This is a genomic window from Frigoribacterium endophyticum (assembly GCF_011759585.1).
Classification (GTDB): domain Bacteria; phylum Actinomycetota; class Actinomycetes; order Actinomycetales; family Microbacteriaceae; genus Frigoribacterium; species Frigoribacterium endophyticum.
On the sequence record NZ_JAAOYV010000002.1, the window covers coordinates 581039 to 638389 of the forward strand.

The following is a 57351-nucleotide window of genomic DNA, read 5'->3' on the forward strand; positions in this document are numbered from 1 at the left end:
GGAACCACCACATGACCGAGCACGTCGTCCTCGCCGGGGCCTCCGGCTTCATCGGCCAGCACCTCGCCGCCGCGTACCGCGCGCGCGGCGCCCGCGTCAGCACGGTCGGACGCTCCGGCTCCGACGCGAGCTGGGGCGACACCGCGGGCATCACGGCCCTGCTCGAGGGCGCCGACGCGCTCGTGAACCTGGCCGGCAAGAGCGTCGACTGCCGCTACGGGCCCGAGAACCGCGCCGAGATCCTCCGGTCGCGGGTCGAGACCACGCGGGAGCTGGCGGAGGCGGTGCTCGCGTGCACCGCGCCTCCTGCGGTCTGGTTCAACTCGTCGACCGCGACGATCTACCGCCACGCCGAGGACCGCCCGATGACCGAGTCGACCGGGCAGGTCGGCACCGGCTTCTCGGTCGACGTGGCGACGGCCTGGGAGCGCGAGTTCTTCGCACCCGACCTGCCCGCGACCCGTCGGGTCGCGCTGCGGATGGCGATCGTGCTCGGCGACGGCAGCGCGCTGGTGCCGCTGATGGGGCTGGCCCGCGCCGGCCTCGGCGGGCCGCAGCTCGACGGCCCGTGGCCCGCGACGCGGGCGCGGCTCGCGGCCGGGACGCACCACCGCGAGGGGGCCGGCGGCGGGCGCCAGAAGTTCAGCTGGATCCACGTCGACGACGTGCTCGGCAGCATCGAGTGGCTGCGCGAGCACGAGGAGCTCGACGGGGTCGTGAACCTCTCGTCGCCGAACCCGACCGACAACCGGACGATGATGGGCATCGTCCGCCGCGCGGTGGGGATGCCCGTCGGCCTGCCGGCGACGCGGTGGATGCTCGAGCTCGGCACGGCCGTGCTGCGCACGGAGACGGAGCTCGTGCTGAAGAGCCGGTGGGTGCTGCCGGAGCGCCTGGTCGAGGGCGGCTACGAGTTCGTGCACCCGTACCTCGACGAGGCGGTCAAGGGCGTCGTCGCCGAGCGGCGGCAGCGGATCGGCGGCCGCGGGTAGGCGGCCGCGGGTAGCGCCGCCCGCGACGCGGGGGCCGGGGGCGGTCGCCTCCTGCCTGCGCCTGCGCCTGCGCCTGCGCCTAGAGCTTCGCGGCGAGCTCGGGGTCGGTGGGCTCGACGAGGTGGCTGCCGTCGGGGAAGACCACGACGGGGATCTGCGTGCGACCGCTGATCGCGTACGCCCGGTCGGCGCCGTCCTCCACCGCCTCCACGTCGACGTAGTCGTACGCGACGCCCTCGCGGTCGAGCAGCGCCTTGGAGCGGCGGCAGTCGCGGCACCAGTCGGCGCCGAACATGAGGATGCGGTCGGGGTTCTGGTCGCTCATGCGGGCGAGCCTATCTGCGGGGGCGGGAGGCGACTCCCCCTGTTCGCACGGGGCGGAAACGCGCCCGACACACGGCGCTGCTAGGAATCTCGCATGGCCACGACTCCCCTGCCGACCTCCCTGCCGCCGGGCCGCCTGCTCGAGGTCCGCGGCGCCGTGCGCGTCGTCGTCGACGAGGCGACCGAGACCACCGACAGCCTCTGGGTGCGGGACGGCGTCGTGGTGGCGCCCCCGGGCGAGGACGCGCTGCGCGGCGGGCACGACGTGCTCGACGCCGGCGGGTGCGTCGTCACGCCGGGGCTCGTCAACGCGCACCACCACCTGCTGCAGAGCGGGTTCCGCACGCTGCCCGGCACCCGCCACGTGCCGATGGCCGAGTGGCTGCCCGCGATGGCGGCGGCGTACGGCTCGGCCGTGATCGACCCGTCGCTCGTCGCGGCGACCACGGCCGTCGGGGTCGCCGAGGGGCTGCTCGCGGGCGTGACGACGGTCGCGGACCACCAGCTGAACTGGCCCGCCGCGCCCGCGCTCGGCGGGGCCGCCCTCGGCGGGGCCGCGGCGGACGCCGCCGTGGCCGACACCGTCGCGATCGCCCGGAGCATCGCGGCGACGGCCCGGGGGCTCGGCGGGCGGCTGGTCTTCGTGCGGGGCTCGGCCCGCGACGACCCCCAGCGCGCCGCGGCGTCGGCCGAGGCGATCGTGCAGGGGCTGCTCGGGGCGGAGGGCCCGGTGCCGCCGGGCGGGGTGAGCGCCGACGGGATGCTCCAGCTCGCCGTCGGGCCGGCGGGCGTGCACAGCGACGGACGCGAGACCTTCGAGCTGCTGGCCGAGGTCGCGGCCCGCCACGGGCTGAGGAGGCGCACCCAGGCGAACGAGCAGGTCGACGTCGCGATCGCCCTCGAGCGCTGGGGGCGTCGCCCCCTCGACCTGCTCGACGAGTGGGGCTGGCTCGCCGACGACGTCACGATCGCCCACCTCTGCGCGGTCGACGCGTCGGAGGTGGCGCGGCTCGCGGCGGCCGGGGTCACGGCGACGCACGCCCCGGGGTGCGACCTGCCGATGGGCTGGGGCGTGGCGCCGGTCGCGGCCCTGCGCGCGGCGGGGGTCGTCGTCGGGCTCGGCACGAGCGGCGGCGGGAGCAACGACGCGGGGCACCTGCTGGCGGACGCGCGGCTGGCGATGCAGGTCGCGCCGCTGGCGCCGCGGCCGGCGAGCGCCGCGGGCGCTGCGGGCGCCGGGGGTGCCGAGGACGGGGAGGGCGCCGGGGGTGCTGCCTCGTCGCCGACGCTGACGCTGACCGCCCGGGACGCGCTCGGGCTCGCCACCTCCGGCTCGGCCGCCGGGCTGGGCCGCCCCGAGCTCGGCCACCTCCGGCCCGGTGCCGCCGCCGACCTCTGCCTCTGGGACGTCTCGGGCGTCGCGGACGCCGGGGTCGCCGACCCGGTCGCGGGGCTGCTCTGGGCGAGCCCGGGGCGGCGTCCGCGCCACGTGCTCGTGGCGGGCCGCCCTGTGGTGCGTGACGGGCGCCTCCTCGGGGCCGACGAGCACGAGCTGGTCGCGGCCCTCCGCGAGCGCGTCGGCCGCTAGCCGGCCACCGGCCGCCCTGACCGCTGGCTGCTGGCTGCTGCCCACCGGCCGCCCTGCCTGCAGAACCCGACCGGTACCCCTCCGGCCCGCCTCCCCCGCCCGCAATTGCCGACCGAGGCGTCTCTGGGACGTGGAAAGACCTCTACCAGACCGCCTCTGACGGCGGATCTGTCGGCATTTGCAGGAGTTGACACACACCGGCCGCGTGCATGGTCGGCATCAGCAGGAGGCGCGGGACGAGCTACGGCGGGAGGCGCGGGGCGGGAGGCGCGGGGCGAGCCGGGGCGGGAGGCGCGGGGCGCGCGGGCGCTACAGGTCGAGCACCAGCCGGGGGCACGCGGCCCGCGAGACGCAGGGGAACATGCGGTCGCCGGCGGCCTGCTCGTCGGGCGTGAGGATCGAGTCGCGGTGGTCCACCTCGCCCTCGACGACGGGCGTCTCGCAGGTGCCGCAGGTGCCCTCGCGGCAGCTCGACAGCACCAGCACGCCGGCCTCCTCGACGACGTCGAGCACCGAGCGGTCGGGCGGCACCGTGACCGTCAGGCCCGAGGCGGCGAGCTCGACCTCGAACGACTCGTGCCGCACCGGCTCGCCGACCTCCTTCGGCTCGAAGCGCTCGACGACGACCTGCCGCCCGGCACCGGCCGCCTCGACGGCCGAGACCAGCCGCTCGGGCCCGCAGCAGTAGGTCGTCGTGAACGCGGCCATCCCGGCGAAGAGGGCGTCGACGTCGAGCCGGTCGCCCTCGTCGGCGGCGTGCACGTGCAGCCGGTCGCCGTGCAGCTCGACCAGCTCGTCGAGCAGGGCGAGGGAGGCGCGGCTGCGGCCGGCGTAGTGGATCACGTACCCGACGCCCGCGCGCGCCGCCGCCCGCGCCATCGCCGAGATCGGCGTGACGCCGATGCCGCCCGCGACGAACACGTACGAGGTGCCGCGACGCGGCTCGAACTCGAAGTGGTTGCGGGGCCCGGCCAGCCGCACCGCGTCGCCGACGGCCAGGGAGTCGTGCAGCCAGGCCGAGCCTCCACGTCCGCCCGTCTCGCGCAGCACGCCGATCCGCCAGGTGGGCCCGTCGGGGTCGCCGCAGAGCGAGTACTGCCGCACCTCTCCCCCGGGCAGGGCGACGTCGACGTGGGCGCCGGGCTGCCAGCGCGGCAGGGGGAGGCCGTCGGGCGCCGCGAACTCGAAGAGCTCGACCCGGTCGGCGGAGCGGGTGCGCGCCGTCACGAGGACGTCGAGGGCGGTGTCGGGCAGTCGGGTGGGGGCGGTCACAGGGTCTCCGGTCTCTGCTTGACGACGAACAGGCGGTAGCCGTCGTCGTCGACGGCGGCCCAGCGGTGGGCGGTGCCCCCGACGTAGTAGAGGGAGTCGCCGGGGCCGAGCACGTGCACGCCCTCGTCGCCGAGCTCCACGCGCAGGCGACCGGCGAGCACGTGGACGAACTCGTCCTCCGCGTGCTCGAAGAAGTCGCCGGGGTCGCGGTTGTAGCCGGTCATCTCCATCGGGTGGAAGGCGCGGTCGCCGTGCGTGAGCAGCCGCGCCGAGGCCTGCCCGTAGCGCCCCGTCGAGCCCTCGGCCGCGGCGACGTGCACGACGCCGGGCTGGTCACCGGGCCGGTCGTCGTCGACCGCGGCGAGGATCTCGACCTGGCTCGTGCCGAGCGCCCGCGCGATGCGCTCGAGCGAGACCAGGCTCGGCCGGGCGAGCCCGCGCTCGAGCTGGCTGAGGAAGGGGTGCGACAGCTCGGCCTCGCCGGCGAGCTGCACGAGGGTCAGGCCCCGGGCCCGGCGCAGCCGCCGGATGCGCGAGCCCACGGCGAGCGCCTGCGGGTCGACGGGCGCGGCGGCGGGCGCGGCGGTCACGGCGGCGGGCCCCGGGGCCGATGCCGGCGCCGGGGTCGCTGCCGACCCGGCGGCGCGAGCCACGGTGTCGAGGTCGTCGAGGGACGTGACGGGAGCCTCCTGGATCGGGTGGACAGACGAGGTCTACCACGGCGGTCGGACGGCCCGGCCCGCAATTAACACGGCGAAACGACCGCGTCACGTGCCCGAAACGAGCCGTCCTTAGATTGAACCATGTTGATGCGATCAACATTCTGCACCCTGCACCGACCGGCCCTCCCCCCGAGGGGCCACCGGCCGACAGACCGAGGACGACCCGTGAGCCGACTCCCCCGCCCGATCTCGCTGCTGACCGCGGCCACCCTGCCCGACGGCTCGGTGGTCGACGTCGTCCTGGCCGGCGACACGGTGGAGGCGGTGGTCCCGGCGGGCACGGCGGCGCGGGCCCCCGAGGCCGAGACCCTCGACCTCGCCGGCCACCTGCTGCTCACCGCCCCCGCCGAGCCGCACGCCCACCTCGACAAGGCCCTCTCCTGGGACGCCATCCGGCCCCCGATGGGCGACCTCGAGCTCGCCATCGCCTCCTGGCGCGTGCACGCCGCGACGATGACCGTCGACGACGTGGCCGACCGCGCCCGCCGCCAGCTGCTCGCGATGCTGGCCCAGGGCACCACCGCGGTCCGCACCCACGTCGACGTGCTGCTCGGCGCCGAGGCGACGCGCGGGGCGGAGGCGCTGGTGCGGGTGCGCGACGAGCTGCGCGACCTCGTCGACGTCGAGATCGTCGCCCTCGCCTCGCAGGACAGCCCCGACCGCGACGTCGAGGCCGTCCTCGACCTCGGCGTCGACCTCGTCGGCGGCGCCCCGCACCTCTCCCGCGAGCCCGAGCGCGACCTGCACCGCCTGCTCGACATCGCGGAGCGCCGCGGCGTCGGCGTCGACCTGCACACCGACGAGAGCCTGCACGGGCCCGACACCCTGCTCGCCCTCGCGCGCCGCGTGGAGGACTGGACGACGCCGGTCTCGGCCGGCCACTGCGTGCGCCTCGGCAGCATGCCCGCCGCCCAGCGCGACGAGGTGGTCGAGGCGGTCCGCCGTGCCGACGTCGGCGTGATCGCGAACCCGATCACGAACCTCTACCTGCAGGGGTGGGAGTCGCCGGTCGCCACGCCCCGCGGCCTCACCGCCGTGCGCGAGCTGCTCGACGCCGGGGTGCGGCTGGCGGCCGGCGCCGACAACGTGCGCGACCCCTTCAACCCCCTCGGCCGGAGCGACGCCCTCGAGACGGCGATGCTGCTCGTCGTCGCCGGCCACCTGACGATCGACGAGGCCTGGCACGCGGTGAGCGACGGGGCGCGGTCGGTCATGGGCCTGCCCGTGGCCGGAGCCGTGGCGGGGGCGCGGGCGGACCTGCTGGCGATCCGCGCCTCCTCGCTGGCGGAGGCCGTGGCCTCGGCGCCCGCCGACCGCACCGTGCTGCACGCCGGCCGCGTCGTCGCCGAGAGCGTCGTCACGCGGCACGTCGCCGCCCCCGCCGCCGAGCGCGCCCGGATCGCCGCCCCCACCGACCGCACCCTCACGGAGACCAGGTGACCCGCATGACCACCACCGCCACCCCCCGCCCGAGCGCCCCGGCGCCGACGACCGTCGGCACGCTGCTCGACTTCCGCGACGTCGCCATGCGGTTCCCGAACGGCACGGTCGCGCTCGAGGGCGTCGACCTCACCGTCGACCGCGGCGAGTTCGTCACGGTCGTCGGCCCCTCGGGCTGCGGCAAGTCGACCCTGCTGCGGATCGCCTCCGGCCTGGAGAGCGCCTCGGCGGGGCGGGCCGAGGTCGACACCGACCGCATCGGCTACGTCTTCCAAGACGCGACCCTGCTGCCGTGGCGGAACGTCCGCGACAACGTCGAGCTGCTCGCCGAGCTGAACGGGGCCTCGAAGGCCGACCGGCGCCGCGCCGCCGCCGAGGCCATCGACCTCGTCGGCCTGTCGGGCTTCGAGACGTCGCTGCCGAAGGAGCTCTCGGGCGGCATGAAGATGCGCGCCTCGCTCGCCCGGTCGCTGACCCTCGACCCCGAGCTGTTCCTCTTCGACGAGCCGTTCGGCGCCCTCGACGAGATCACCCGCGAGCGCCTCAACGACGAGCTGCTGCGGCTCTTCGTCGAGAAGTCGTTCGCCGGCCTCTTCATCACGCACTCGGTCTCCGAGGCCGTCTACCTCTCCACGCGCGTCATCGTCATGTCGGGCCGGCCCGGCGGCATCGTCGGCGAGTTCGACGTGCCGTTCCCGATGCCCCGCGACCCCGACCTGCGCTTCACCCCCGAGTTCGCCGAGCTGGTCGGCGAGGTCTCGCACGCACTCCGAGAAGGGCACCGCTGATGGCCATCGACACCCGGGTCTCCCCCGCCGAGCCGAGCACGGCGCCCGCCGCGCAGCCCCGGCTGACCGGCCCCCGCGCCCCGCGCCGGGCGCTCACGCCCCGCGCGGCGCGGACGCGCGACGTCGTGCTGCCGATCGTCGTCTTCGTGGCGCTGATCGGGGTCGGCTACCTGATCGCGCTGTACTACGACCAGGTGCGCGGACTGCCCTTCCTGGTGCCGTACCCGCACCTCGTGCTCAACGCCGTCCTGCTCGACGCCGACTTCCGCCCCGACCTGCTCGAGGCGCTCGGCAACACGACGCTGATCGCGGTGATCGGCCTGGCGATCGCCATCGTGATCGGGGTCGCCTGGGCGGTGCTCATGGTGCAGGCGCGCTGGATCGAGAGCGCGCTCTTCCCGTACGCGGTCGTGCTGCAGTGCATCCCGATCCTGGCGCTCGTGCCGCTGATCGGGTCGCTCTTCGGCTACGAGATGCCGTCGCGCATCATCGTCACGGTCATGTTCGCCCTCTTCCCGATGGTGTCGAACACCCTGTTCGGCCTGCAGTCGGTCGACAAGGGCCAGCGCGAGCTCTTCCAGCTGCAGGGCGCCTCGCGACTCACCCTGCTGACCAAGCTGCGGTTCCCCGCCGCGCTGCCGTCGATCTTCATCGGCCTCCGCAACTCGGCCGGGCTCTCGGTGATCGGCGCGATCGTCGCCGACCAGTTCTTCCAGCGCGGCGACGGCGGCCTCGGCGTCCTGATCTCGGTGATGAACCAGCGGCTCAACGGCGCCGAGATGTTCGCCGCGATCGTCGTCGCGAGCGTCCTCGGCGTCGTGGTCTTCGTGGCGTTCGGCTGGCTCGGCCGGGTCGCGACGGGCAAGTGGTTCACGGCGAACTAGCCGGCCACCGACACGGCCGCGGCGGACCGCCCGGTCGACCCGCGCCTCCGGCGCTCCCCCCCTCTCTTCCCCTTCCGCACCTCCCCTCACCGTTCCGCCCCCAGCACAGCACCGCTCTGCCCGCTCCCCTGCTCCACCCCCTGACAGGAGAACCCCATGCCCCGCACCTCCCGCACCCTCACGGCCCTCGGACTCGTCGTCGTGACGGCCGCCGCCCTCTCGGCCTGCTCCGCCGGGCCCTCCGACGACGCCGCGCCCCAGGCCGCCGCGAGCGGCTCGGGCGTCGACCTCTCGGGCGTCTGCCCCGCGACCGTCGTGATCCAGACCGACTGGAACCCGGAGGCCGAGCACGGCCACGCGTACCAGCTGCTCAGCGACGACTACACCGTCGACGCCGACCAGAAGACGGTGACGAGCGACCTCATGGCCGGCGGCCAGCCGACCGGCGTGAAGGTGGAGATCCGGGCCGGCGGCCCGGCGATCGGCTTCAACACCGTCACCTCGCAGATGTACCAGGACGACGACATCACCATGGGCTACGTCACCACCGACGTCGCCGTGCAGAACTCGGCCGACCTGCCCACCACGGCGGTCTTCGCCGAGAACGACATCTCACCGCAGATGATCATGTGGGACCCGGAGACCTACCCCGACGTGACGACGATCGAGGAGCTCGGGGAGGAGCTGGCGAAGGACGACGGCGTCGTGCGGTACTTCTCCGGCGCCGCCTACATGGACTACCTGATCGGCAACGACATCCTGCCCGAGGGCGTCACGGACGGCAGCTACGACGGCACCCCGTCCAAGTTCGTCGTGTCGCAGGGGAAGGACGCCCAGCAGGGCTTCGCCACGGCCGAGCCGTTCGTCTACGAGAACCAGGTCTCGGCCTGGGGCAAGCCGCTCGAGTACCAGCTGATCAACGACACCGGCTACCCGATCTACCCCGAGGCCATGGCCGTCAAGACGGGCGACCTCGAGGAGCTCAGCCCCTGCCTCGAGAAGCTCGTGCCGGTGCTGCAGCAGGCCGACGTCGACTACTTCGCCTCGCCCGAGGCCACGAACGAGAAGATCGTCGACCTGGTCGAGCAGTACGACACCGGCTGGGTCTACGACGCCGACGTCGCGGCGTACGCGGTCAAGCAGATGAAGGCGCTCGGCATCGCGACCGACGGCGACAACGGCTACGTCGGCGACATGGACGAGGAGCGCATGCAGAAGGTCATCGACCTCGACACCGAGATCTTCGAGGCGCAGGGCTCGACGCTGAAGGAGGGCCTCGCCCCGAGCGACCTCTACACGAACGAGTTCCTCGACGACTCGATCAGCCTGGGGTTCTGAGCCGTGCCCGACACGCTGACCGCCACCGGTGCCGGCGGCACCACCGCCTCCGCCACCGCCGCCCTCGAGGCCGAGCTGCGCGAGCTGCTCGGCGACCGCGGGGTCTCGGTCGAGCTCGCCGCCCGTGAGAGGGCGAGCCTCGACGGCTCGCGCCTCTCGCCGGTGATCAGCGAGCAGCTGCCGCTCGGCCTCGCCGACCTCGTCGCCTACCCGGCCGACGCCGAGCAGGTCGCGGCGGTCGTCGCGGCCGCCGTGCGGCACGGCGTGCCCGTCACGCCCCGCGGCAAGGGCACCGGCAACTACGGCCAGGCGATCCCGATGGCCGGCGGCCTCGTGCTCGACCTGACCCGGGCCCGCGCCGTCGTCGAGGTGGGGGTCGGCTGGATCACCGCCGAGGCCGGCGCGACGATGGTCGCCCTCGAGCAGGCCGCCGCGAAGACCGGGCAGCAGATCCTGATGTACCCGTCGACCGCGCAGTCGACCATCGGCGGGTTCCTCGCCGGGGGCTCCGGCGGCACCGGGTCGATCAAGCACGGCTCGAACAGCTCCGGCTTCGTCACGGCGCTCGACGTCGTGCACGCGGTGCCCGACGCCCGGCTCGTGCACGTGGAGGGCGACGACGCGCAGCCGTACGTCCACAACTACGGCACGGCCGGCGTCATCGCCCGGGCGACCGTCGCGCTCGAGCCGCTGCAGGACTGGCGCGGGTTCTTCGCGAGCTTCGACCGCTTCGAGCAGGCCCTGTCGCTGATCCGGCCGTTCGCGGCCCTCGAGCCGACGCCCCGCCTCGTCAGCGCCGACCTGCCGACCCTGGCCGACGCCCTGCCCGACGACCCGGGCATCCCCGCCGGGCGCGTCAGCCTGCGGGCCATCCTCGACGTCGCCACCGTCGAGGAGGCCACCCGGATGGTCGAGGAGGCGGGGGGCCGCGTCGAGGACGTGCGGGAGGGCCCCCAGACCGCCATGAAGATCAGCATGATGTCGTACAACCACCCGATCGAGTGGCTGCAGAAGGCGTACCCCGACACGTACTTCCACGTCGAGGTCTCGGGCGACGCGCTCGTCGACCGCATCGACGAGGTGCACGGGGTCTACGAGGGCGGCATGCTGCACATCGAGTCGCAGCACGGGCGGCCGATCGGCATGCTCGCCGGCGTCTACCGCTCCGCCGCCGAGGTGTACGCGGGCTTCGCGAAGCTCCGTGCGCTCGGCGTCGGCTACCACAACCCGCACCAGTGGTACGTGGACTTCGAGCCCGAGCGCACCCGCGCCCTGGCCGCGACGACCGACCCCGAGGGGCTGCTCAACCCCGGCAAGCTCGTCGACCCGGCGACGGTCGGCGGGCCCGACCCGGGCGTCAAGGGCGGCCACGGGGCGCCGGCCGCGGTCGGCGTCGACACCGGGGCGAAGGTCTCGTGAGCGACCTGCGACCCCGGCCTCGCGTCCGCTCGCGCTCGCGCGACCTCGTCGAGCTGAGCGGGCCGGCCCTGTCGGCCGCGCTCGGCGAGGACAGCATCGTGGTGCTGCCCACCGGCGCGATCGAGCACCACGGCCCGCACCTGCCGCTCGCCACCGACTGGCTGATGGCCGACCTGATCAGCCGGGCGGTCGTCGAGGAGGCGGCGGCCGGCGGGCAGGACGTCTGGCTGCTGCCCCCGCTCGCCTACACGAAGTCGGACGAGCACCACTGGGCCCCGGGCACGGTCTGGCTCACGGCCGAGACCCTGCTGCAGACCGTCGTCGACATCGGCCGCTCGGTCGCGGCCACGCCCGCCCGGACCCTCGTCTTCTACAACGGCCACGGCGGCAACATCGCGCTGCTGCAGGTGGCCCTCCGTGAGCTGCGGCGGCGCTTCGGGCTCCGCACCTTCCTGATGGGCACCGGCATGGTCGCGGGCGACGGCGTGAACGGGCCCGACGAGCACGGCTTCGGCGTGCACGGCGGGCACAGCGAGACGTCGATGATCCTGCACCTCCGGCCCGACCTCGTCGACATGGGCCAGGCCCGGCGGTGGATCCCCGACCACCTGCTCGACACCGAGTACGTGCGCTTCAACGGCGGCCCGGTGCACTTCGGCTGGACGAGCGACGACTTCGGGCCGGACGGCGTGGTCGGCGACGCCAGCGGGGCGAACGCCGCCTGGGGAGCCGAGCTGCACGCCACGGCGGTGCGGAACGGGGTGGCCCAGCTCGCCGAGATCGCGCGCTTCCGGCACCGGCCGCCGGGCGGGCCCGCCGCGTGAGGCTGCCCGACGAGGCCTGGGCCGTGCTCGAGGCGTGGCTGCCGCCGGACGACGACCCCGACCGCCCGCAGGTGACCCTGTCGACGGTCGACGCCGACGGGGGCCCCGACGCCCGCACCGTGCTGCTCTCGTCGGTGGCCCGGGACGGGCTGTCGTTCCACACCGACGCGACCAGTCGCAAGGTCGCCCAGATCCGGGCGAACCCGCTCGTCGCCGTCACGGTGCTCTGGCCCGGCTTCACGCACCAGCTCGTGGTGCGGGGCCGGGCCGAGCCCGCCGACCCCCTGGCCGTGGCCGCGGCGTACGCCGCCCGCTCGCCGTACCTGCAGCAGCTCGCCTGGCTCAACACCCACGACTTCGCCGCGCTGCCGCTCGACGAGCGACGCGCCCGCTGGGCCGCGGCCGAGGCGGAGAGGGAGGCGCGGGTCGCCACCGCGGGAGGCACGGGTCTCGAGCCGCCCCCGACCTGGGCCGGCTTCGTCGTGCGCCCCACCCGCGTGACCGCCTGGTCGAGCGCGCCCGACACCGCGAGCCGTCGCGAGGAGTGGGTGCTCGGCGACGGGGGCTGGGCCCACTCCCACCGCGCCGGGTGAGCCGGCCCGCCCCGCGGTGCTGAGCCGGGCTCGCCCGGGCCCCGCCGCGGGGCTGCCAGACTCGTACCGCCCCACGAAAGGACCGCCGTGACCGACACCGCCGCACCCTCCGCCCCCGAGCGCGCCAGCCGGAACCCGGTCACGCGCCTCCGCCGTGACCAGGCCCGCATGCACCTCGTGATGATGCTCGCGCTGACCTTCACCACCGGCATCATCGACGCCGTCGGCTACCTCGGCCTCGACCGCGTCTTCACGGCGAACATGACCGGCAACGTGGTCATCCTCGGCATGGCGATCGCCCAGGCCGACGGGCTGCCGATCGTCGGCCCGGTGGTCGCCCTCGTGGCGTTCCTCGTCGGCGCCGCGGGCGGCGGGCGGCTGCTGCGCGGCGGCCGGAAGGGCTGGTCGGGCCGCAGCACGATCGCCTTCTCGGTCACCGGCGGCGTGCTCTTCGTGCTCGGCCTCTCGTGCTTCTGGGTGCTGCCCGAGGAGGGGTCGCCCTGGGCCTACACGATCACCGGCCTGCTCGGCGCGGCCATGGGGCTGCAGGCCGCGGCGGCCCGCAGGATCGCGGTGGCCGACGTGACCACCGTCGTCGTCACCTCGACCATCGTCGGGCTCGCGTCGGAGTCGAAGCTCGCCGGCGGCGACGGCAAGAACTTCCCGCGGCGCGTGCTCGCGGTGCTGATGATCCTCGTCGGCGCGGGCGTCGGGGCGCTGCTGCTGCAGGTGCACATCGGCGTCGGCATGGGCGCGGCCGGGGGCCTGACGCTGCTCGTCGCGCTGACCGGTCACCTGATGCGCGAGCGGGTGAAGGCGGCCGAGGCGGTCGCCGCCGAGGCCGAGGGGGCGCCCCGTGGCTGACGCGGTCGCCGACGACCTCGCCGGGGACCTCGTCGGGGACCTCGTCGTGCGGGCCGAGCGCGTGCTCGTCGACGGCGCCTGGCGGGCCGCGTCGGTGCACGTCCGCGACGGAGTGGTGGTCGCGATCGGGTCGCTCGACGCCGTCGCCGCGCGCCCGGGCGGCCCCGACGTCACGCTGCCCGCCGACCAGGTGCTGATGCCCGGGGTGGTCGACAGCCACGTGCACGTCAACGAGCCGGGCCGCACCGAGTGGGAGGGCTTCGCCTCCGCCACCCGGGCCGCGGCCGCCGGCGGCGTCACGACGATCGTCGACATGCCGCTGAACAGCGTCCCGCCGACCACGACCGTCGCCGCCCTCCAGCTCAAGCGCGCGGCCGCGGCGCCGCAGTCCGTCGTCGACGTCGGCTTCTGGGGCGGCGCCGTGCCGGGCAACCTGGGCACGGGCGACCTCCGGGCCCTGCACGACGCCGGCGTCTTCGGCTTCAAGGCCTTCCTGTCGCCGTCGGGGGTCGACGAGTTCCCGCACCTCACGACCGAGCAGCTGCACGCGGCGGCCCGCGAGCTCGCGGCGTTCGACGGCCTGCTGATCGTCCACGCGGAGGACACGGGCGAGCTCGACGCCGCCGCGGCCGGTCTGCCCGAGGGGCCCGCCGGAGGCGCGGTCTACGACGACTTCGTGCGCTCCCGCCCCGAGGTGGTCGAGACGACCGCGATCGAGCACGTCGTCGAGGCCCTGCGCGAGACCGGCGGCCGCGCGCACGTGCTGCACCTCTCGTCGGCGCGCGCGCTCGACACCATCCGCGCGGCCAAGGCCGAGGGCCTGAGGCTCACGGTCGAGACCTGCCCGCACTACCTCACGTTCGACGCCGGCTCGATCGCCGACGGCGCCACGCAGTTCAAGTGCTGCCCGCCCATCCGTGACGAGGCGAACCGCGAGCTGCTCTGGGCCGCCCTCGTCGACGGCACGATCGACGTGGTCGCGTCCGACCACTCGCCGTCGACGCCCGAGCTGAAGTTCGCGGGCGACGGCGACTTCGGCCTCGCCTGGGGCGGCATCGCCGGGCTCGAGCTGAGCTTCCGGGCCGTCTGGTCGGGGGCGCGGGCACGCGGCGTGCCGCTCGAGCGCGTTCTCGGCTGGATGAGCAGCGGCACGGCCGACCTCGTCGGGCTCGGTGGCGGCTCCGCGGCCTCCCCGGCCAAGGGCCGCATCGCGGTGGGGGCCGCGGCCGACCTGGTCGCCTTCGCGCCGGAGGAGCCCTTCACCGTCGACGTGACGGCGCTCGCGCACCGCAACCCGGTCTCGGCCTTCGACGGCGCGGAGCTGGTCGGGCTCGTCGCCGCGACCTGGGTGGGGGGTGTGCTCGTGACCGACGCCGCGCCTCCGGCCCGGTTGCTGACCCGCCCCTGAGGCGGGGCGCACCAGCGGGAACGCTGGGGTGCTGTCAGCGCGCCAGTGGCGACGCGGGTGCCCGCACGGGTGCTGACTCGAGCGCGCGACGGGCGACCTGTTCGGGCAGGTCGGGGTGCGCCGCGCCGCGCGCTCGCGTCGCTCTCTGGTGCTCCGGGTGCACCAGGCCTGGCGTCTCGGGTGCGTCAGGTACCTCGATGGTAGCGCCCCCGATACTCTCCGGTATGCACCCCGGTGACCCCCCTTCCGGGGGTCAGCCCGGCGCGTGCCCGACGGGGTGCCGGAGCCCGCTAGGGTGGCGGTCATGGCGACCACGGAACGAGAGCGGACCTCACGGCCGCCCCGCGCCGAGGTGCGCGAACGGCTGCTCCAGGCGGCCTCGACGCTCTTCTCGCAGCGCGGCGTCCACGCCACGACCCTCGACGACGTCGCGAAGGCCGCGGGCTTCAGCAAGGGCGCGGTCTACTCCAACTTCGAGTCGAAGTCGGACCTCGTGATCACCCTCCTGACGCAGGAGACCGAGGGGGCCCTCGGAGCCCTCGAGCACATGATGCTGCCGGGCACGCCGCTCTCCGACCTCCCCGCCGCCGTGCGCGACGCCTTCGCGCCCTACGCGCAGGTCACGGCCGACGACTTCACCCTGATGAGCGAGTTCCGCGCTCAGGCCCTCGCCGACGAGGCCGTGATGGCGGCCTTCGTCGACCGGCGCCGGGCGGTGCTCGACACGCTGCGCGGTCTCGTCGACGTCGTGCTGCAGGGCCAGGCGCGACAGGTGACCGGGCTGTCGTCCGACACGCTCGCCCGGCTGCTCATCGACGTCGCGCTCGGCTCGGCGTTCGACGCCCCCGCCACCGGCGAGGTCGGCCCGGGCGAGGTCATGGCCGAGGTGCTCACGGCGCTGACCCGCACCGCCTGAGGCGCCCCGCCCGAACCGCCTCGACCGAGCCGCCTCGCCTCAGCGTCGAGTCGGCGGGTCCGTGTCCTCGTGGGCGCGCTCGTTCGTCGAGTCGGCGGGTCGGTGCCCTCGTGGGCGGGTCGGCGGCGACCCGCCCACGAGGACGGCGACCCGCCGCACCGGCGAGGACGCCCCGGCGGGGACGCCCGGCGGGGCTCAGGCGCCCGCGCCCTCCGTGCCGGGCCGCTGCTCCAGCTCGGCCAGGTCGGCGTAGAGCCCGGTGACGTCGCCGACGCGGGTGCGCCCCGTGCGCGGGTGCTCGGCCAGCACGGCCGCCGCGAAGAGCGCCACGAGGCTCATCGCCGCGGCGTAGCTGTCGAACGGCGAGGGGCTGTCGACCGGGCACTCGAGGCGCACGGCGACCTCCGCCGCGCGGGCCGACGCGTCGCCGACGAGCACGACGGGCACCCCGCGCTCGGCCAGCGAACGGACGACGCCCGAGAACCCGGCCGGCCGTCGCCGGAACCCGACGAGCACGACGACGTCGCGCGGGCTCAGGCCCACGAGCTCCTCCCCGACCGACTGGCCCGGCTGCGGGGCGAGGCGCACGTCGTCGCGCACCTGCACGAGCTGCTGTCGCAGGTGCATCGCGACGGGGTAGCTGTTGCGGAACCCGACGACGACGACGCGCTGGGCGTCGGCCACCAGGCGGGCGGCATCGGCGAGGCGGCCGTCGGCGAGGCCGTCGAGCATCCGCTGCAGGTTGCGCTGCTCGGAGGCCGCGTGGGGGGCGAGGTCGCCGGAGGCGGTGGTCGGCCCGACGGGGACGCCCCGGCCGCGCGCGGCGCGGGCCTGCTCGCGCACCTCCTGGGCGTCGGTGAACCCGAGACGGCGGAACAGCCGCGACACCGTCGCCTTCGACACCCCGCTCTGCTCGGCGATCTCGGTCGCCGTGACGACCGCCAGGTCGTCGAGGTGGTCGAGGATGAAGTCGGCGGCGCGCTGCTCCTGCGGGCTGAGGGCGCCGTAGCCGGAGTCGATCCGGTCGCGGATGCCGCCCTCGGCCGGGGCGGCCGCAGCGTAGGTCGGCACCTGCCCCGGCTCCGCGACCGCGTCCGCGTCCGCGCTTGTGCTCGCGCTCACGCCGCCTCCGCCGTCCGGGCCGCCAGGGCGCGCACCGCGGCCTCGAACGCGTCGAGCGCGACCGCCACGTCGGCGAGGCCGACGATCTCGTCGGGGTGGTGGCTGATGCCGCCGGCCCCGCAGCGGACGAAGAGCATCGCCCAGTCGGTGAGCTCCGCGACGGCCATCGCGTCGTGGCCGGCCTTCGAGAACAGGGTCATCGGGTCAGCGTCGCCCGTCGCCGCGATGCCCTCGCGCACGACGTCGCGGAGGGCGGGCGAGGCGACCACGGCGGGCGCGCTGTGCGTCTCGCGCGCCTCGACGGTGAGGCCGCGGCGCTCGGCGACCTCCGCGGCCTCGGCGAGCACCGCCTCCCACACGGCGTCCCGCTCGGCGTCGTGCTCGCCCCGCAGGTCGACGCTGGCCTCGACCAGTCCGGGGATGACGTTGACCCCGCCCGGGAACGCCTGCAGCCGGCCCACCGTCGCCACGCAGCCCGCGTCGCGGGCGAGGCGCTCGACCGCGAGCACGATCTCGCTGGCCCCGGCGAGCGCGTCGTGCCGACGGTGGAAGGGGACTCCCCCGGCGTGCCCGGCGACGCCCGTGACGGTGAGCTCGAAGCGCCGCGCCCCGGCGATCGACGAGACGACGGCGAGGGCCCGGTCGGCCTCCTCGAGGTAGGGGCCCTGCTCGATGTGCGCCTCGAGGTAGCCGACGAGCGACCCCCGGGGAGGCGCGGCGTCGGCCACGGCCGCGGGGTCGAGCCCGAAGGCGGTGAACGCGTCGCGCAGCGTGGTGCCCTGGTCGTCGACGAGCTGCCACCACGCGTCGTCCCAGGTGCCGGCGAGCGCCCGGGAGCCGAGCAGGGCCGTGCCGAAGCGCGTGCCCTCCTCGTCGCCGAACGCCGCGACCTCGACCGCGACCGGCAGGCGGGTGCCCGCGCGGTGCAGGCGATCGACGACGGCGATCGCGAGCAGCACGCCGAGGACGCCGTCGTAGCGGCCGGCGTCGGGCACCGTGTCGAGGTGCGAGCCGAGCAGCACGGCGGGCGCGCCCGGCGTCTCGGCCTCGTACCGGCCGCGCTGGTTGCCCGCGGCGTCCTGCCAGGTCGTCATGCCCGCGGCCTCCATCCAGCCGGCGGCGATCGCGTTGACCCGGGCGTGCTCCGGGCTGAGGTAGACGCGCGTGATGCCGTGGGCCGCGCTGCTCTCCCGGGCGAGCTCGTCGCACCGGTCGAGGATCGTCTGCGCGTCGGAGCCGGGCGTGCCTGCGGGGCTCACGCCGCGCCTCCCGCCTGCTCCGCGCCTCCGGCCGTCGCCGCGGCCAGGGCCGCGACCCGGTCGGCGTCGGCGTACACGTCGTAGGCGGCGTCGACCCCGCCGCCCGTCGCGACCCGGGCGCCCGCACGGCGCAGCACCGACTCGAGGGCCGAGAGCGTCGTCAGCACGGTGTCGCGGCGGGCGTTGTAGCCCATCGTGCCGATGCGCCAGACCTTGCCGTGCAGCGGCCCGAAGCTCGTGCCGATCTCGAGGCCGAAGTCGGCGAGCAGCTGCCCGCGCACCGCGTCGCCGTCGACCCCGTCGGGGATCTCGACGGCGACGACGTTGTTCATCTTGTGCTCGACGTCGCCGAAGACGCCGAGGCCGAGGCCGCGCACCCCGGCGAGCATCGCCGCGCCGTGCAGGCGGTGACGCTCGACGGCGGCGTCGAGGCCCTCCTCGACGACGAGCCGGGCGCACTCGCGGGCGCCGTAGAGCATCGTCGTGGCCTCGGTGTGGTGGTTGAGCCGCTGCGGGCCCCAGTAGTCGAAGATCATCGCGAGGTCGAAGTAGTTCGAGGCGATGCGCCGCTCGCTGGTCGGGTCGCCCGCGCTGCGGATGCCGGCCTCGACGGAGGCGCGGGCCCGGATGCGCTCGACCGCCCGGTCGGAGAAGGTGGCCGGCGCCGAGCCGGAGGGGCCGCCGAGGCACTTCTGCAGCCCGGCGGTGACGGCGTCGAGCCCGAGCGCGTCGGCGTCGAAGGCGTTGCCCGCGATCGAGGCCGTGACGTCGGTGTAGAAGAGGACGCCGTGGCGGGCGCAGACCTCGCCGAGCCCCTCGAGCGGCTGGGCGACGGTCGTCGAGGTGTCGCCGTGCACGACCGCGAGCAGCGCGGGGCGCGTCTCGACGATCGCGCGCTCGATCGCCTCGGCGGTGAAGACCTGGCCCCAGGGCACCTCGATCGTGTGCACCTCGGCGCCGCACCGCCCGGCGATCTCGACGAGCAGGTGGCCGAAGCGACCGAACACGGGCACGAGCACCCGGTCGCCCGGCTCGATCAGCGAGACGAGGGCCGCCTCGATGCCGGCCCGGGAGGTGCCGTCGACGAGCACGGTCTGCTCGTTGCCGGTCTGGAAGACCTGGCGGTAGAGGGCCTGGGTCTCGTCCATGGTCGCGGTCATCCACGGGTCGTACTGGCCGACCAGCTGCGCCGACATCGCCCGCAGCACGCGCGGGTCGGCGGTGATCGGGCCGGGGCCCATCAGCAGGCGAGCGGGCGGGTCGATCGGCTGGAAGGCTCGTTTCATGCCGTCATCGTACGCAACCCGTGTTTCAGGGGTGTTGCCGTGCGGGCGAGGGCGGCGGCGAGGCTGCGAGGATCGGGGCGTGACCGAGCCGACCCGCGCCCCCTCGTCGCCCTCCGACGCGGCTGCTGACGGCCGGGTCGTCGGCGTGCTCCTGGCCGCCGGGGCCGGGACGCGCGCGGGGCGGCCGAAGGCCCTCGTCCGCGACCCCGACGGCACGCCCTGGCTCGAGCGGGGGTGCGCGGCGCTGCTCGACGGGGGCTGCGACGTGGTGGTCGTGGTGCTCGGCGCGCGGGCTGGCGAGGCGCGCGGTCTCGTGCCGGCCGACCCGCGCCTCCTCGTGGTCGTCGCCGGCGACTGGGCCGAGGGGCTCGCCGCGTCGCTCCGCGCGGGGCTGGTGGCCGCGGCGGGGCCGGAGGTCGCCCGGGCGCTGGCCGACGCGGCGGGCGGTGCGGGAGGAGGAGCCGAGGAGGCGCGGTGCGCGCTGGTCTCGCTGGTCGACCTCCCGGGGCTGCCGCCGGCCGCGGTCGCGCGGCTGCTCGACGGCGACGGAGCGCGCTCGGCGGGCGCCCTGCGGCAGGCGGTGTTCGACGGCCGCCCGGGCCACCCCGTGGTGATCGGGCGCGACCACTGGGCTCCGCTGGCGGCCACGCTGCACGGCGACTCCGGCGCGCGGAGCTGGCTGCACGCGCACGGCGCCGAGCGCGTCGACGCCTCCGACCTCTGGGACGGCGCCGACGTCGACCGCCCCGCCTGACGGCGAGCGCGACGCCGTCGCGCCCCCGAGGTGACTCGAACTGGGCCTCTCGCGGCGCTGAGGGCCCAGGACGAGTCACCTCGATCGCCCCGACGGCGCCGCCGCCGCGCCTCAGCCGACGAGCGACGCCGCCAGGTCGACGAGCGCGAGGTCCGAGCCGCGCGGCCCCACCAGGCAGAGCCCCACGGGCCCGCCCGCGACGCGCAGCAGCGGGGCCGAGACGGCGGGGCGCCCGGTGACGCCCGCGAGGCAGGTGAGGCGGAGCGTCGCCCCGCGCACGCGGTCGACCTCCTCCGCCGAGGCGTCGAGCCGGGGCGCCGCCGACGAGGCCGACGGCAGCACGAGCACGGCGTCGCCGAGCACCGCGTCGAGGGCGCGACGGGCCTCCGCCAGGCCGACCCGCGCCTCCTGCTCCTGCTCGGCGTCGACGCTCGCCCCGACGGCGAACCGCGCCGCGACGTCCGCGGAGAGGACACCGGGGCGCGCCTCGATCCAGCGGCCGTGGCTGCGCCAGGCCTCGGCGGCCTGCACGACCCGGAACAGCCCGAAGAGCACGCCGAGGTCGCCGACCTCCACGGCCGCGGGCCCGGGCAGCCGCCCGTCGCCGACGAGCGCGTCGACGACCTCGGTGAAGGCCGCGGCGACGTCGGGCTCGACCGCCGCGAGCACCCGGGGATCGACGACGACCGATGGCCCCGACGACCCCGACGGCCCGCGCCCCGTCGGCACGGAGGGAGCCGCCCCGAGCGACGCCTCCGCCGCCGCCCGCAGCGTCGCCGCGTCGCGCGTCAGCCAGCCCACCGTGTCGAAGCTCGGCGCCAGCGGCAGCAGACCCTCCCGCGGCACGGCGCCGTGCGACGTCCGCAGCCCCCAGAGCCCCTGGTACGAGGCGGGGACCCGCACCGAGCCTCCCGTGTCCGTGCCGAGCCCGACGTCGGCCTGCCCCAGCGCGACCGCCGAGGCGGGGCCGCTCGACGAGCCGCCCGGCAGCGCACCCGGCACGGCCCCGTTGGGCGGGGTGCCCCACGACCCGTTGCGGCCGGCGACGCTGTAGGCGAACTCGTCGGTCTGCGCCAGGCCGGCGACGCTCGCCCCGGCGGCGAGCAGCAGCTCGACGGCCGGGGCCGACGCCGTCTCGACCGGCTGCTCGGCGAGCCAGGCGGGCACGCCCGCGCCGACCGCGTGCCCCGCCACGGCGAAGAGGTCCTTGACGGCGACGGTCCGCCCCGCCAGCGGCCCCGAGGAGGCGCGGGCCGGCACCAGGGGCCCGCCCACCACCCGCCACACCCGCGTGTCGACCGCGGGGCGCGGGGCCTGCACGTGCGCGGTCGCGATCCGCCACGGCTGCCCGGCCCCGCGCCTCCACAGCTGGGTGACGACGCCGCGGCCGCCGCCGGCCGGCGCGTTGACGGTGACCACGACGGCCGAGCCGGGGTCGAGCACGCGCACGTGGCACTCCTCGACGCGGCGGGCCGGGGCACCGCCCCGCCGGGCCCGGAACGCCGTGATCGCGTCGTGCCCGACGAGCACGCCCTGCGCGTCGACGCGCACGCTGCCCGGGCCGGGCTCGAACGCGTCGGCCAGGGCCGCGGCGTCGTCGCGGCGCAGGGCGTCCTCGTAGGCGACGACGGCGTCGAGCAGGCCCTCGGGCAGCTCGCCGCCCTCGAGCGTGGTGACCGGCAGCGGGGCGACCGGCAGCGGGGCGACCGGCCCCGGGGCGACCGGCCCTGGGCCGGGAGCGGTCTCGTCAGGCACGGGCCGCCTCCTCGCGGTCGAGGCGGGTCACGGCGCGGTCGCCGCCCACCAGCGGCACCCCGGCGAAGTCCGCCTTGCGCACCCGGGCGTGCACGCCCTTCACGAGGTCGACCACCTGTGAGATGTCGAAGTCGGTGGCGGCCGAGAGGTAGGCGTAGGCCAGTGACTCGTCCATGCCCCAGCGGGCCCGCAGCAGGGCGATCGCCGCGCGGACGCAGGCGCGCACCGCCTCGTCGAGGTCGGCGTCGAGCCCCGTCGGCACGAGGTCGTCGACGGTCTCGCCGAGCGGCCCGGCGAGCTCGCCGAACATCGCGAGCGCGTCGTCGCGCCGCACGAGGTCGAGCTGCACGGTCACGCGCAGCGACGCCTCCATCGCGGTCAGCGCGACCTCGCCGTCGCCCTGGGCGAAGTGGGGGTCGCCGACGTAGACGAGCGCGTCGGGCACCTGCACGGGCAGGTGCAGCGTCGTGCCGGCCGTGAGGAGCGCGATGTCGACGTTGCCGCCGAAGGCCCCGGGCGGCACCGAGTGGGGGCGCTCGGCGCCCGCGGCGGCGACGCCCATGATGCCGAGGAAGGGCCGCAGCGGGAAGCGCACGACGTGCTCGCCCCCGGGCACCACCGGCAGCGTGCCGACGAGCGAGCCGTCGGGCTCGACGTCCACCGCCGCGAAGACGCTGACCGGGCCCTCCTGCAGCGGGTACTCGCCGGCGAGGGCCCCGCGCCCGTGCCGGTTCGAGACGACGCCGTACGGCACGCGGGGCAGGGCCTCGACGAGCGTCACGCTGAGCACGTCGCCCGGCTGCGCCCCGCGCACCGCGACCGGGCCGGTGACGAGGTGCGGCCCGTCGACGAGCGGGTCGCGGCCGTGGGCGTCGGAGGCGGCGATCGCCACCGCGTCGCTCAGCACGTCGTCGGCGGCGACGCCGTGGGCGGCGAAGAAGCGCACCGGGTCGCGGCCCTGGTCGTCGAGCACGCCCTCGTGGCTGACCGTGTCGATCGTGACGCGTGTGCCCGGCTCGACCGTCAGCACCGCCGTGTCGGCGGCGCAGGGCAGGCGGCCCCAGAGCGTCGTCTCGGGCGTCGCGGGGAGGTAGTGGCCGGCGGCGACGGGGCCCTCCCCCGGCTGCAGGGGCCAGGCCGGGCGGGGCGGGGCGGCGGGCGCGGCCGGTGAGTCGGGCCCGGCGGCGGGCGGGGCGGCGGGAGGAGGAGCGGGGGCGGGGTGCACGGCGACGGCCTCTCTGGTCGCGCGGGGCCCGTGGCGGCCCCGGGTGACTCCCGACCCTAGGCGACGGGCCGTCCCTCCCGAGGGCCGTCCTGAAACAAGCCGTTCACAAACGGCCGATCGTGAAACACGGCGTTCACACGAGCGTGTGAGGATCACGGCCATGGCGATCATCCTCGGCGACAACCAGTACGGCAAGGCGGAGTCCCGCCTGGTCCGCATCGTGCGCGACTCCCCCCGGCACGAGATCCGCGACCTCAACGTGACGACCGCGCTCCGCGGCCCGTTCGAGGCCGCCCACCTCGCCGGCGACCAGTCGGCGGTGCTGCCGACCGACACGCAGAAGAACACCGCCTTCGCGTTCGCCAAGTCGCACGGCGTGCAGTCGGTCGAGGGCTTCGGCCTCGACCTGGCGCGCCACTTCGTCGCCGACGTGGGCCCCGTCGTGGGCGCGCGGGTCGAGATCGAGGAGTTCGCGTGGGCCCGGGCCGTCGTCGACGGCGCCGAGCACGACCACACCTGGCTGCGCACGGGGCAGGAGGTCCGCACGGCCGCCGTCACGGTCGACGCCGACGACGAGCACGTCGTGGCCGGCCTCAAGGAGCTCGTGCTGCTCAAGTCGACCGGGTCGGAGTTCGCCGGGTTCCTCACCGACGAGTTCACGACCCTGCCCGAGACCCACGACCGCGTGATGGCGACGGCGCTCGACGCGAAGTGGCGGCTCTCCGGCGCGGCGGCGGCCGACCCCGACCGCGACTGGGACGCCCTGTACGCCTCGGTCAAGACGCTGATGGTGCGCGAGTTCGCCACCCTCCAGTCGCTGGCGCTGCAGCAGACGCTCTGGCACATGGGCAAGGCGGTGCTCGAGGCCCACCCCGACATCGCCGAGATCCGCCTCAAGGCCCCGAACAAGCACCACTTCGCCTACGACCTCGACCGCTTCGGCCTGTCGAACGACAACGAGGTGTTCTGGGCCGCCGATCGGCCCTACGGTCTGATCGAGGCCACCCTCACGCGCGACGACGCCGCCCCCGCGGGCGACGCCTGGCGGGCGTCGGCCGGGCTCGCCTGAGCCCCGTCGCCGTGGCCCCCCGACCCGCACCGCCCGCCGCCCCCGCGGCACCCGACCGAGCAGGAGGCGCCGTGAGCGCAGAGAGCACCACACCCGTCACCCGTGCGACCGCCACCGAGGCCGACGACGCCCGCTGGCTCGCCCGCACCATCGAGCTCGCGGTCGAGAACGTCGCCGCCGGCGGGGGGCCGTTCGGCGCGCTGATCGTGCGCGACGGCGAGCTCGTGGCCGAGGGCCAGAACCGCGTCACGGCGAACCTCGACCCGACCGCGCACGCGGAGGTCACGGCGATCCGCGCGGCGTGCCAGGCCGTCGGCGACTTCTCGCTCGCCGGCGCGACGCTGTACACGTCGTGCGAGCCGTGCCCGCTCTGCCTCTCGGCGTCGCTCTGGGCACGGGTCGACCGCGTGGTCTACGCCGCCGACCGCCACGACGCGGCCCGGGGCGGCTTCGACGACCTCGAGTTCTACGAGCTGTTCGGCCGCGACCGCTCCACCTGGGATCTCCCGGTCGTCGCCGCGCGCCCCGACGACGCCGCGGCGCCGTTCGAGGCCTGGCTCGCCCACGACCACCGCACCGACTACTGAGCGCCGTGCGAGGGCCCGTCACCGCCGGGGGCGCCCGGCCCCCGGTCGCCCGGCCCGCGGTCGCCCAGGCCGGCGGGTCAGCTGCCGCGGTACGTCGTGAAGGCGAACGGGCTGAGCAGCAGCGGCACGTGGTGGTGGGCCGACGCGTCGGCGAGCTGGAAGTCCAGCACGACGCGCGGCCAGAAGGAGTCGCGGCCCGAGGCCTCGAAGTACGCTGCGGTGTGGAACGTGAGCCGGTAGACCCCCGCGACCAGCGCCTCCGGCCCGAGGTCCGCGACGCGACCGTCGGCGTCGGTGACGCCCTGGCCGAGCAGCGTGCCCGCCTCGTCGCTGAGGTCGACGGCGACGCCGGCGGCCGGGCGGCCGAGCGCCGCGTCGAGCACGTGCGTCGTGACGTGACTCACGCGGCGGGCTCCCGCGGCGACGCGGTCTCGCTGGTGCGGCCGGTCTCGGCCGTCGCGGCGCCGAACATCTGGCGGAGCCGCAGCGCGGCGATCTCGACCAGCTGCTCGCCCACGACCTGCTTCTCGGTCTCGTCGTCGAGCTTCAGCCGGCGCTCGAGCTCGTCGACGATCTCGGCGCGGCTGCGCCCGGCGGCGCGGATGAGGAAGACGCGGCCGAAGCGCTCCTCGTACGTGGCGTTGCCCTCGGCCAGCGCCTTGGCGAGCTGCGGGTCGTCGGTCTGCGCCGACGCCTCCTGCTCGCGCCGGCTGAACTCCTGCGCGGCCCCCTCGCCGGTCGGCGCCTCGCCGATGCGCGGGTGGTGCGCCATGGCCTCGTCGACCTCGGCCTCGCTGAGCGGGCTGCCCGCGGCCGTCGCGGCCCCGACCAGGGCGTCGACGTCGGCGAACGGCGCCGCCGCGGCCACCTCGTCGACCCAGCGCTGCACGGACAATGCGGTGGCCAGCCGCTCGCGCAGCTCGCTCTCGGGGAGGTCGATCATGGTCGCCACTGTACTGACCGCGACCGCGGGGCGGGTGCCGTCGTGGACCTGATCACCGTGCGCGAGGTGCGCACCCCGACGACGCGGGCCGAGCTCCGCTTCGGCCCCGGCGAGCTGCCGCTCGGCGGCGGCACCTGGCTGTACTCCGAGCCGCAGCCGGGGCTGACCGGCCTCGTCGACCTGACCACCCTCGGCTGGGCCCCGCTCGAGGTCGTCGGCGACGTGCTGAGCATCGCGGCCACGTGCACGCTGGCCGAGCTCACGCGGCTGCCGGCGGAGCCCGGCTGGGCGGCGCACCCGCTCGTGCGCCAGTGCGCCGAGAGCCTGCTCGCCTCGTTCAAGATCTGGAACACGGCGACGGTCGGCGGCAACGTCGCGACGAGCCTGCCCGCCGGCGCGATGACGTCGCTGCTCAGCACCCTCGACGCCGTGGCCGTCGTCTGGACCCCCGACGGCGGCGAGCGCCGCGAGCCCGTGGTCGAGCTCGTCACGGGCGTGCGCGAGAACAGCCTGCGCCACGGCGAGGTGCTGCGGTCGCTCGAGGTGCCCCTCGGGTCGCTGCGCTCGCGCACCGGGTTCCGCCGCGTCGCCCTGAGCCCGCTGGGCCGCTCGGGCACGCTCGTCACGAGCCGCGCCGCGCCCGACGGCGAGTGGGTGCTCACCGTCACGGCGGGCACGACGCGCCCCGAGCAGCTGCGCTTCGACGAGGTGCCCGGTGAGCGGGCGCTCGCCGACTCGCTCTCCCGCGTCGACACCTGGTACGACGACCCGCACGGCGCCCCCGACTGGCGACGGCACGTCAGCGCCCTCTTCGCGCACGAGCTGCGGGCCGAGGCCCTGTCGCCCGCCCCGACGCCGCCCGCGCGGCCCTTCGTCCACCGACCGGGCCCGGCCCGGTCGACCGGCACCCCGACCCGAGGAGGCACGGCGTGAGCACCCCAGGAGCAGCCAGCACCAGCGCCCCCGGCAGCACCAGCGCCCCCGGCGGCGGCGTGACCGGCCCGGCGACCGCCAGCGAGGCGGCCGTGCCGAGCCGCGCCTCCGGCAGGACGGTCTCGTTCGAGGTCGACGGGCGACCGGTCGACGCGCCGGTGGTACCCGGCCAGGTGCTGCGCACGGTGCTCCGCGAGGCCGGCGTGCACTCGGTGAAGAAGGGCTGTGACGCGGGCGACTGCGGCGCCTGCTCGGTGCTCGTCGACGGCGAGCCCGTGCACTCGTGCATCTGGCCGGCGCACCGCCTCGACGGCCGCGCCGTCACCACGGCCGCCGGCCTCGGCACGGTCGAGCACCCGCACCCCGTGCAGCAGGCCTTCGTCGACGCCGCGGGCTTCCAGTGCGGCTTCTGCACCGCGGGCATGGTCGTGACCGCGTCGACCCTCACCGAGGCCGACCACGACGACCTGCCCCGGCTGCTCAAGGGAAACCTCTGCCGCTGCACCGGCTACCGGGCGATCGGCGACGCGATCTGCGGCGTCGCCAACACGACGACGCCGGCCGCGGGCACGGCCGTCGGCCAGTCGACGACGGCCCCGGCCGCCCTCCGGGTCGTGACCGGCGGCGAGGAGTACACCCTCGACTTCCGCTCGCCGACGAAGCTGCTGCACCTCGCCGTGCTCGGCAGCCCCCATCCGCACGCGCGCGTCGTGTCGATCGACGTCTCGGCCGCCGAGGCCATGCCGGGCGTGCACGCCGTACTCACGCACCACGACTCCCCCGCGACGCTGTTCTCGACCGGCCGCCACGAAGACCGGGAGGACGACCCCGACGACTCGCTCGTGATCGACCCCGTGCTGCGGTTCCGCGGCCAGCGCGTCGCGGCCGTCGTCGCCGAGTCGGTGCGCGAGGCGCGCCTCGCCCTCGACGCCGTCGTCGTCGAGTACGAGCTGCTGCCCGCCGTCTTCGACCCCGAGCAGGCCCGACGCCCCGGCGCCCCGCTGCTGCACGGCGAGAAGACGAGCGAGGTCTCGCGCATCGCCTTCCCCGAGCGCAACACCGTGGCCGCGATGCACGGCGAGACGGGCGACGTCGAGGCCGCGCTCGCCGCCGCCGACGTCACCGTCGAGGGCACGTGGCGCACGCAGCGGGTAAGCCACGCGGCGCTCGAGACGCACGCCACGCGGGGGTGGCTCGACGACGACGGGCGCCTCGTGCTCCGCACCTCGAGCCAGGTGCCCTTCCTCGTCCGTGACGAGGTGGCGCACGTCTTCGGCCTGCCGCAGGAGTCCGTCCGGGTCTTCACCAAGCGGGTCGGCGGCGGGTTCGGCGGCAAGCAGGAGCTCCTCACCGAAGACCTCGTGACGCTCGCCGTGCTGCGCACCGGCCGGGCCGTGCAGTACGAGATGAGCCGCGACGACGAGTTCACGGTCGTGCCGACCCGGCACCCGATGCGCGTGCGCGTGCGGCTCGGGGCCACCCGCGACGGCCTGCTCACGGCGATGCACGTCGACCAGCTGATGGACACGGGCGCCTACGGCAACCACGGCATCGGGGTCATGTACCACTCGGTGCACGAGTCGACCTCCGTGTACCGCTGCGAGAACAAGCGGGTCGACGCCGAGAGCGTCTACACGAACAACCTGCCGTCGGGGGCGTTCCGCGGCTACGGCCTCGGCCAGGTCGTCTTCGGCGTCGAGTCGGCGATGGACGAGCTGGCCCGCGAGCTCGGCCTCGACCCGTTCGAGCTGCGCCGCCGCAACGTCGTCGTGCCGGGCGACCCCATGGTCGTCACCGACCCCGACGAGGAGACGGACCTGCTCTACGGCAGCTACGGCCTCGACCAGTGCCTCGACCTCGTCGAGCGGGCCCTGGCGACCCCGAGCGACGACCCCGCGGTGGCCGCCGCCGACGTCGTGCCCGAGGGCCCGAGCTGGAGCGTCGGCACCGGCATGGCCCTCGCGATGATCGCGACCATGCCGCCCCGCGGCCACTTCGCCGACACGTCGGTCGCGCTGCGGCCCGACGGCGGGTACGACGTGGCCGTCGGCACGGCCGAGTTCGGCAACGGCACGACCACGGTGCACGGCCAGCTGGTCGCGACCGTGCTCGGCACCACGCCCGACCGCGTGACGATCCGGCAGAGCGACACCGACGTGGCGCGCTACGACACCGGCGCCTTCGGGTCGGCCGGGGTCGTCGTGGCCGGCAAGGCGCTGCTCGCCGCGGCGCAGAAGCTGCGGGCCGCGATGGTGGAGCGGGCGCTCGACCTCACCGGAGGCGCGGCGCCGGTCGTCGACGGAGGCCCGCTGCCCGAGGTGGTGACCGGGGGCGTCGTCGTGACCCGCGCCTCCCGCACCCCCGGGGGCGACCCCGAGCACGTCGTCGTCGACGCCGGGCAGCTGCTCGCCGCCGGTCCGCTCTCGGCCGACGGCAGCCACGACGGCACGCCGCGCTCGGTCGCGTTCAACGTGCACGCGTTCCGCGTCGCCGTCGACCGGTCGACCGGAGAGGTGCGCATGCTGCGCTCGATCCAGGCGGCCGACGCCGGCACCGTGCTGAACCCCGAGCAGCTGCGCGGGCAGGTCGAGGGCGGCACCGCGCAGGCGATCGGCACGGCGCTCTACGAGGAGGTCCTGCTCGACGAGGAGGGGCGGGTCACCACGACCGCGCTCCGCAACTACCGCGTGCCCAAGTTCTCGGACGTGCCGCGCACCGAGGTGCTCTTCGCGGCGACCCACGACGACCTCGGGCCGCTCGGCGCGAAGTCGATGAGCGAGGCGCCGTACAACCCGGTCGCCCCGGCGCTCGCGAACGCGATCCGGGACGCCCTGGGCGTGCGGCCGCACGAGCTGCCCATGTCGCGCGACCGGCTCTGGCGGCTCGCGCGGGGGTGAGCCCGCGCAGCCGCTGGCCTACAGTACGGAGCACCATGCGCATCGCCCTCGCCCAGATCATCAGCACCGACGACCCGGCCGCGAACCTCCGCGAGGTGGAGCGCTTCGCCGAGCTCGCCGCGGCCGACGGCGCCGAGCTCGTCGTCTTCCCCGAGGCGACGCTCTGCGCCTTCGGCGGCGCCGACCTCGGCACGGTCGCCGAGCCGCTCGACGGCCCCTGGGCGTCGTCGGTGCGGGCCCTCGCCGCCCGGCTCGGCACGACGGTCGTGGTCGGCACGTTCACGCCCGGCGACGACGGCCGGGTGCGCAACACCCTGCTGGTGGCGGGGCCCACGCCCGGCGACGGGGCCCACTACGACAAGGTGCACGTCTTCGACGCCTTCGGCTACGCCGAGTCGGAGTCGGTGCAGCCGGGCGACCGGGCCGTCACCGTGAGGGTGGCGGGCGAGACCGTCGGGCTGGCCACCTGCTACGACGTGCGCTTCCCCGCGCTGTTCCTCGCGACGGCCGCGGCGGGCGCCCGCGTCAGCCTCGTCTGCGCGTCGTGGGGCGCGGGCCCCGGCAAGGTCGAGCAGTGGCGGCTGCTCACCCGGGCCCGGGCCGTCGACACGACCACCGTCGTCGTGGCCGTGGGCCAGGGCGACCCCGCGACGCAGGGCGTCGAGCCCTCGGGCGGCGCGCCCACCGGGGTCGGGCACAGCGTCGTCGTGTCGCCGCTCGGCGAGGTGCTCGTCGAGCTCGGCGCGGCGCCCGAGCTCCGCGTCGTCGACGTCGACCTCGCCCAGGTCGACGCCGCCCGCGGGTCGCTGCCCGTGCTGGCGAACCAGCGCTTCGCGGTCGCGAGCGGGCCGCAGGGCTGACCCCCGCGCCTCCGGACCGGCCCGTCGCTCGGCGGTTCGAGAGCGCCCTCGGGGCCTCGAGGAGGGTCCGCCGTCACCGCTGATCCACTCCAGAGTGGATCAGCGGTAGGCGTGGGTGCTTCCCGGGTGACGGGACCCACAGGTCGGCCGCGGCAGCGCCAGCTCTGGCCGTACTGGCCGCGCTCCGGCGCCCTCACCCGCTACGGCGCGCTGGGCGACTCGACGACGAGCTCGCCGCTGACGATGCTCGCTCGCACCGCGTCGAGCTCGGCCTGCAGCTCGGCGGGGACCGACGAGGCGAGGTCGTGGAACGGCGCGATGTCGACGCCGCCGTTGTCGAGCGTGCCGACGTAGGGCTCGGCCGTGAACGAGTCGTCGGTCGACGAGACGGCGATCTGCTGCACGGCCTGCTCGGTGTCCTTGATCACCGAGGTGAGCATGATCGGCCGGTACTCCTCGGGCAGCGTGTCGTAGCCGTCGTTGTCGACCCAGATCACCGAGACGCCGCCCGCGTCGAGGGCCGCCGAGGCCGCGCCCTCGCCGACCTGGCCGGCCACCGGCATGATCACGTCGGCGCCCTGGTCGATCAGCGCCTGCGCCAGCTGCTTGCCCTTGTTGACGTCCTCGAAGTCGCCGGTGAACGAGCCGTCCTGCGCCTCCTTCGACCAGCCGAGCAGCTCGACCGAGGTGCCGTGCGCGGCGTTGTAGGCGTCGACGCCGTCCGAGAAGCCGTCCATGAACAGCGTCACCGGGGGCTGGTTGCCGCCGCCGAAGGTCGCCACCGCGCCGGTCTTGCTGACCCCGGCCGCGAGGTAACCCGCGAGGTACGAGGCCTGAGCCGTGTCGAACAGGATGGGCTTGACGTTCTCGCCCTCGACGCTCTCGTCGACGATCGCGAAGTCGATGTCGGGGTTCGCGGCGGCCTGCTCCTGCGTCGCCGCGGCGAGCTCGTAGCCGACCGTCAGCACGAAGCCGCAGCCCGAGCCCACGGCCTGCTCGACGTTGGGGGCCAGGTCGGTCTCGCTCGTCGACACGAGCACCTTCGCGTCGATGCCGTCCTCGGCCTGGGCCGCCTGGAGGCCCGCCCAGCTCGACTGGTTGAACGACCGGTCGTCGAGGCCGCCCGAGTTCGTGACCATGCGGGCGCAGTGCGTGCTGTCGGTCGCGGCGACGTCGTCGCTCGGCGCGGTCGCGCAGGCGCTGAGCAGCACGAGGGCCGACAGGCCGACGACGCCCCCGAGGAGGCGCGAGGGGCGACGAGCGGACGACGCGCGGGCCGGGGCGGCGGGGCGGACGACGGCGGCGGGGCTGCCGGTGCGGGCGGGGCGGACTGACACGACGGGGAGACCTCCGGGCTGGGGGATGCTGCAGGGGTGAGCAGCATCATGGCACCGATCGGCCGCCGTGCCGCCTCCGTGACGCCGACGCGCGCGCCCTCGAGGGCGGGGCGTGACGTCAGCGCGACCTCCCGACCCGGTGCACCAGCATCGCCAGGTCGACCCGCCCCTCCACCTCGAGCTTCTCGTAGACGTGGCCGACGTGCGTCTTCACCGTCGCGAGCGTGATGAAGAGGTCGGCCGCGACCTGCGCGTTCGTGAGGCCGCGCGCCACCGCCCGGGCGACCTCCGCCTCCCGCTCGGTGAGCCGCTCGAAGCGCTCGACCTCGCCGACGACCGCGGCGGCGTCCCCGCCGTCGCCCGGGCCCCCGCCCTGCCCCGCTCCCTGCCCCGCTCCCCCGCCGCGGCCGGCCGCCACCTCGATCACCCGGTCGAGCACCGACGGCGAGAGCGTCGAGCGCCCCTCGGCGGCCGCGTGCACGGCGGCGACCAGCTCGGCCGGCGGCGTGTCCTTGAGCACGAAGCCACGGGCACCGCACCGCAGAGCCCCGAGCACCATCTCGTCGGCGTCGAACGTCGTCAGCACGAGCACCGCGAGGTCGGGCCGTCGCCGCAGCTCGCGGGCGGTGGCGTCGAGGCCGTTGCAGCGCGGCATGCGGATGTCCATCAGCACGACGTCGGGCCGGGTGCGGGCGATGACGGCCTCGGCGGCCAGGCCGTCCTCCGCCTGGCCCACCACCTCGATGCCCGGGTCGCCGCCGAGCAGCAGCAGCAGGCCCTCGCGCACCAGCCGCTCGTCGTCGACGACGACGACGCGCACGGGGGCCGGCCCCGGGGAGTCGCGGGTCACCTCGTCCACGGCAGCCGCGCCTCCACCGTGAACCGGCCGTCGGCGTGCTCGACGGTCAGCGAGCCGCCCGCCAGCCGGGCACGCTCCTCCAGACCCGTCAGGCCGTGGCCGCGCCCGGGCACGCGGAGGCCGTCGGCGGCGCCGCCGACGCCCTCGGCGCCGCCGACCCCCTCGGCGCCGTCAGCGCCCCCGCCGCGCTGGTGGTCGGGTTCTCGACCCGCACCCGCAGCTCGCGCCCCGGGCGCCCCGAGAGGCCGACCGTCACCGACTGCCCCGGTGCGTGACGGCGCGCGTTCGTGAGGCACTCCTGCACGACGCGGAAGGCGTGCCGCGAGGTCGACGTCGGCAGCGCCTCCAGCCCCCGGCGCGTGTCGTCGTCGACCCTCGGCGTCACGGGCGAGCCGGCCGCCCGGGCCTCGTCGAGCAGGCCGTCGAGGCCCGCCAGCGTCGGCTGCGGCGGCACGGCCGCGGCGCTGGCGGCGGCGGCGGCGACGTCGGAGTCGGCGTCGGCGTCGGCGTCGGGCCCGTCGCCCCCGCGCGCCCCGTCGCGCAGCACGCCGAGCACCTCGCGCAGCTCGGTGAGCGCCGCCCGGGCGTTGTCCCGGATGACCCCGGCCGTCGCCCGGGTCTCCGCCTCGCCGAGCCCCTCGCGGTACTCGAGCGCCCCGGCGTGCAGCGCCACGAGCGAGAGCCGGTGGGCGAGCACGTCGTGCATCTCGCGGGCGATCCGCGTGCGCTCGTGGTCGCGGGCCTGGGCGAGGCGGAGCGACTGCTCCTCCTCGGCGAGGCGGGCCCGCTCGCGGAGCGAGCGCAGCAGCTCGCGGCGGCCCCCGATGTAGAGGCCCACGGCGACGAGCAGGGCGACGACGAGCGCCGACACGGCGACCAGCTGCCAGAGGGGCGTCGCTGCCGAGGCCTGCGTGACGATGCGGTCGCCGAGCACCGACGCCCCGACGAAGACGACCGACACGAGGCCGATCTCGACCGGGCGACGACGAGTCGCCAGCGAGACGGTGGCGAGCACCGCGGCGCCGATGCCGAGCGCGGAGGCCCCGCAGAGCGCCACGGCGACGAGGGCCACCACCAGGGGCGCGTGTCGCCGGAAGGGCACGAGCACGAGGGCGGCCGACCCGAGCACGAGGTCGAGCAGCACCAGCATCGTGAAGCGGGGCTCGCCGAGGCCCTCGGACACCGCGGGGTCCGAGAACCAGACGACCACGAAGAGCAGGAGGCCGACGACGGCGGCGACGATCCAGCGCCAGGTCTCCGACCAGAGGCGCGCCGCGGCGCCCGGGCGGTCGTCGTCGACCGTGCGGCCGACGTCGGCGGGGCGCGGGGGCGGGCTCGCGGGGCGTGCTGTCGCGGTCATGCGGCGAGCCTACGGAGCGGCCCGCGGGGCCCGGATCGACCGAAGGTCGGAGATCCCGGCCCCACGCCGGCGCCCGTGCCCGCGCCCGGGGTCATCCGGTGTTCTGCAGCCCCGCGGCGATCCCGTTCACGGTGAGCAGGAGGAGGCGGTGGTCGGCGTCGGCAGGGTCCTTCTCGACCGCGCGGCGGATGCCCCGCAGCGCCCGCAGCTGCAGCAGCGACAGCGCGTCGACGTACGGGCTGCGGAGGCGCACCGAGCGCTTGAGCACCGGTCGCCCCTCGAGCACCTCGGCGTGGCCGCTCACGCGGAGCACCCACTCGCGGGTCAGCGCCATCTCGGTGAGCACCCGGTCGGCGAGGTCGGTGCGCTCGGCGAGGCCGAGGTACTCGCGGGCGATGTGGTCGTCGGTCTTGGCGAACGACAGCTCGACGTTCTTGATCATCGTCGTGAAGAGCGGCCACGACGCGTAGGCCTCGCGGAGCAGGTCGACGTCGCCCACCGCGGCGAGCGCGGAGCCGAGGCCGTACCAGCCGGCGAGGTTGATGCGCGCCTGGGTCCAGGCGAACACCCACGGGATCGCCCGGAGGTCCTCCAGGGACTCGACCGAGAGGCCGCGCCGCGCGGGGCGGGAGCCGAGCGCGAGCAGGCCCACCTCCTCCATCGGGGTGACCGTCGCGAACCACTGGGCGAAGCCGTCCGCCTTGACGAGGCCGAAGAAGGCGTCCTTCGAGGCGGCGTCCATCGCGGTCGCGAGCGGGGCGAAGCGCTCCGCCGCGGCGGCGTTGCGCGCGGCCGTCGCGGGGCTCGACGCCTGCAGGGTCGCGGCGGCCATCTGCTCGATGTGCCGGGCGGCGATGGTCTTGTTGCCGTAGTGCGCCAGGATCACCTCGCCCTGCTCCGTGATCTTGAACCGCCCCTCCACCGATCCGGGCGGCTGGGCACGGACGGCCTCGTGGGCCGGCCCGCCGCCGCGGCCCATCGAACCGCCGCGGCCGTGGAAGAGAGTCAGCACGATGTCGTTGCGCTCGGCCCACTCGGCGATGCGCGCCTGGGCGTCGTACAGCGCGAAGCCGGCGCTGACCGGCCCGACGTCCTTCGACGAGTCGGAGTAGCCGAGCATGACCTCGAGCCGGCGGCCGTTCGCGGCGAGGCGACGCTGGACGGGCTCCGTCTGCAGGGCCTCCTCGAGGATGCGCGTCGACGCTTCGAGGTCCGCGAACGTCTCGAAGAGCGGGATCACGTCGAGCACGGGCGCCGCCTCGGCCGAGCCGAGCGCGAGCTCGGCCAGCTCGACGACGTTCGCCAGGTCGGCCGACGACTGCGTGAACGAGACGATGTAGCGGGAGGCGGCCTGGCGCCCGAAGCGCTGCTGCAGCTCGGCGACCACGCGGAACACCTCCAGCACCTCGACGGTGGTGGGGCTGAGCTCGCCGCCGGCCCGCGCCTCCTCGAGGGCGGTGCGGTGCACCTGCGAGTGCTGGCGCACCTCGAGCTCGGCGAGGTGGAACCCGAAGGTCTCGACCTGCCACACGAGGTTCTGCAGCTCGCCGTTCGCGGCACGGTCGGCCCCCGCGGCCCGCAGCGAGCGCTGCACGGTGCGGAGGTCGTCGAGCAGCTCGTCGGGGCGGCCGTAGGCGAGGGGCTCCTGGCCGAGGCGGGTCGCCTCGAGGCGGGCCGCGACGAACAGCAGCACGCGGCGGTGGCTCTCGTTCGGCGAGCGGATGCCGATGCGCGAGGCGACGTCGGGCTCGAGCTGCCGCTGCTGCTCGGCGAGCGCCACGAGGCCCTCGTCGCCGGGGGTGTCGGCCTCGTCGAGGGTGAGGGTGCTGCCGATGCGCGTGGTCGCGCGCTGCAGGCCGATCAGCACGTGCTCGGAGGCGATCTCGGCCGCGGCCCGCGTGACCTCGGCGGTGACGTGCGGGTTGCCGTCGCGGTCGCCGCCGATCCAGCTGCTGAGGCGCATGAAGGCGGGGGCGCGCACCGGCTCACGGCCGGCGCCGTCGCCCTGGAGGCGGTCGTCGAGCAGGCGGTAGACGGTCGGCACGACCTCGAAGAGCGTCTGGTCGAAGACGTTCATCGCGGTGCGGACCTCGTCGAGCGGGGTCGGGCGCGTCGTGCGGAGCGGCGAGGTGCGCCACAGCGTGTCGATCTCCTCCAGGAGGCGGCGCTGGGTCTCGGCGCCGGTCACCTCGTTGGCGGAGATGTCGCGCTCGGCGAGCAGGTCGCTGATGCGGCGGATGGTCGACGCGACGGCGCGGCGGCGGGCCTCCGTCGGGTGCGCCGTGAAGACGGGCTGGAAGCGCAGCTCGGCGAGGCGCCGCGACGCCTCGTCGGCGCCGAGCTCGTCGACCAGCCGCTCGACGGCGGCCGGCAGGGAGTCGGGGCCCGAGCCGCGGCGCGTCAGCACGCGCACGCGGTGGTGCTCCTCCGCGAGGTTGCTGAGGTGGAAGTAGCAGGTGAAGGCCCGGGCGACCTGCTCGGCGCGCTCGTGGTCGAGCGACTCGACGAGGTCGCGGGCGCGGGCCCTGGCCACCTCGTCGGTGTCGCCCTCGTACGCGCCGATCACGGCGGCGCGCAGGGCCTCGACGTCGGCGAGCAGCTCGGGGCCGCCGGCCTCGGTGAGCACGCGCCCGAGGAGGCTGCCGAGGAAGCTCACGTCGGCGCGGAGGGCCGCGTCGACCTCGCCCCGGACGTCGTCGCGGGAGGTGCCGTCAGGGCGTCGGGGGGTCTCGGTGTCCGTCACGCGACCATTCTGTGGCACGCGGGCGGAGTGTGACGAACATCGGGGGCCCCGGGGTCGCCCTAGGGTGGCGGCATGAGCCTCGAGCCCTCCGCGAAGACCGTCCAGCTGCGCCGCTACGACCTGGTGCCGGGGGTGCTCGACGACTTCCTGGCGTGGTTCCACGCCGAGATCGTGCCCGTGCGCACCGCGCAGGGCTTCACGGTCGAGTTCGCGTACGCCGACCGCGAGGCCGAGCAGTTCACCTGGGCGGTCAGCGTGCCCGGCGACGCCGCGGCCTTCACCGCCCTCGAGCAGACGTACCTGGCCAGCGAGGGCCGGGCCGCGGCGTTCGCCGGCCAGCCGACCCGCGTCGCCGTCTCGCACGTCGGCCTCGTCGAGACCGTCGTCGAGGCCGGCAGCCGCGCGTAGCGCTGCGCCTGCGCCTGCACCTGCACCCACCGCCGGTCGGGGGCGGCAGGCGGCAGTGCGTCAGGCGGCGGAGACGCCGACCATCGCCGCGCTGCGCTCCCAGAGGCCGCGCGAGAGCTCGCGGTCGCCGGCCTGCGCCGCGACGCGGCCGGGCGCCTTGAGGCGGTCGAAGTAGTTGCCGCTCGGGGCGGGCACCGAGGCCGCGGCCGCGAGCCGGACGAGGGGCTCGGCGCCCTGCTCGGTGCTGATCGCGAGGTTCTTGGCGAGGCTGACGACGGGGCCGCCGCCGCCGAAGCTCGAGGCGACGAAGCCGGGGTGGAAGGCGAAGGCGTCCACCGCGGTGCCGCGGAGGCGGCGCGCCAGCTCCCGCGTGAAGAGCACGTTCGCGAGCTTCGAGGTGCCGTACGCCCGCATGCCGCCGAGCCAGGGGCCGGTCGAGGTGTCGAGGTCGTCGAGGTCGACGCGGCCCATGAGGTTGCCGGCGCTCGATGTCTGGACGATGCGGACGGCGCCCGGCGGGACGTCCTGCGCGGTCTCGGTGAGCCGCGGCAGCAGGATCGAGGTCAGCAGGAAGGCCGCGAGGTGGTTGCTCTGCAGCGTCGTCTCGAAGCCGTCGCCGGTGGTGCCGCGCTCGGGCATGAGGCCGCCGGCGTTGTTCGCCAGCACGTGGATGCGCGGGTGGTCGGCGAGCAGCTGCTCGCCGAGCGAGCGCACGGCGGCGAGGTCGGTGAAGTCGGCGAGGTAGGCCTGGCCGCCGACCTCGTCGGCGACGCGGCGGGTGCGCTCGGCGTTGCGCCCGACGACGGCGACGGTGGCGCCGAGGCCCGACAGGGCGACCGCCGCAGCGCGGCCGATGCCCGAGCTCGCGCCGGTGATCACGACCGTGCGGTCGTCGAGTCGGGCGGGGGCGGGCAGCGTGACGGTCATGCCGTGCACGATAGCCGCGCGCCCCCCGCCCCGCCTGGGTGCGGGAGGAGGGGCGCGGGGCGGAGCACGGGAGGCGCGGTGCGGCTAGCGGCGGCGCTTCCGGTCGCGCCAGGCTCCGGTCGACCAGAGCGCCCAGGCGATCAGCAGCGGCTGGCCGAGCAGGCGCAGGCCGCGCTTGGTGTCGGTGTCGAGCCCGAACGCGTCGCGGTGGTGGATGAGCTGCGCGATGTTGCCGGGGAAGATCACCGTGAAGAAGATCGCGGCGACCCAGCCGACCGTGACGCGACGGCCGCGCAGGGCGATCAGCGCGGCGCCGAGCGAGATCTCGGCGACGCCCGAGGCGAGCACCGTGACGTCCTCGCTGAGCGGGACGAACTCGGGCACCTGCGCGCGGAAGTCCTCGCGGCCGAAGGTGAGGTGGCTGGTGCCGGCGAAGACCAGCGCGGAGCCGAGCAGCACCCGGCCGATCGTGCGGGGCACCGAGGTGCGGGGGAGCTTGCGCGAGGTCATGGTCGGTCCGTTCGGTCGGTGCGGCGGGAGTCGGGGTGCGGGTCGGTGTCGCCCACGGCGCCGTCGAGCGGGGCGACGGGCGCCCCCGTGGCGACGGCGGCGGCGGTGGCGGTCTCGCCGGCGGCGGACGTGGCGGCGGGCGCTCCTGCAGTGCGGCCCCGCGCCTCCGCCTCGAGCCGGTCGGCCTCCTCGCCGGTGACGGCCTCGCCGCGGGCGACCATGCCGGCCACGTCGCTGAGGGCGATCTGCGGCAGGAAGAGCGCGAGCACGAACGCCACGGCGATGAACGGGATGAGGTAGGCGAAGACCGGCGCCAGCGCGTCGGCGTAGCCCTCGACGACCTGGCGACGGATCGCCTCGGGCAGCTCGTTCAGGGCCGCGGGGTCGAGGGTCGCCGTCGACTGCGCGGCGTCGCCCGCCGAGGCGCCGGCACCGGTGAAGACGCTGGTGAGGTTCTCGGTGAGGCGGCTCGTGAAGAGCGCCCCGAAGATGGCGACGCCGAGCGCGGCGCCCACCTCGCGGAAGTAGTTGTTCGTGCTGGTCGCGGTGCCGACGTTCGAGGCGTCGACCGAGTTCTGCACGACGAGCACCACGACCTGCATGATGAGGCCGAGGCCAGCGCCGAACACGAGCAGGAACACGCAGATCAGCCAGAGGGGCGTGTCGGCCGTGAGCGTCGTGAAGAGCGCCATCGCGATGCCGGTGAGCACCGTCCCGACGATCGGGAACATCTTGTAGCGACCGGTCTTCGTGATCAGGTTGCCCGAGATGATCGAGGTGCCGATGAGGCCCGCCATCATCGGCAGCAGCAGCAGGCCGGAGACCGCGGCGGAGGCGCCCGACGACATCTGCAGGAAGGTCGGCACGAACGCGATGGCCGAGAACATGCCGATCCCGAGCACGAAGCCGACGGCCGTGGCGAGCACGAACACGCGGTTGCGGAAGAACGAGAGCGGGATGATCGGGTCGTCGGCCCGCGACTCGACGAGCACGAAGAGGCTCACCGCGACGAGTACGCCGGCGCCCCACAGCCAGGTCTCGGGGGCGCCCCAGCCGTGGTCGGCCTGCCCGCCGAACTCGGTGAAGAAGATGAGGCAGGTGGTGGCCGCCGAGAGCAGCACGACGCCGAGCCAGTCGACCTTCTTCGTGGCCTTCTTGCTGGGCAGGGTCAGGGCCATCCAGGCGATGACGAACGCGGCGACGCCGACGGGCACGTTGATGTAGAACGCCCACTGCCAGGTCAGGTGGTCGACGAAGAAGCCGCCGAGCAGGGGCCCGCCGATGGCGGAGAGGCCGAAGACGGCGCCGAGCGGGCCGAGGTACTTGCCGCGCTCGGAGGCGGGCACGATGTCGGCGATGATCGCCTGCGACAGGATCATCAGGCCTCCGCCGCCGAGGCCCTGGATCGCCCGGAAGACGACGAACATCCAGAAGTCGGTCGCGAAGGCGCAGCCGACGCTCGCGAGGGTGAAGATCGCGATCGCGACGAGGAAGAGGCTGCGTCGCCCGAGCACGTCGCCGAACTTGCCGTAGATCGGCATCACGATCGTCGTCGCGAGCAGGTAGGCCGTGGTGATCCAGGCCTGGTGCTCGACGCCGCCGAGCTCGCCGACGATGGTCGGCATGGCCGTCGAGACGATGGTCTGGTCGAGGCTCGACAGCAGCATGCCCGAGATCAGCGCGCCGAAGATGATCCAGATGCGCCTCTGGGTGAGCAGGAAGGGGGCGTCGGCCCGCTTCTCGGTGGTGGTCGTCATGCGGGTCGAGGCGCCTCTCGGTCGGTCGTGCGGAGCGGGGGTGTCACGGGGGCGGCGGTGCGGACCGGTGCGGCGGCGCCGGCGGCCAGCAGCTCGCGGGCGAGCCGCAGCTGGTCGGCGAGCACCGCGTCGAAGCGCTGGGCCTGGTCGCCCTGAGCGGTGAAGAAGACGGCCATCGAGCGCTGCGCGAGGCCGGTCATCAGGGTCACGACGACGTCGACGCGAGGGTCGGCGACGTCGAGCCCCTCGTGCGCGGCCACGGCGGCGGCGATGCGCCGCTGCTGCTCGTCGCCCTGGCGCATCACGCTGCCGAGCAGGCGCGGCTCGCGGTCGAGCGCGGCCTTGAACTCGGCGGCGCGGGCGCGGGTGAGGCCGACGTGCTGGATCCGCTCGACGAGCATCGCCGACAGGTCGTCGAAGGTCGTGGCGAACGGCGGCAGCGCCGGGTCGCGGCGGGTCGCGGCGTAGGCCTCCAGCGGCTCGTCGTCGTCGTCGAGGGCGACGCCGACGACCACGTCGTCCTTCGAGGCGAAGTGGTTGAAGAAGGTGCGGCGCGAGATGCCGACCGTCGTGCAGAGCTCGTCGATCGTGAAGCCGGCCAGGCCCTCCGCGGCGGTCAGGCGGCGGGCCTCGGCGACGAGCTCGGAGCGCACCCGCAGCCGCCGGAGCGCGGCCTTGCCGAGGGTCTCGGGGAGCGTCTCGGGCGCGGGCTCCGTCGCGGTCTCGGGCGGGCTCTCGACGGGGCTGTCGGTCACGTCGCGCCTCCTCTCGATCGTCGCGGTGCGGGCCGGCGACGTCGCCGAGGGCGCGGTGCCCGACGAGAAGAATTGCACCCTGGGCGGCAGAGTGCAACTCTCAGCAGCTGAGAGATCGCCGAGACGGCCCGGCCACGCAGAGGAGGCGCGGTGCCGGTCAGACCGGCACCGCGCCTCCCACGGTCGCTCCCCCGCGCTCGCGGGGCCCGGGCTAGGCCCGGTGCGCGCCGTCGCCGTCGTGCGACGTCGCCGGGACCGGCGCGTCGACCTCGGCGTCGGCCGCGACGTGCGAGTGGTGCTGCTCGTCGGCGGTGTGCGCGGCCGCCGGGTGCGAGCGCTCGAGCGAGGCGCCCTCCACGTCGACGTCGGGCAGGATGCGGTCGAGCCACTTGGGGATCCACCACGCGGCGTCGCCGAGCAGGTGCATCACGGCCGGGATCAGCAGCAGGCGGACGACGAACGCGTCGACGAGCACGCCGAGCGCGAGGCCGAGGCCGATCGACTGGATCATCACCGAGTTCGAGAAGACGAAGCCGGAGAAGACCGCGGTCATGATCAGGGCCGCCGCGATGACGACCGTCCGCCCGGCGTGCACGCCGCGCTGGACGGCGAGGCGGGCCGGGGCACCGTGCGCGAACGACTCGCGCATGCCGCTGACGAGGAAGAGCTGGTAGTCCATCGCGAGCCCGAAGAGCACGCCGACCATCAGGATCGGCAGGAAGCTCAGGATGGGCCCCGGGTCGTGCACGCCGAAGACCGGCGCGAGCCAGCCCCACTGGAACACCGCGGTGACGCCGCCGAAGGCCGCGAACAGCGACAGCACGAAGCCGAGCGTCGCCGTGATCGGCACGAGGATCGACCGGAACACGAAGATCAGGATGATCAGCGACAGCCCCACGACCACGAGCAGGTAGAGCGGCAGCGCCGAGGCGAGCTTCTCGCTGACGTCGATGTTGCCCGAGGCGTTGCCCGCGACGCCGAGCGCGGAGACGCCCTCGACGTCGAGCCCGCGGAGGTCGCGGACGAGCTGCTCGGTCGACTCGCTCGACGGGCCGCCCTGCGGGACCACCTGGAAGGCGAGGGTGCGGTCGTCGTCCGAGGCGCCGATCGGGGCCACCGCCACGACGTCGTCCTCGCCCTTGATCTCGGTGCCGATGCGCACCTGCTCGGCGACGAGGTCGTCCTCCGAGACGGCCTGGTCGAGGTCGGCGACGACGATCAGCGGGCCGTTGACGCCGGCGCCGAACTTGTCGTCGATCAACTTGTACGCCTTGTACGCGCTCGAGTCGACGGGCTCCGACGAGCCAGCCGGCAGGCCGAGGCGCATCGACAGCGCCGGGATGGCGACGATCAGCAGCACGGCGACGCCGGCGACCAGCGTGAGCACGGCACGGCCGGTGCGCATCGGCGAGGTGGGCACCTTGACCGGGCCGGTCTGGCCGACGCGGGCGCGCACCTTCTTGGTGAGGATGCGCATGCCGACCAGGCGCAGCAGCGCCGGGGTGAGCGTGACGGCGATGAGGATGGCGACGAAGACGCAGACCGCGCCGACGGTGCCCATCAGGCCGAGGAAGGGGATGCCCGTGAGGTTCAGCGCCAGGAGGGCGATGAGCACGGTCGAGCCGGCGAAGACGACGGCGTTGCCCGAGGTGCCGTTGGCGAGCCCGATCGACTCCTCGAGGGGCACCCCGTCGCGCAGTTGCTGCCGGTGGCGGTTGAGGATGAAGAGCGAGTAGTCGATGCCGACCGCCAGGCCGAGCATCACGCCCAGCACGGGGGTGACCGAGAGCATCTCGACGGTGCCCGAGAGGGCGAGCGAGGCGAGCACCCCGACGCCCACGCCGATCAGGGCGTTGACGAGCGGCAGGCCGGCGCCGATGAGGGTGCCGAGCATGACGAAGAGCACGATCGCGGCGATGACGACGCCGGCGACCTCGCCCGGGCCGAGGATCTCGGGGATGCTCGCGGCGATGTCGTTCGACACCTCGACCTCGACGCCGGCGATGTCGGCGCCCTGCATCTCCTCGACGAGGGCGTCCTTCGACTCCGTCGTCACGAGGTTGAGGGCCTTGTCGAACTGGATGCTGGCGACCGCGGTCGTCTCGTCCTTCGAGACCTGGCGGATCTCCTCCGCGAGGGCGAGCAGGTCGGCGCCGTCCTCCAACGTGGTCGACTGCGTCTCGAGCTCGGTGCGGCTGGCGTCGAGCGTGGCCTGCTGCTCGTCGATCTGCTGCTGGCCCGCGGTGATCTGGGCCTGCTGCGCGTCGAGCTGCGCCTGGGCGGCGGCGAGCTGACCCGCGGCCTCGGCCTGCGCCTTCGCCGCGTCGAGCTGCTGCTGGCCGGCGGTCAGCTGCGCCTGCGCGGCGTCGATCTGTGCCTGCCCGGCCTCGAGCTGCGCCGTTCCCGCGTCGATCTGGGCGCGCCCGTCGGTGACCTTCTGCGCCTGCTCCGCGAGCTGCGCCTGCGTGTCGAAGGGGTTCGTGGTGCCCTTGACGTCGTCGAGCTCCTCCGTCCGGGTGAGCAGGTCGGCGATCTCGGTCTTCTGCTCGTCGGTGAACGCCGAGTCGTCCGAGGTGGTGAAGACCACGGAGCCCGAGCCGCCGCTCGCCGCCGGGAACTTCTCGGAGAGCTCGTCGCTCACCGCCTGGGTCGCGGTGCCGGGGATGCTGACGGCGGAGGTCAGCGTGCCGCCGAACAGGGCGAAGGCGCCGCCGGCGAGGCCGAGCACGACGACCCACGCCACGATCACCAGCCAGGCGCGTCGGGCCGCGAGGCGGCCGAGTCGGTAGAGCAGTGTCGCCATGGTGGTGGTCCTCCAGGTGGGGCGGTGGTGGCCGTGCGGTGGTGGCCGGGGGCGGTGGGCCTCGCGTCGTCGGGAGGAGGGGCGGAGCAGCCGTGGTGCGGCGGGTCGGGGGGCGCCGGGTCGGGGCGCCCGGGGCGGTCGGGCAGGTCAGGTCCCGTCGGGGCCGCGGGCCGCGGGGTAGCCCGTGCGCACCGTCTCGACGAGACGGTCGAGCAGCTCGCCCCAGACCGCGCGCGACGCGTCGTCGAGCGCGCCGTCGGTACGGCGGACCCAGTGCACCGCGATCACGGCGATGCCGTGCATCAGCGAGCTGACGAGCAGCTCGACGTCGAGGTCGTCGACCTCGGAGCTGCGGCGGGCCGCGTCGGCCGAGAGGTGCTCGGTCGCCCGCGAGAAGACGTCCTGCATGACGTTCGGCTCGCCCGGCCCCTCGCTGCCGCCCTCGAGCACGCGCCAGAGGTAGGCGATCACGGCCGGCAGGTCGATGCTGCGGAGGGCGAGGGTGACCTCGTCGAAGAGGGAGGCGCGGGTGAGCACCGCGGCGGGGGTCGCCACGGCCGCGGTGGCGGTCTGGAACTCCTCGACGGCGTTCGTGATGGCGACGGTGCCGAGGGTCAGCACCACCTGGTCGAGGCCGGAGAAGTGGTTGAAGATCGTGCGGCGCGACACGTCGGCACGCTCGGCGAGCTCGTCGACGCTGAACCTCGGGGCGCCCCGCTCGGCGATGAGGGCGTCGGCCGCGTCGAGGATCGCCTGCCGGTGCCGCGCCTTGAGGGCGGCACGTCGGTCGAGGGCGGGAGCGGCGGTCACGGTGATTACACTAAGTGCACCCACGCACTCGGTGCACCCTGCTCTGGGCGCATTCCCAGGCCCCCTGAGCCCCGGGCCGTCGTCAGGGCCGGAGCCGCCGCCCGAGGTACGGCGCCGTCCGGCTCGCCGTGCTCGCCGCGACCTCGCGCGGGGTGCCGCTCGCGACGACCTGCCCGCCCGCGTCGCCGCCGCCCGGGCCGAGGTCGATCACGTGGTCGGCCGCCGCGACGACGTCCATCGCGTGCTCGACGAGCACCACGGTGCCGCCGGCGTCGACGAGCCGCTGCAGCTGGGCGACGAGCAGCTCGACGTCGGCCGGGTGCAGCCCCGTCGTCGGCTCGTCGAGGAGGTACAGCGTGTGGCCGCCGCGGGCGCGCTGCAGCTCGGTCGCCAGCTTGATGCGCTGCGCCTCGCCGCCCGACAGCTCGGGGGCCGGCTGCCCGAGCCGCAGGTAGCCGAGGCCCACCTGCCGCAGGGCCTCGAGCGCCCGGGCGGCGGCGGGCACCTCGGCGAGGAAGCCCGCGGCCTCCTCGACGGTCATGCCGAGCACGTCGGCGACGGTGGCCCCGTGCCAGGTGACCTCGAGCGTCTCGGGCGCGTAGCGCGACCCGTGGCACTCCGGGCACGGCGCGTACGAGCCGGGCAGGAAGAGCAGCTCGACCGAGACCGACCCCTCGCCCTGGCAGACCTCGCACCGGCCGCCCACGACGTTGAACGAGAAGCGGCCGGCGCCCCAGCCGCGGGCCCGCGCCTCGTCGGTGGCCGCGAAGGAGGCGCGGACCGCGTCGAAGAGGCCGGTGTACGTCGCGAGGTTCGAGCGCGGGGTCCGCCCGATCGGCTTCTGGTCGACCTGCACGACGCGGTCGACGCCGGGGTGCTCGACCGCCCGCTCGGCGACGACGTGGCCGACCAGGGTCGACTTGCCGGAGCCGGAGACGCCCGTGACCGCGGTCAGCACGCCGAGGGGCACGTCGACGTCGAGCGCTCGGAGGTTGTGCCGGGTGACGTCGCGGAGCTCCAGCCACGCGGCCGCGGTGCGCGGCTCGCGATCGGCGGGGCGCGCCTCCTCGGCTCCCAGGAATCGGCGGGTCACCGACGCCTCGACGTCGGCCAGCCCGGCGACCGGGCCGCTGTAGAGCACCTCGCCGCCGCCCGCCCCGGCGGCGGGCCCGACGTCGACGACCCAGTCGGCGCGGCGCACGACGTCCATGTCGTGCTCGACGACGAAGACGCTGTTGCCGCTCGCGACGAGCTGCTCGAGCACCTCGACGAGGGGCTCGGCGTCGGCCGGGTGCAGCCCGGCGCTCGGCTCGTCGAGCACGTAGACGACGCCGAACAGGCCCGAGCGCAGCTGCGTCGCGATGCGCAGGCGCTGCATCTCGCCGGGCGAGAGCGTCGGGGTGGCCCGGCCGAGGCTGAGGTAGCCGAGGCCGAGCTCGGTCAGCACCTCGACCCGCGCGAGCAGGTCGCGGCTGATCGCGACCGCGACCTCGGTGCGCTCGCCCGACGACGCGCGCGACGTCGCGACGCCGGCGTCGGTGATGGCCGCGATCGGCCGCAGCAGCTCGGCGACCTCGGTGAGCGGCAGCGCGTTCAGCTCGGCGACCGTGCGGCCCGCGACCGTCACCGCGAGCGCCGCCCGGGTGAGGCCGGTGCCGCCGCAGAGCGAGCACGGCCCCGACTCGACGAACTGCAGCACCTTCGTCCGCTGCGTCTCGCTCTGCGAGTCGGCGAGGGTGTGCAGCACGAACTGCCGGGCGCTCCAGAAGCGCCCCTTGTACGGCTTGGCGACGCGGTCGCGCTGGGGCTGCACCTCGACCACGGGCTGCTCCTCGGTGAAGAGCAGCCAGTCGCGGTCCTCCCGCGACAGCTCCCGCCACGGCCGGTCGACGTCGTAGCCCAGCACGGCGGTGACGTCGCGGAGGTTCTTGCCCTGCCAGGCGCCCGGCCACGCCGCGATCGCGCCGTCGCGGATGCTCAGCGACGGGTCACGGACGGCCGAGGCCTCGGTCACCTCGTGCGCGACGCCGAGGCCGTGGCAGCGCGGGCACGCGCCGGCCACGGTGTTCGGCGAGAACGAGTCGGACTCGAGGCGGTCGGCGCCCTCGGGGTAGGTGCCCGCGCGCGACCACAGCATGCGGACGGAGTTCGACAGCGTCGTCACCGTGCCGACCGACGAGCGCGAGCTGGGAGCGCCGCGGCGCTGCTGCAGCGCGACGGCGGGCGGCAGGCCCGTGATCGAGTCGACCCGGGGCGTCGACCCCTGCGCGATCAGCCGGCGGGCGTAGGGGGCCACCGACTCGAGGAACCTCCGCTGCGCCTCGGCGAAGACGGTGCCGAAGGCGAGCGACGACTTGCCCGAGCCGGAGACCCCGGTGAACGCGACGATGCGGTCGCGGGGCACGTCGACGTCGACGGCCCGCAGGTTGTTCTCGCGGGCGCCCCGCACCCGCACGAAGCCGTCGACCGGGTCGGGGGCGGACGAGGAGGCGCGGGTGCGGTCGGCAGGCATCCGGTGGATGGTAGGCGGCCGCTCCGCGGCGGGGCCGGGGAGACTCCCGGGCAGACGACCTTGTCTGCCCGGGCGCGCGTGGCTAGCGTGGGGGGGACGACGCCCGGGGGGCGTCGGGGCACGAGGCAGCACCGCTGCACACCGACTCGTCGCCGGCGACACCGGATCAGGGAGACAGCACGATGGGCGAGACGACGCAGGGCGGCTCGGGGCGCACGGGGGCGCACGGCGCCGGGGCGACGTCGTGAACCCGGCCGCGCGCCTCCTCCTCTCCCCCGCCCTCGCGGCCCGGTACGCCTGGCTCTGCGCCCGGTCGACGACGACGCCGCGGCCCCGCGACGTGCCCTTCGGCGCCGGGGCGGGCCTCGACCCCGACCGGGTCCTCATCGTGGGCGCCGGGCCCGCCGTGGGCTGGGGCACGAGCTCGCACTCGGTCGCCCTGCCGGGCCGGCTCGCGCGGCGCCTGGCCCGCCGCACCGGCCGGGGCTCGCACGTCGCGGCCCTCGCCGACCCGACGCACCGGGTGCCGTCGCTGCACGCCGTGCTCGGGGACGCCTTCCTCGAGAACTGGGACGTCGTGGTGGTGACGCTCGGGGCCGCCGAGGCGATGACCCTGCGGTCGCCCCGCGCCTGCGCCCGCGACCTCGACGGCCTCGTCTCGACGCTGCTCGAGCGCACGAGGCCGTGCGCGAGGGTGGTCGTGGCCTCCACTCCCCTGGCCGACGCGCTCGGCACGTTCGGGGTGCAGCCGACGGCCGTCGCCGAGCGCCACTCGGCCCTGCTGGCGGAGGTCTCGGCGGGGGTCTGCGCCGAGCACGCCCGGGTCACCCACCTGACGCTGCCGACGGGGGGAGGCGCGGAGACCGTCGACGACGACCGGTCGCCGGGTCGTGCGGAGGCCACGGCCGAGCTCTACGAGAGCTGGGCGGAGGCGCTCAGTGAGCACGTCGCACCTCTGCTGCACGCCCAGCGGGCGCGCATCGACTCGCCGCAGCGGGCCCGGAGCCGGCCGCAGCCCGAGGCGACGCGGCTCGAGGCGATCGCCGCGTCGGGCGTCGTGCAGCCCGAGCCGGAGGCGGCCTTCCAGCAGATCACCGACCAGGCCAGGGCCCTGTTCGAGACCGACGGCGCCGCGTTCAACCTCGTGCTCGACGACCACCAGTGGAACGTCGTGAGCACCCTCGGGTCGAGCACGGCCGTGCCGCTCAGCGAGTCGTTCTGCGCGACGACGGTCGACGCCGACGAGCCCTTCGTCGTGGCGGACGCCTGGGAGACGACCCTGACGGTGCCCCGCAACGACATCCGGTTCTACGCCGGCTACCCGGTGCACACCGCGGAGGGCATCCGCATCGGGGCGCTCTGCGTCTTCGACCCGGAGCCCCGCGACGTGCGGGGCCTGCCGCTCGACGCCCTGCGCGAGCTGGCCCTCGACATCGAGCGGGAGCTCTGGCGCCGAGCCGCCTAGCGCGCCGGGCTGCCCAGCGCGCCGCGGCGCCTAGCGCGCCGGGTCGGCCGGGGCCGGCGACACCGTGGTCGCCGTCGCGGGAGCGGCGGTCGCGGCGACCGTCGGGGCGGCCGCCGACGCGGCGTCGGCCTCGGCGCCCTTCTCGGTCTCCTTCTTGAAGATGCTGATCGACTGGCCGAGGCCCTTCGCGAGGGCGGGGAGCTTCGTCGAGCCGAAGAGCAGCAGGACGATGCCGAGGATGATCAGCAGGTGCACTCCGCCGAGGTTGGCGAGCATGGGGACTCCTTGGGTCGTGAGGGCGTCCCGGAGGTACCGGGTCGTCCCGCACCGTAGGCCGCGCCGGAGGGCCGTGCGGCGAGCCGGCCCCGTCGCCGTGGTGGACGCGCCCCGCGATGCCACCCCCGCCTCCACCCCGCCCGTCGCCCGGTCTCACGTCGTGCCGGAGGAGATCTCACCTCCGGCGTGATGAGTGTGATATTTTGTGTTCCTGCACTGGATATCTTCCACAGGAGAGGCCACCATGTCACCCACGTCCACGCTCGCCGAGCACCGCTCCCCCGACCAGGGCCTCCGCGGTCGCCCCCGCACCCGCCGCCACGTGCTGCGTCGCGAGGGCGTCTCGGATGCCCTCAGCCGTGCGGCGGAGGCCTCGGTCGTCGTGGTGCGCGGGCCCGCCGGCGTCGGCAAGACGACCGCCGTCGCGGCCTGGCTCGACGAGGCGCCGGCCCGGGGCGCCTGGTGGACGGTGCGGGGCGACCAGGCCCTCGCCGACGTCTGGGCGGGCGTGGCCCGACTGCTCGCCCCCACGGTCGGCGACGTCGACGGCGCCCCCCTCGCCGCCCTCGACGAGGTGCTGGGCGGACTGGCCGCCCCGGTCACCGTGGTGCTCGACGACGTCGACCGCCTCGACGACCCGCGGCTCGCGGCCGACGTGGAACGCCTCGTGCTGCGCCACGACCACCTCCACGTCGTGCTGGTCGGCCGCGTGCGGACGGCCTTCGAGCGCGCCGCGGGCGCCGACCTCGACGTCGAGCTCGTCGCCCCCGACGTCTTCGAGCTCGACCGGGGCGAGGTCGCTGCGCTGCTCACGGCCCGCGGGGTCTGCTTCGACGACGCCGCGCTCTCCCTCGTCGACGACGCGCTCGGCGGCTGGGCCGTCGCCGTGCAGCGCCTGGCGCACGAGCTGGCCCTGCAGCCGCGGCGCCTGTGGCGACGCCGCGACCTCGCCCCGCTCGTGGCCCGGCTCGAGGGCGAGCTGGCCGGCGACGTGTCGGCGCAGGCCGAGGCCCTCGTCGGGGCCGACGCGCTCCGGGCCGCCGCCGAGCTCCCCTTCCTCTCGCCCGAGCTGCTCGAGGCCGTCACCGGCGACCGCGACGCCGCGGCCGAGCTGCTCGACGTCGTCGAGCGGTCGGGCGTCGGCGGCTGGACGGTCGTCGGCAGCACCCGGCACCTCGTGCTGGTGCCGGTCGTCCGCCGGGTCCTGCTCGAGCGCCGGGTCGACGAGGCCCAGCGGGAGGAGGCCCGGCGCGTCCAGGTGGCCGGAGCCCGCCAGCTGCTCGACGACGGCGACGCCCGGGAGGCCCTGGGGCTCGCGGCCGCGGCCCACGACTGGCCCCTGCTCGGCGAGGTGCTCGAGCGGCACCACGCCGAGCTGACCCGCGACCACGCCGACGAGGTCCTGGGCGTGCTCGAGACCGTGCCCGAGGGGCCCCTGCGCACCGACCCGTGGCTGCTCTGCCTGCTCGGCAAGCTCTCGGCGTTCCGCGGTCGCAGCTGGCTGGCCGCCGCCGGCACCCTCGCCGCCGCCGACACGGCCGCGCGCGAGCTGCAGAAGGACGCGGGCCCCACCGGCGCCCTCCGGCTCGCCGCGGTGCGCATCGCGGCGCTGCGGCGGGCGGGCAGCGTCGGGAGGGCCGCGGCCCTCGCCCGACGCACCCGGGAGTCGATGGCCCAGCTCCGGGTGCCCCGCACCCCCGAGCTCGCGCGTCGACTGGCCGACGCCCACCTCCAGATCGGCCTCTCGCTCTTCCACGAGGGGGCGTACGACGAGGCACTGCTCGAGTTCGGCGCCGTCGGGCGCCTCGACGAGGCGACCGACCCGGTGCGCCTGCGGGCCCTCGGCACCGCGGCCCTCGTGCACGCCCTCGACGGGCGGCTCGGCGAGGCACGGGCGCTCGTCGCCGCGGCGGAGGGCGACGAGCGCTGGTCGGACTGGCGGCACACGGTCTGGGCACTGCCGGCGCACCTCGCGGCCGGCGTCGCCGCGCTCGACGCGGGCGACGACCGGGAGGCCCGTCGCCGGGTCCGCACGGCGGCCAGCATGCCGGCCTCCGTGGAGGAGTGGCCCGTCGTCGCGTGGCTCACGGCCCTGCGGCACCTGGCCCACGGCGACGGGGCCGCCGGCTTCAGCGTCGTCCGCGACGCGGAGGCCGCCCACCCGCAGGGCGTGGCGAGCAACCACCTGCACGGGCTCCTGACCGCCCTGAAGTCCGACTTCCTCCTGCTCTCGAAGCAGGCGCGCTCGGCCCTCGGCGCCCTGCGGCCCTTCGTCGACGGCCGCGAGTCGGTCGCCGGGGCGCACGCCCGGGCGCTGCTCTTCGCGGGCGCGGCGGCCGACGCCCGGGTCGTCGCCGACCGCATGGTCTGGCGGGGCCGGCTCGCGCCCCGCCCGCAGCTCGAGCTGCAGCTCGTCCGGGCGGTCGCCAGCGGCCGCGTCGGCGACCTCGACGTCGCACGGACGGCGCTCGAGCAGGCCGTCTCGGTGTCGGCCCGCCACGACCTCCGCCTGCCGTGGTGGCTCGTCCCCGCCGAGGAGCTCCGCTCCCTCGCCCGGCAGGCGGGCGTCGACCTCGACCCGGTGCTCGCCGACGCTCCCCGCATCTACTCGAGCGGCCTCACCGTGCCCAAGCTCACGCGACGCGAGGCCGTCGTGCTCGCGCAGCTGCGCGGCGCCGGCTCCGTCGAGGACATCGCCCGCACCCTCGGGGTCTCCCACAACACCGTCAAGAGCCAGGTGCGGAGCCTCTACCGCAAGCTCGGCGTGAGCACCCGGCCGGCGGCCCTCCGCGTCGCCTACGAGTGGCGGCTCCTGGCCCCCGTCAGCCGCGAGCAGGCGGCCACCGCCTCCTAGGCCCGTTCCGCCCGCTCGACGAGCCCCTCGGCCACCAGCTGCGCGACGAAGGCCGACACCTGCTCGCGCACCGCCGCGGGGTCGGCCCCGGGGTGGTCGCGGAGCGACGCGTCGACGAGGTCGTCGACCGCGGCGACGCCGTCGAGCCGCGCCCAGAGCTCCGCCGCCGTGCCCTCGAGCCGGCGGAGCGTGCTGCGGTCGAGCTGAGCGACGACGAGCGCGTCGCCGTCACGGGCGACCGCGGCGCGCGGCGACACGCGGACGACGAGGCGGCCGTCGGCTCCTGAGCCTCCGGGGCCTCCGTCGGGCGGTGCCGCGCGCCCCTCGCCGGGCCCTCGGCCGGTCCCCTCGCCGTCGGTCATCCGGCCATCTTCCCACGCCGCCCGGCCACGGCACGCGGGGTGTCATGCGACATGTCACCCCGGTGAAGGGCGGGGTGACATCTCGGCGGCCGGGGCCCGTCGCACCGCCCGACCCGCGACTCCCGGGGGTGACGGCGCTGCCTACGGTGCACGCCTCTGACACCGACCCCGAGGAGCTGATCACGGTGCCACGCCCCGAGACCCGACCCGCCGCCCACCGCCTGCCCTGGGCCACCGCGACCGAGACCGTCGAGCCCGCCCGGGCGGGCGGCCCGTTCGCGATCGTCGTCGTCTGCCGGGCCAACGAGGCCCGCTCGCCGCTGATCGAGAGGCTGCTCGGCGCGGAGCTCGAGCGCCTCGCCCCCGGCGACTTCCGCGTCACGAGCTGCGGCACCCGGGCCCGGGTCGGCGCCGGCGCCGCGCTCGGCACCCTCGAGCTGCTCCGGTCGCACGGCATCGACGCGGCCGACCACCGTGCCCGGCAGCTGACCCCGGCCGAGCTCGACGACGTCGACCTCGTCGTCACGGCGGAGCGGAGCCACTCCGACCGCGTGCTCGACCTCGCGCCCGGGCTCTTCAAGCGCACCTTCACCTTCCTCGAGCTGGCCGGTCTCGCCGTGCACGCCGAGACCGGCGCCCTCGAGGGCCGGGCGTTCGTCGAGCGGGCCGCCGCCCTCCGCGCCGGCCTCGCCGTCGTCGACGGCCACCGGGCCGACCTCGACGACCCGGTCTCGACGGTCCCCGGCGCGTTCGAGCTGCTCGACCTGCGCACGCAGGACGCGGTGTTCGTCATCGCACGCGCCCTCGCGGGTGCGTCGTGACCGGCACCGTGCCGCCCCGCGACGACGTCGGCCCCGTGACGGACGGGCTGGCGCTCGTCTTCCCGGAGAACGCCGGGGAGCCCGTGTCGCTGCCGCCGCGGCGTCGGCGCAGCCACCAGCCGCACGCCTCGTCGTCGCGCACCCACCCCCGCACCGACGGGTCCCGCGACGCGGGCCCCCGCACCGCCGGGTCCCGCGGCCGGGCGGCCGCGCGCGGCCCCCGTCGCCGACGCGCCCTCCGCCGCCTCACCGCTGTGCTCGTCGTCCTCGTCGGGCTGCCGCTGCTGGCCGGCGCCCTCGTTCAGCTCGGCTGGCGGTCGGGGGTGACCACCTTCGAGGCCGATCCCTTCCCGTCCGGCAGCCGACCCGCGCCTCCGGCCGACGGGGCCCTCAACGTGCTGCTCATCGGCTCCGACAGCCGCGACGGCGACCTCGACGCGGTCGACGAGGCCGGCCCCACGGGTCAGCGCTCCGACACGATGATGCTCGTCAACGTCTCCGGCGACCGCCGCGACGTGACCGTGGTCTCGATCATGCGCGACCTCTGGGTCGACGTGCCGGGGCACGGCGAGGCGAAGGTGAACGCGGCCTACGCCTGGGGCGGCGCGCCGCTGCTCGTGCAGACGGTCGAGCAGCTGCTCGACACCCGCGTGGCCCACGTGGCCCTGGTCGACTTCGAGGGCTTCGCCTCGATGTCGACCGCGCTCGGCGGCGTCGAGGTCGACTCCCCCGTCGCCTTCAGCAGCCGCAACGTGCCGGGCCACGACTTCGCCGCCGGGGCGAACACCGTCGCCGGCGAGCGGGCCCTGGCCTTCGTGCGCGAGCGGTACGCGTTCGCCGACGCCGACCACCAACGCGTGCGCAACCAGCAGGCGTTCCTCCGCGGCGTCGTCGACGGGCTGCTCCGCGACGGCCTCGCCGACCCCGGCCGCCTGGCGTCCTTCGTCAGCACGACGACCCGCTGGGTGACCGTCGACGCCGGGCTCGGCCCCGCCGAGACGACCCGCCTCGGCTACGAGCTGCGCGGCGTCCGGGCCGACGACGTCGCCTTCTTCACCCTCCCCACCGCCGGCGGCGGCGTGCGGGGCGGCGGCCAGTCCGTCGTCCTGCCCGACGAGGCGGCGACGACCGCCGTCTCCGCCGCCCTCGCCGACGACGACCTGCGCCGCTGGAGCGACGCGGCAGACCTCACCCCGGAGCGACCATGACCAGCACCCTCCGGGGCCCGACCACCACGGGCCCCGCCACGACCGACGCGACGACCGCGGTCCGGGCCCGGCCCGCCGACCGACCCGCCGTCCGCCCCACCGAGCCGCGGCCCGAGCGCCCGGCCGAGCGTCCCGCCGAGCGCCCCGCCGACCGCACCCCGCCCCGGGCGCCGGCACCGCGCCTCCCCCGGCGTGCCCTGCCCGTCGTCCCGATGGCCGTCACTGAGGCGGCCGCCCTGCTCGTCGCGACGTCCGCCGCGCAGCTCGCCTGGTTCGGGCGCGGCCCCCAGGGGCTCGCGATCGGCGACGGCGGCGTGGGCTACAGCACCGTCTCGGTGGCCCTCACGGCGGCCTGGACCCTCCTCCTCGTCGTCGTCCGCGCCGACGTCCGACCCGACGACCTCTTCGCGACCGGCACCGCGGCGTTCCGCGACGTGCTGCGCGCGACCGTCGTCGTGGCGGTCGGCGTGAGCCTCTTCTCCGCGGCGACGCAGACGCAGATCTCCCGCGGGTGGCTGCTCGTCGCCGTGCCCGCCGGGCTCGCCGTGCTGCTGCTCAACCGGCTCGCGTGGCGCGCGCACGTCCGGGCGCTGCGGGCCGCCCGGCGCCTCGGCACCCGCACCGTCGTCGTCGGCACGGCCGCCGGCGTGGCCGGCCTCCGCCAGGTCCTCGCCCGCGATGCGTCGTCGGGGCTCGACGTCGTCGCCGAGGTCGTCCTGGACGACCTCGACGACGCCCCGGTGGCCCACGCCGCCCGCACCGCGGAGCTCGTCTCGCTCGTCGAGCGGCGACTGGCCGCCGAGGGCGCGGAGGGCGTGGTCGTCGTCGGCAGCGGGCTCGTCGGCGACGAGTTCGTGCGCCGCCTGTCGTGGGCCCTCGAGGGCGGCGACGTGCAGCTGATCGTGTCGCCGCAGGTCGGCCCGGTGTCGAGCCGGCGCCTGCAGCCCGTGGCCGTCGGCGGGCACCAGCTCATCCGCGTCGACCGGGTCCAGCTCGGCGGGCGCCAGTCGGTGCTCAAGCGCCTGATGGACGTGGCGCTCTCCGCCGTGGGCCTCGTGGTGCTCGCGCCGCTGCTCGCCGGCGTGGCCGCGGCGATCCGCCTGACGTCGCCCGGCCCCGCGGTGTTCCGCCAGACCCGCGTCGGCGTCGACGGCGCCGAGTTCACCCTCTACAAGTTCCGCAGCATGGTCACCGGGGCGGACGCCCTCGTCACCGCCCTCGTCTCCGACGACGACGACGCCCGCGGCCCGCTCTTCAAGATGCGCGACGACCCCCGGGTCACTCGGGTCGGCCGCGTCATCCGCCGGTTCTCGGTCGACGAGCTGCCGCAGCTGGTCAACGTGCTGCGCGGCGACATGAGCCTCGTGGGCCCCCGCCCGCCCCTGCCGCGCGAGGTCGCCGCCTACGACCGCACGGCCCACCGACGCCTGCTGACCCGCCCCGGCCTGACCGGGGCCTGGCAGGTCAGCGGCCGCGCCGACCTCGACTGGGAGGAGGGGCTCGTGATCGACCTCCTCTACGTCGAGAACTGGACCCTCGCGGGCGACCTCGCCATCCTCGGCCGCACCGTCGGCGCCGTCCTCCGAGCACGGGGGGCCTACTGATGTCGCTCGTCACCGCGCCCCTGCTGCGCGTCGGCGCCCGGGGCACGCACCTCGACGGGCAGCCGCTCTTCCGGGGCGGCCCCGACGAGCTCCTCGACGCGATGGAGGCGCTGGTCGCCTCGGGCGGCCGCCACCTGGTCATGACCCCGAACGTCGACCAGGTGCTGGCCCTCCGCACTGACCCGCGCACCGCCGCCGCGCACCGTGCCGCCTCCCTGCGGATCGCCGACGGCGCCCCCCTCGTCGGCCTCGCCCGTCTGCTCGGCGACCAGCACATCCAGCGGCTCACGGGCGCCGACCTCCTCGGCGACGTCGTCGCCCGGGCGGCGCGGAACGGCTGGCGCGTCGCGATCGTCGGGGGCGCCGAGGGCGTCAGCGACGACGCGGCGGCCAGGCTGAGGGCGTCGTCGCCGGGCGTCCGCCTCGTCACCGTGCCCTTCCCGTTCGTGCGCTCGGTCGACGACGCCGGGTGCAGAGCCGTCGCCGACGCGCTGCGCGTCGAGCGGCCCGACGTCGTCTTCGCCTGCCTCGGCTCGCCGAAGCAGGAGGCCTGGTTCCTCGAGTGGCGCGACCGCCTCCCCCCGGGCGTCTACGTCGGCGCCGGCGCCGCCGTCGAGTTCGCGGCGGGCACCCGGGCGCGTGCCCCGCGCCTCGTGCAGCGCCTCGGCGGCGAGTGGCTCTGGCGGCTCGCCCAGGAGCCGCGCCGCCTGGCGCACCGCTACCTCGTGCGCGGCCCGGCCTTCGTCGGCGTCGTGCTGGGCTCGCTCCTCGCGGCCCGCGGGCGGCGCTCGTGAGCGCGCCCCGGGTCACCGTCGTCTCGGCCGTGCACCGGCCGGGCCCCCACCTGCCCGCCTTCCTCGCCCGGCTCGACGGCTGCCTCGCCGAGGGCGCGCAGGTCGTCGTCGTCGACGACGCCTCCGGGGACGGCACCGGGGAGGCGCTGGTCACGTGGGCCGCGTCACGCCCGTCCGCCGTCGTGGTCGTCGCCGACGAGAACGCGGGCGTCGCCCGCAGCCGCAACCGGGCGCTCTGCCACGCCGTCGGCGACTTCGTGTGGTTCGTCGACCACGACGACGAGTGGGAGGACGACGCGCTCGCCGTCCTCACCGCCGCCACGGGCGACGACGACGGCGAGCGCGTCGACGTCGTCTGGTGCCGGGCCGACCACCGACGGGCGGCCGGGGTGCCCGGCAAGGTCGTCGACGGCCTCGCCGAGCACCGGACGGTGACCGGCGACGTCGCCCTCGCGCTCCTCCTCGACCGCCGGGTCGACGGGTTCCTCTGGTCGAAGCTGCTGCGACGCCGGCTGCTCGGCGACGCGCCCTTCCCCGAGCTGACCTCGCAGAGCGACGTCGCGGGGGCGGCGGCGGTGCTGGCCCGCGCCTCCCGGGTGCGGTTCGTGCCCGAGGTGCTCTACCACTGGACCCACCGCCCGGGGTCGATCACGAGGGTCTCGACGCCGCGGCTCGCCAACCTCGAGCGGGCGCACGACCTCGTGCTGGCGGCGGCCCGGGCCCGGGGCGGCGCGGCCGCCGACGAGCGCGTGCGCCAGCGCTTCACCACGACCTTCCTCTGCCTGGCGCTCGTCGCCCTGCCCGTGCGCCTGGGCGCCCCCGCGGCGGTGCGGCGGGAGGGGCTCCGACGGGCCCGGCACGCCCTCGACGGCGTCGACCTCGGCGCGGTGCGACGACGCGACCCCCTGGCCTGGGGCGTGCTCCGGGGCGCCCTCGTGGCGCCCGCCGCGACGACCGCGGCGCTCCGCGTGCTGTACGCCGCGCACGACGTGAGGGGCCGTGCCCGGCTCCGGCTCGGGGCCGCCGCCCGGGCACGCGGAGCGGTCCACCCGGGGTGAGACCCGGGGTGAAAGCCCCGTCCGCCCCGGGGCCCGCCCGCCCCGCGCCCCCGGGCATCGGCCCGC

The 57351-nt window shown here is 75.8% G+C and carries 50 protein-coding genes (1 of these 50 running past the window's edge); 27 read left to right on the top strand and 23 right to left on the bottom strand.

All coding sequences use genetic code 11. The annotated features are described in order from the left end of the window. On the top strand, nt 1-15 hold the final stretch of the coding sequence (locus FHR77_RS10025; RefSeq protein WP_341777314.1) for a DUF4166 domain-containing protein. The gene continues 672 nt to the left of window position 1, outside the view; 15 of the gene's 687 nt are visible here — the last part of the coding sequence; its start codon lies beyond the left edge, outside the window; the stop codon is at nt 13-15. Then, complete coding sequence (locus FHR77_RS10030; RefSeq protein ID WP_167260008.1) at nt 12-992, top strand: epimerase; 981 nt, start codon at nt 12-14, stop codon at nt 990-992. Before FHR77_RS10025 ends, FHR77_RS10030 begins: the two co-directional genes overlap by 4 nt. A gap of 79 nt (nt 993-1071) precedes the next feature. Here the strand turns inward: FHR77_RS10030 and FHR77_RS10035 are convergent, their stop codons facing one another. Then, nucleotides 1072-1317: a glutaredoxin family protein gene (locus FHR77_RS10035; RefSeq protein ID WP_167260010.1), complete on the bottom strand. Its 246-nt coding sequence runs from the start codon at nt 1315-1317 to the stop codon at nt 1072-1074. A gap of 93 nt (nt 1318-1410) precedes the next feature. On the opposite strand from FHR77_RS10035, the gene FHR77_RS10040 reads away from it, so the two are divergent. Beyond that, a complete protein-coding gene (locus FHR77_RS10040; RefSeq protein WP_167260012.1) occupies nt 1411-2904 on the top strand; it encodes an amidohydrolase family protein in 1494 nt (497 codons plus the stop codon). 309 nt (nt 2905-3213) lie between these two features. Here FHR77_RS10040 and FHR77_RS10045 read toward each other — a convergent pair whose 3' ends face one another. Then, on the bottom strand, nt 3214-4176 hold the full coding sequence (locus FHR77_RS10045; protein ID WP_167260014.1) for a 2Fe-2S iron-sulfur cluster-binding protein: 963 nt from the start codon (nt 4174-4176) through the stop codon (nt 3214-3216). After that, nucleotides 4173-4766 carry a helix-turn-helix domain-containing protein gene (locus tag FHR77_RS16620; RefSeq protein ID WP_056058965.1) on the bottom strand — a complete coding sequence of 198 codons (594 nt, stop codon included), beginning with the start codon at nt 4764-4766 and terminating at the stop codon, nt 4173-4175. The genes FHR77_RS10045 and FHR77_RS16620 overlap by 4 nt, the downstream gene beginning before the upstream one ends. 297 nt (nt 4767-5063) lie before the next feature. On the opposite strand from FHR77_RS16620, the gene FHR77_RS10055 reads away from it, so the two are divergent. The 10 genes from FHR77_RS10055 (at nt 5064) to FHR77_RS10100 (ending at nt 15372) form a co-directional block, all read left to right on the top strand. Continuing rightward, nucleotides 5064-6338 (top strand): amidohydrolase family protein, encoded by a 1275-nt coding sequence (locus FHR77_RS10055; protein WP_341777315.1) that lies wholly within the window; start codon nt 5064-5066, stop codon nt 6336-6338. 5 nt (nt 6339-6343) lie between these two features. Next, the gene (locus tag FHR77_RS10060; RefSeq protein ID WP_167260018.1) at nt 6344-7126 is read left to right on the top strand and encodes an ABC transporter ATP-binding protein; all 783 of its coding nucleotides are present in this window, start codon (nt 6344-6346) and stop codon (nt 7124-7126) included. Beyond that, entirely contained in the window at nt 7126-8010 is an 885-nt protein-coding gene (locus tag FHR77_RS10065) for an ABC transporter permease (RefSeq protein ID WP_056056848.1), read from the top strand. Before FHR77_RS10060 ends, FHR77_RS10065 begins: the two co-directional genes overlap by 1 nt. 156 nt (nt 8011-8166) lie before the next feature. Then, the gene (locus FHR77_RS10070; protein ID WP_167260020.1) at nt 8167-9348 is read left to right on the top strand and encodes a substrate-binding domain-containing protein; all 1182 of its coding nucleotides are present in this window, start codon (nt 8167-8169) and stop codon (nt 9346-9348) included. Between the two features lie 3 nt (nt 9349-9351). Further along, a complete protein-coding gene (locus tag FHR77_RS10075; protein ID WP_341777316.1) occupies nt 9352-10767 on the top strand; it encodes an FAD-binding oxidoreductase in 1416 nt (471 codons plus the stop codon). Further along, nucleotides 10764-11591 carry a creatininase family protein gene (locus FHR77_RS10080; RefSeq protein ID WP_167260022.1) on the top strand — a complete coding sequence of 276 codons (828 nt, stop codon included), beginning with the start codon at nt 10764-10766 and terminating at the stop codon, nt 11589-11591. Before FHR77_RS10075 ends, FHR77_RS10080 begins: the two co-directional genes overlap by 4 nt. Beyond that, nucleotides 11588-12184, top strand: a complete 597-nt coding sequence (locus FHR77_RS10085; protein WP_167260024.1) for a pyridoxamine 5'-phosphate oxidase family protein — start codon at nt 11588-11590, stop codon at nt 12182-12184. Before FHR77_RS10080 ends, FHR77_RS10085 begins: the two co-directional genes overlap by 4 nt. A gap of 87 nt (nt 12185-12271) precedes the next feature. Then, the gene (locus tag FHR77_RS10090) at nt 12272-13048 is read left to right on the top strand and encodes a DUF1275 family protein (protein ID WP_341777317.1); all 777 of its coding nucleotides are present in this window, start codon (nt 12272-12274) and stop codon (nt 13046-13048) included. Further along, nucleotides 13041-14456, top strand: coding sequence for an allantoinase AllB (gene allB, locus FHR77_RS10095; protein ID WP_341777318.1), 1416 nt, complete (start codon nt 13041-13043; stop codon nt 14454-14456). The genes FHR77_RS10090 and allB overlap by 8 nt, the downstream gene beginning before the upstream one ends. Nucleotides 14457-14760: 304 nt before the next feature. Beyond that, nucleotides 14761-15372: a TetR/AcrR family transcriptional regulator gene (locus FHR77_RS10100; RefSeq protein ID WP_167260026.1), complete on the top strand. Its 612-nt coding sequence runs from the start codon at nt 14761-14763 to the stop codon at nt 15370-15372. A gap of 195 nt (nt 15373-15567) precedes the next feature. Here the strand turns inward: FHR77_RS10100 and FHR77_RS10105 are convergent, their stop codons facing one another. The 3 genes from FHR77_RS10105 to FHR77_RS10115 are packed head-to-tail and all read right to left on the bottom strand — an operon-like array spanning nt 15568 to nt 19039. Further along, a complete protein-coding gene (locus FHR77_RS10105) occupies nt 15568-16494 on the bottom strand; it encodes an SIS domain-containing protein (RefSeq protein WP_208380782.1) in 927 nt (308 codons plus the stop codon). Continuing rightward, entirely contained in the window at nt 16491-17753 is a 1263-nt protein-coding gene (locus FHR77_RS10110; protein ID WP_167260028.1) for an allantoate amidohydrolase, read from the bottom strand. Before FHR77_RS10110 ends, FHR77_RS10105 begins: the two co-directional genes overlap by 4 nt. After that, the gene (locus FHR77_RS10115; RefSeq protein ID WP_243861644.1) at nt 17750-19039 is read right to left on the bottom strand and encodes a pyridoxal-phosphate-dependent aminotransferase family protein; all 1290 of its coding nucleotides are present in this window, start codon (nt 19037-19039) and stop codon (nt 17750-17752) included. The genes FHR77_RS10110 and FHR77_RS10115 overlap by 4 nt, the downstream gene beginning before the upstream one ends. Before the next feature lie 79 nt (nt 19040-19118). Between FHR77_RS10115 and FHR77_RS10120 the strand changes: the two genes are divergently transcribed. Further along, a complete protein-coding gene (locus tag FHR77_RS10120; protein ID WP_341777319.1) occupies nt 19119-19793 on the top strand; it encodes a nucleotidyltransferase family protein in 675 nt (224 codons plus the stop codon). A 111-nt stretch (nt 19794-19904) separates the two neighbouring features. Here FHR77_RS10120 and FHR77_RS10125 read toward each other — a convergent pair whose 3' ends face one another. Further along, nucleotides 19905-21548, bottom strand: coding sequence for an AtzH-like domain-containing protein (locus FHR77_RS10125; RefSeq protein ID WP_341777320.1), 1644 nt, complete (start codon nt 21546-21548; stop codon nt 19905-19907). Next, nucleotides 21541-22677 carry an acetamidase/formamidase family protein gene (locus FHR77_RS10130; protein ID WP_243861823.1) on the bottom strand — a complete coding sequence of 379 codons (1137 nt, stop codon included), beginning with the start codon at nt 22675-22677 and terminating at the stop codon, nt 21541-21543. Before FHR77_RS10130 ends, FHR77_RS10125 begins: the two co-directional genes overlap by 8 nt. Before the next feature lie 256 nt (nt 22678-22933). Here FHR77_RS10130 and pucL point away from each other — a divergent pair, with 256 nt between their 5' ends. After that, on the top strand, nt 22934-23842 hold the full coding sequence (gene pucL, locus FHR77_RS10135) for a factor-independent urate hydroxylase (RefSeq protein WP_167260034.1): 909 nt from the start codon (nt 22934-22936) through the stop codon (nt 23840-23842). A 71-nt stretch (nt 23843-23913) separates the two neighbouring features. Beyond that, nucleotides 23914-24429 carry a deaminase gene (locus tag FHR77_RS10140; protein WP_167260036.1) on the top strand — a complete coding sequence of 172 codons (516 nt, stop codon included), beginning with the start codon at nt 23914-23916 and terminating at the stop codon, nt 24427-24429. A 77-nt stretch (nt 24430-24506) separates the two neighbouring features. Here the strand turns inward: FHR77_RS10140 and uraH are convergent, their stop codons facing one another. After that, nucleotides 24507-24833 (bottom strand): hydroxyisourate hydrolase, encoded by a 327-nt coding sequence (gene uraH, locus FHR77_RS10145; RefSeq protein WP_167260038.1) that lies wholly within the window; start codon nt 24831-24833, stop codon nt 24507-24509. Next, on the bottom strand, nt 24830-25372 hold the full coding sequence (gene uraD, locus FHR77_RS10150; RefSeq protein ID WP_167260040.1) for a 2-oxo-4-hydroxy-4-carboxy-5-ureidoimidazoline decarboxylase: 543 nt from the start codon (nt 25370-25372) through the stop codon (nt 24830-24832). The genes uraH and uraD overlap by 4 nt, the downstream gene beginning before the upstream one ends. Before the next feature lie 42 nt (nt 25373-25414). Here uraD and FHR77_RS10155 point away from each other — a divergent pair, with 42 nt between their 5' ends. The 3 genes from FHR77_RS10155 (at nt 25415) to FHR77_RS10165 (ending at nt 30062) form a co-directional block, all read left to right on the top strand. After that, on the top strand, nt 25415-26305 hold the full coding sequence (locus FHR77_RS10155; protein ID WP_167260042.1) for an FAD binding domain-containing protein: 891 nt from the start codon (nt 25415-25417) through the stop codon (nt 26303-26305). Between the two features lie 92 nt (nt 26306-26397). Next, on the top strand, nt 26398-29202 hold the full coding sequence (locus FHR77_RS10160; RefSeq protein ID WP_167261316.1) for a molybdopterin-dependent oxidoreductase: 2805 nt from the start codon (nt 26398-26400) through the stop codon (nt 29200-29202). Between the two features lie 35 nt (nt 29203-29237). Next, the gene (locus FHR77_RS10165) at nt 29238-30062 is read left to right on the top strand and encodes a carbon-nitrogen hydrolase family protein (RefSeq protein WP_167260044.1); all 825 of its coding nucleotides are present in this window, start codon (nt 29238-29240) and stop codon (nt 30060-30062) included. A gap of 200 nt (nt 30063-30262) precedes the next feature. Here FHR77_RS10165 and FHR77_RS10170 read toward each other — a convergent pair whose 3' ends face one another. From FHR77_RS10170 to FHR77_RS10185, 4 genes are all read right to left on the bottom strand, one after another. Further along, nucleotides 30263-31285: a BMP family lipoprotein gene (locus tag FHR77_RS10170; protein WP_243861826.1), complete on the bottom strand. Its 1023-nt coding sequence runs from the start codon at nt 31283-31285 to the stop codon at nt 30263-30265. A 232-nt stretch (nt 31286-31517) separates the two neighbouring features. Beyond that, entirely contained in the window at nt 31518-32258 is a 741-nt protein-coding gene (locus FHR77_RS10175; RefSeq protein WP_167260046.1) for a response regulator, read from the bottom strand. An 88-nt stretch (nt 32259-32346) separates the two neighbouring features. After that, nucleotides 32347-33618 carry a sensor histidine kinase gene (locus FHR77_RS10180; RefSeq protein WP_243861646.1) on the bottom strand — a complete coding sequence of 424 codons (1272 nt, stop codon included), beginning with the start codon at nt 33616-33618 and terminating at the stop codon, nt 32347-32349. A 91-nt stretch (nt 33619-33709) separates the two neighbouring features. Further along, on the bottom strand, nt 33710-36361 hold the full coding sequence (locus FHR77_RS10185) for a phosphoenolpyruvate carboxylase (protein ID WP_167260048.1): 2652 nt from the start codon (nt 36359-36361) through the stop codon (nt 33710-33712). A gap of 72 nt (nt 36362-36433) precedes the next feature. Between FHR77_RS10185 and FHR77_RS10190 the strand changes: the two genes are divergently transcribed. Further along, nucleotides 36434-36769 carry a hypothetical protein gene (locus FHR77_RS10190; RefSeq protein WP_167260050.1) on the top strand — a complete coding sequence of 112 codons (336 nt, stop codon included), beginning with the start codon at nt 36434-36436 and terminating at the stop codon, nt 36767-36769. A 60-nt stretch (nt 36770-36829) separates the two neighbouring features. On the opposite strand, the gene FHR77_RS10195 is transcribed toward FHR77_RS10190, so the two are convergent. The 7 genes from FHR77_RS10195 to FHR77_RS10225 form a co-directional block, all read right to left on the bottom strand. After that, a complete protein-coding gene (locus tag FHR77_RS10195) occupies nt 36830-37696 on the bottom strand; it encodes an SDR family NAD(P)-dependent oxidoreductase (RefSeq protein WP_167260052.1) in 867 nt (288 codons plus the stop codon). 84 nt (nt 37697-37780) lie between these two features. Continuing rightward, the gene (locus FHR77_RS10200) at nt 37781-38206 is read right to left on the bottom strand and encodes a DoxX family protein (RefSeq protein WP_056056874.1); all 426 of its coding nucleotides are present in this window, start codon (nt 38204-38206) and stop codon (nt 37781-37783) included. Next, the gene (locus tag FHR77_RS10205; RefSeq protein ID WP_167260054.1) at nt 38203-39963 is read right to left on the bottom strand and encodes an MDR family MFS transporter; all 1761 of its coding nucleotides are present in this window, start codon (nt 39961-39963) and stop codon (nt 38203-38205) included. Before FHR77_RS10205 ends, FHR77_RS10200 begins: the two co-directional genes overlap by 4 nt. After that, entirely contained in the window at nt 39960-40718 is a 759-nt protein-coding gene (locus tag FHR77_RS15615) for a TetR/AcrR family transcriptional regulator (protein WP_341777322.1), read from the bottom strand. The genes FHR77_RS10205 and FHR77_RS15615 overlap by 4 nt, the downstream gene beginning before the upstream one ends. Nucleotides 40719-40929: 211 nt before the next feature. After that, nucleotides 40930-43521: an MMPL family transporter gene (locus FHR77_RS10215; protein ID WP_167260056.1), complete on the bottom strand. Its 2592-nt coding sequence runs from the start codon at nt 43519-43521 to the stop codon at nt 40930-40932. Between the two features lie 147 nt (nt 43522-43668). Next, nucleotides 43669-44331 (bottom strand): TetR family transcriptional regulator, encoded by a 663-nt coding sequence (locus FHR77_RS10220; RefSeq protein ID WP_167260058.1) that lies wholly within the window; start codon nt 44329-44331, stop codon nt 43669-43671. Between the two features lie 82 nt (nt 44332-44413). Then, nucleotides 44414-46843, bottom strand: a complete 2430-nt coding sequence (locus FHR77_RS10225; protein WP_167260060.1) for an excinuclease ABC subunit UvrA — start codon at nt 46841-46843, stop codon at nt 44414-44416. Nucleotides 46844-47087: 244 nt separating this feature from the next. Here FHR77_RS10225 and FHR77_RS10230 point away from each other — a divergent pair, with 244 nt between their 5' ends. Then, entirely contained in the window at nt 47088-48308 is a 1221-nt protein-coding gene (locus tag FHR77_RS10230) for a GDSL-type esterase/lipase family protein (RefSeq protein ID WP_167260062.1), read from the top strand. A gap of 30 nt (nt 48309-48338) precedes the next feature. Here FHR77_RS10230 and tatA read toward each other — a convergent pair whose 3' ends face one another. Further along, nucleotides 48339-48584 (bottom strand): twin-arginine translocase TatA/TatE family subunit, encoded by a 246-nt coding sequence (gene tatA, locus FHR77_RS10235; protein ID WP_167260064.1) that lies wholly within the window; start codon nt 48582-48584, stop codon nt 48339-48341. 244 nt (nt 48585-48828) lie between these two features. Between tatA and FHR77_RS10240 the strand changes: the two genes are divergently transcribed. Further along, nucleotides 48829-51438: a LuxR family transcriptional regulator gene (locus tag FHR77_RS10240; protein ID WP_167260066.1), complete on the top strand. Its 2610-nt coding sequence runs from the start codon at nt 48829-48831 to the stop codon at nt 51436-51438. On the opposite strand, the gene FHR77_RS10245 is transcribed toward FHR77_RS10240, so the two are convergent. Beyond that, entirely contained in the window at nt 51435-51800 is a 366-nt protein-coding gene (locus FHR77_RS10245) for a PqqD family protein (RefSeq protein WP_167260067.1), read from the bottom strand. The genes FHR77_RS10240 and FHR77_RS10245 overlap by 4 nt on opposite strands. A gap of 128 nt (nt 51801-51928) precedes the next feature. On the opposite strand from FHR77_RS10245, the gene FHR77_RS10250 reads away from it, so the two are divergent. Genes FHR77_RS10250 through FHR77_RS10270 form a run of 5 tightly spaced genes read left to right on the top strand, consistent with a single transcriptional unit; the run spans nt 51929 to nt 57285 of the window. Continuing rightward, nucleotides 51929-52621 carry an arsenate reductase/protein-tyrosine-phosphatase family protein gene (locus FHR77_RS10250; RefSeq protein WP_167260069.1) on the top strand — a complete coding sequence of 231 codons (693 nt, stop codon included), beginning with the start codon at nt 51929-51931 and terminating at the stop codon, nt 52619-52621. After that, nucleotides 52618-53829, top strand: a complete 1212-nt coding sequence (locus FHR77_RS16625; protein WP_167260071.1) for an LCP family glycopolymer transferase — start codon at nt 52618-52620, stop codon at nt 53827-53829. Before FHR77_RS10250 ends, FHR77_RS16625 begins: the two co-directional genes overlap by 4 nt. Then, on the top strand, nt 53826-55433 hold the full coding sequence (locus tag FHR77_RS10260) for a sugar transferase (RefSeq protein ID WP_167260073.1): 1608 nt from the start codon (nt 53826-53828) through the stop codon (nt 55431-55433). The genes FHR77_RS16625 and FHR77_RS10260 overlap by 4 nt, the downstream gene beginning before the upstream one ends. Then, a complete protein-coding gene (locus FHR77_RS10265; protein ID WP_167260075.1) occupies nt 55433-56227 on the top strand; it encodes a WecB/TagA/CpsF family glycosyltransferase in 795 nt (264 codons plus the stop codon). Before FHR77_RS10260 ends, FHR77_RS10265 begins: the two co-directional genes overlap by 1 nt. Beyond that, on the top strand, nt 56224-57285 hold the full coding sequence (locus FHR77_RS10270) for a glycosyltransferase (RefSeq protein ID WP_167260076.1): 1062 nt from the start codon (nt 56224-56226) through the stop codon (nt 57283-57285). The genes FHR77_RS10265 and FHR77_RS10270 overlap by 4 nt, the downstream gene beginning before the upstream one ends. Nucleotides 57286-57351 lie beyond the last annotated feature (66 nt).

Excerpts from the sequence above, each read along its gene's own strand:
- FHR77_RS10030 (WP_167260008.1), top strand. The coding sequence starts at position 12 with ATGACCGAGCACGTCGTCCTCGCCGGGGCCTCCGGCTTCATCGGCCAG.
- FHR77_RS10035 (WP_167260010.1), bottom strand. The coding sequence starts at position 1,317 with ATGAGCGACCAGAACCCCGACCGCATCCTCATGTTCGGCGCCGACTGG.
- FHR77_RS10040 (WP_167260012.1), top strand. The coding sequence starts at position 1,411 with ATGGCCACGACTCCCCTGCCGACCTCCCTGCCGCCGGGCCGCCTGCTC.
- FHR77_RS10060 (WP_167260018.1), top strand. The coding sequence starts at position 6,344 with ATGACCACCACCGCCACCCCCCGCCCGAGCGCCCCGGCGCCGACGACC.
- FHR77_RS10065 (WP_056056848.1), top strand. The coding sequence starts at position 7,126 with ATGGCCATCGACACCCGGGTCTCCCCCGCCGAGCCGAGCACGGCGCCC.
- FHR77_RS10070 (WP_167260020.1), top strand. The coding sequence starts at position 8,167 with ATGCCCCGCACCTCCCGCACCCTCACGGCCCTCGGACTCGTCGTCGTG.
- FHR77_RS10100 (WP_167260026.1), top strand. The coding sequence starts at position 14,761 with ATGGCGACCACGGAACGAGAGCGGACCTCACGGCCGCCCCGCGCCGAG.
- FHR77_RS10115 (WP_243861644.1), bottom strand. The coding sequence starts at position 19,039 with ATGAAACGAGCCTTCCAGCCGATCGACCCGCCCGCTCGCCTGCTGATG.
- pucL (WP_167260034.1), top strand. The coding sequence starts at position 22,934 with ATGGCGATCATCCTCGGCGACAACCAGTACGGCAAGGCGGAGTCCCGC.
- uraD (WP_167260040.1), bottom strand. The coding sequence starts at position 25,372 with ATGATCGACCTCCCCGAGAGCGAGCTGCGCGAGCGGCTGGCCACCGCA.
- FHR77_RS10165 (WP_167260044.1), top strand. The coding sequence starts at position 29,238 with ATGCGCATCGCCCTCGCCCAGATCATCAGCACCGACGACCCGGCCGCG.
- FHR77_RS10180 (WP_243861646.1), bottom strand. The coding sequence starts at position 33,618 with ATGACCGCGACAGCACGCCCCGCGAGCCCGCCCCCGCGCCCCGCCGAC.
- FHR77_RS10190 (WP_167260050.1), top strand. The coding sequence starts at position 36,434 with ATGAGCCTCGAGCCCTCCGCGAAGACCGTCCAGCTGCGCCGCTACGAC.
- FHR77_RS10195 (WP_167260052.1), bottom strand. The coding sequence starts at position 37,696 with ATGACCGTCACGCTGCCCGCCCCCGCCCGACTCGACGACCGCACGGTC.
- FHR77_RS10200 (WP_056056874.1), bottom strand. The coding sequence starts at position 38,206 with ATGACCTCGCGCAAGCTCCCCCGCACCTCGGTGCCCCGCACGATCGGC.
- FHR77_RS10205 (WP_167260054.1), bottom strand. The coding sequence starts at position 39,963 with ATGACGACCACCACCGAGAAGCGGGCCGACGCCCCCTTCCTGCTCACC.
- FHR77_RS10215 (WP_167260056.1), bottom strand. The coding sequence starts at position 43,521 with ATGGCGACACTGCTCTACCGACTCGGCCGCCTCGCGGCCCGACGCGCC.
- FHR77_RS10225 (WP_167260060.1), bottom strand. The coding sequence starts at position 46,843 with ATGCCTGCCGACCGCACCCGCGCCTCCTCGTCCGCCCCCGACCCGGTC.
- tatA (WP_167260064.1), bottom strand. The coding sequence starts at position 48,584 with ATGCTCGCCAACCTCGGCGGAGTGCACCTGCTGATCATCCTCGGCATC.
- FHR77_RS10240 (WP_167260066.1), top strand. The coding sequence starts at position 48,829 with ATGTCACCCACGTCCACGCTCGCCGAGCACCGCTCCCCCGACCAGGGC.
- FHR77_RS10245 (WP_167260067.1), bottom strand. The coding sequence starts at position 51,800 with ATGACCGACGGCGAGGGGACCGGCCGAGGGCCCGGCGAGGGGCGCGCG.
- FHR77_RS10260 (WP_167260073.1), top strand. The coding sequence starts at position 53,826 with ATGACCAGCACCCTCCGGGGCCCGACCACCACGGGCCCCGCCACGACC.
- FHR77_RS10265 (WP_167260075.1), top strand. The coding sequence starts at position 55,433 with ATGTCGCTCGTCACCGCGCCCCTGCTGCGCGTCGGCGCCCGGGGCACG.